Origin of the sequence: Pseudomonas sp. CFBP13509, from assembly GCF_005233485.1 — a bacterium.
GTDB classification, from domain to species: domain Bacteria; phylum Pseudomonadota; class Gammaproteobacteria; order Pseudomonadales; family Pseudomonadaceae; genus Aquipseudomonas; species Aquipseudomonas marginalis.
Genome location: NZ_QGAA01000014.1, coordinates 1 through 57,671, shown reverse-complemented (window position 1 = coordinate 57,671; position 57,671 = coordinate 1). Strand labels below are relative to the sequence as shown.

Sequence of the window (57,671 nt, the reverse complement as noted above, 5' to 3'; positions counted from 1 at the left end):
TCGAGGTTTTCTGGTGGTCGCTGATGGCATCGTGGCCGCCGCGCAGGATCAGTTGGTCGGCCAGGCCCAGCGGGCTGTCCCATTCCAGGCCCGCGCCCCACTGCTGTTCGCCGGTACTTTTCTGGCCGTCGTTGTTGCGCGACAGGCTGGCGCGCCAGGGTTTTTGCGGCTGGTTTTTGACCAGCACTTCGCTGCCGCCGATCTGGGTGCCGGGGGTCAGTTCCATTTGCGCCTGTTTGGACGGCAAGCGGCTCAGTTGATCCACCAGTTGCTCGACTTCGCGCAGGTTGAGGGCCTCGCCAACCTTGCCGGGAAACGCCATGGCCAGCTCGCGGTCGGTGACCGTGCTGCCCTGGGCGCCCTTCAGGCCTTCAAGTTTGCCTTCGACCACCAGCACTTGCAGGTGGCCGCTGGAAAGGTCCTGTTGCGGCAGGTAGGCCCGGCTGGTGACGCGGCCCTTGGCAATGTAGTAATCGGTGATGACCTTGAGCAGTTCATTGAGCTGCGTAACGCCCAGGCATTGGCCGATATAGGGTTTGAGCAGGCGGGTACGGTCGGCTGCGGAGAGGCTGTCGGCGCCCTTGAGTTCGATGTCCTGGATGGGGAAGCAGCGGGTGTCAGCAGGCTGTGCCGGGGCCTGTGGCTGATTGCTCTTGCCGGGCAGGTCCTGGAGCTCTTCCAGGCGCCGACGCTGCTCTTCGAGAAGCCGGTTCTGGCGGTCGCGGATAAGGTCCTGATCCCCCGGCGTAGGGGCGGCCAAGGCACTGTTGCCGCTCAAATAAGCAAGCAGCAAAGTGCATAGCAAATACCGAGTCCGTGGCAATAAAAAAGACATGTTCGGTCCGTCGAAAATCAGGGGCCGCGAAACTAACATCGAACTAGCAGTAACCCAAGAAACAGAGTCAGTTGCATGTCCGCGCTAGTTATTCACGCAACACATTGATTAATAACAATAAAAAATTATCAAAAAGATACACGGCCTGACACTGGAAATATTATTCCGACAGGCGGCAGCTGTTCTGATAGCGATTCGTCGGAGAACTTATAAGTTGCCATTACTTGGCCATCAAGTTCTTGCCGAGATAAGTTAGTACCGAAAAAAGCAGATAAGTTCGCGGGAGTTTTGTGAATTGGATCGCAATAATCGGGATCGGCAGGGTAAGAGCCCCATGTGGGGGGCGGTGCGACGATTCGACTTGCTCCCGATAGGGGTGTCAGCCAAGTATTCATTAGCTGATCCACCGCAATCGGGGGCAAGCCCCCTCCCACATTGGATTGTGGTTTACACCACTAGCTGGCGTCTTTGTTCTGAGGCGCGCCAGGCACGAGGGTCAAGCCTGGTTTTTCCACGTCGCGGGAGACGTGGGCTTTGACTTCCGACACGCCGCCGTCTTCGTCGTTGTGGATCACCAGTACGCCCGGTCGGCGCAGTTGCTCCAGGTCACCCTCGGCGAGGCTGAAGCTCTCGCTCAGGTTCTTGTCGGTGAGAGCCTTGGCTTCGGCGCGGCGCTGGGCGAACTTGCGCCCCTTGCGTTGCTGGTAGCGTGCCCAGGTGACCAGGATCACCGCGTTGAACAGTGCGATCCACAGGTAGACCTGCAAGGTATTGAGCGCCGCGAAAATCGGCGCCTCGATACGCGGGCCGCCGTGGGTTTCAAGCATCGAAGTGACCCCGCGCGCCAGCAGCCAGACCAGTCCGGCCCAGGCCATCAAGGTCAGGATCACGTCGATGATCCACATCACGGTACTTTGGCGAGTTCTGACCAGTTTCATGCTCAGGCCTCCTCTTCAACAGGTTTGATACCGCGATCTGGGCTGACCCAGCGCGCGCGCTTCTGGTGCTGGTTGAACAGCACCTTGGGGAAACTGACCAGGGTGGTGAACAGGCTGACCAGCCAGAACACCATCGGGTACCACACGGTCCAGAACAGGGTTTTCCACAGGTCTTTCTCGTAGCGGCGGTCGATCAGGATGCTCACCGCAAACTGCACCAAACACACCATCGCCAGCACCAGGCCGGTAAAGGCCGGCGGGACCAGGGAGTCCACCGTGATTGCCGGCGGCAGCACGATGAATTTGCCCAGGCCCCAGAAAATCACCGAAAGCAGGAAGGTGAAGGCCCAACCGGTGGACAGGCAGTATTCGAACAGCAGCGGCCACAGGTAGCGATGGCGCCATTGCCAGATGCCACGGATATTCTTGAACAGCACTTCGGCACCGCCCTGGGCCCAGCGCAGGCGCTGTTTCCACAGGCCACCGACGGTTTCGGGCATCAGGATCCAGCACAGCGCGCGCGGCTCGTAGAAGATGCTCCAGTGATCGAGCTGCAGCTTCCAACTGACATCGATGTCCTCGGTGATCATGTCGGTGCTCCAGTAGTCGATGCGGTCCAGCGCCTTTTTACGGAACGCCACCACCACACCCGACACCGTGAAGATCCGCCCGAACACGCGCTGGGTGCGCTTGATCAAGCCAATGATCGAGGAGAACTCGCCCACCTGCACGCGGCCGATCAAGGTCGAGCGTGTGCGGATGCGTGGGTTGCCGGTGACGGCGCCCAGGCGCGGGTTGTCGAGCATCGGCGCAACCATGTAGGCCGCCGCGTTTTTATCCAGCAGCGCATCGCCGTCGATGCACACCAGGTATTCGCTGCGCGAGGCCACCGCACCCATGCGCAAGGCCACGGCCTTGCCCTGGTTCTGCGCCAGGTGCAGCACGCGCAGGCGCGGATGTTCCAGCGCCAGGGCGTCGAGGACGGCGGCAGTGTTGTCCTTGGAGCCGTCGTTGACCGCGATCACTTCGATGTTCGGGTACAGCTGGCCCAGCGCCGCATGAATGGTGTCGGCGGCGTTATCGCCCTCGTTGTAGCAAGGGATGATGATCGAGATCAGCGGGTTGCCGGCCAGGGTCGGTGCCGGAGTGTCTTCCTCCCAGGGCCAGTGGCGCTCCCAATGCAGCCAGAAGTACAAGCCACCGGCGATCCACAGCGCCGACATGAACAGCGGGTAGAAAAACACGAAGTCCATCAGGAACTGCCCGGTGACCAGGAAGATCAGGCCCAGGGGCACGCCTAATACCAGTGCCAGCACGAATAAAGCCAGGATTCTGTCGAACATGGTCAAGGGTTCCATTGGTTGGAAAGGGCCGGACGCACAGTCTTCAGGTCCGGGGAATTTTCCAGGAAGTTGTCCGGGTAGTAGCCAAAACTCGTGACACCCTGGCGCTTGAGCACACCCATCCATTCAGCCATCTGCACAGCGTCGATATCCGGCGCGGCCTTGGTGCGCCAGTCTTTGGCCTGCAGTTCGAATACCGTGCGTTCCATCGCGCCGGGACGCACCTTGACCGTCGCCACCAGCTTCTCCAGCCAGGCATTGGAGGTCTTGTACTCCTGGCCTTCCATCAGCGGCATGGCCATCGGCGCGGTCCAGTCATAGGTCTGGAGGAAATCATCGAGGTTCTGGGCGAACCAGGCCTCGCTCGCCGGGTTGAGCATCGGCTCGGCGAAGATATTGCGCGCGGTCTGCACCTGCGGCCCACCGATGGCGTGGACCTTGGCGGTCAGCTCTTTGGTGAAGTCGATCAGGTAGCGGCTCTTGAAGCGCGTCCAGCGCTGCATCACCGCCGGGTCGGCACGCAGGGCCTGGATGCTGCCCGGCAGGCCGTTGGCGGCATAGGCCTTGAGCGCGGCGGGGCTGGCGTCTTCGAAGTCAGAGAGCACTGCGTCGTCGTGGTACAGCACGCCGTCGATGGCATTGTTGCGCGCCAGGTCTTCATAGATCTCGCCAATGATCTTGCGCACCTGCGGGTCGAACGGCGACAGGCGTTTATATTGGTCCGGGTCGGTGCCGACCTGACCGGTTTCCGGGTCCCAGCGCGTCACGCGGGGCAGCTTGGGATCGAGGGCAAAACTCAACACCGGCATCCACGCGTACACGGCGGCATGGGCACGGGTGTGCAACTGCCAGGAGACGCGGTTGAACAGGTCGGCGCGCACCGGCAAGTGACGGTTGGGGAAGTACAGTTCGTGCACCAGGCCATCCCCCTTGGGGTCGGCAAAGGCTTGCAGGAACACCGTACCGGCGCCCATGTCCACCACGCGCTGCACCAGTTGGTCGAGGTTGCGCGCCTGCTGGGCCGGGTCCGGGTCGTAGACGTTGTCCAGGTCCACATGCAGCACCCGCAGCGGTGCCGGGGTTTGCACGGCGACGATGCTGTTGGCGAAATGCTCGCCGTCCGGGTCGGAGGCCACCAGGAAGCGCGGGCTGTTCATCAGGTCACTGGAGCTGTCGAGGCCGTCTTCCAGGGTCAGGGCCATCTGGTAGCCCTGCTCGCCGACGATCGCCAGCGAGGTGCCCTTGGCAGCGCCGTACGGCCACACCCATACCCGTGGTTTCTTGCCGGTCACGGTTTGGATCTTGTTGGAGATCGCCGCGACATCCGCACGCAGCCGCGCATCGAACTGCGCCTGGGTTTCATAGCGGCCCGTGGCCGGGTCATAGCGCAGCGAGGTCGCCGCCGGCTCGAGGTTGCCCTGGGGGTTGGCCAGGATCCCGGTGTGGCTGGCGTCGGTGTGCGCGGCGATTTCCACCAGGCCCGATTGCGACACTTCGCGGATCTGCTGCCAGGTAAGGAACTCGCCGCGCGGCCGTGGCGAGCCGGCGAAGTCCACCGGTTTGTTCATCGGCGTGTCGATCCAGTAGCCCACCGGCGCCAGCAAGGCCGGCCAGCGATAGGCGCGCAGGATCGGCATCACGCGGGTATAGAAGCTCGAATAGCCGTCATCGAAGCTGAGCATGATGGCTTTGGGCGGCAACGCGGGGCCGCCACGGCGGGCGGCCAGGATCTGGTCAACGCTGACCGCCTGATAGCCGTTCTCCCGCAGCCAGGCCAACTGTTCGATCAATCGCTCGGTGCGCACCGCCACCACGGCCTGGTCAGGATCGCGGTCCGACACGTCATGGTAGGCAATGCCCAGGAAGTGGTTTTTCGGCCACGCCGCTTCGTTGGGCGGTGTCGGCCGCTCGGCGGGGGGAGTGAAAGGTGCGGGTTGCTGGGCGCAGGCACTGGCCAGCAATACGCCCAGAACCAACAAGCAACGGCTGAGGAAGGTCATGGTCAGGCTCTTTTAGAAACGGTAAGTGAGGTCGACGAGCAGACGCAGATCGCGTTCGCGATCCCCGTCATAAGGTCGGCTGATCAGGCTCAGGTTGGCGCCGGCGTCCAGCACGTCATTCCAGCGAAAGCGTTGGCCATAGCCCACCAGACCGATGCCACCGGTGGAGTAATCCCGCTGGCTATACGTACCCGCACCGACCTGGAACTGCTGACTCCACTGGGTCTCGTAGCGGTGATAGAGCACATGGTTGATGTTGAGGACGGGCAACACGGTAAAGTCCGACTTCGGATTGAAGTACACCGTGTCTTCCTTGCTGTTGCGGCTGGCGCCGACTTCCAGGCCCAGGTCCACTTGCACTTTCGGCGAGCTGTAGAGGCCTTCGCGGCCGCTGAGCAAGGCTTCGAAGCGGTCGTTGCCATCGCTGAAATGGGAGGGGCTGAGGGTGAGTTTCCATTCGCGGCTTTCGTTGGCGCGCCAGCGGATAAAGCCGCTGCCACCGTTGGCCGTGACCCCGTCATTCAACGCCCGCAGCGGCGTGGTGCTCAGCAGGTAGCCGAGGCTGCCGCCGTATTGCCAATTGTCGTTGATGTCGCGGGCAATCGACACCGCGGCGCCTTGTTTGGAGCCATCGCCGTAGGAATGGTTGGAGACCTCGGCTTCAATGGTCATGTCGCGGGTACGCCGCTCCACGCCCACGACCTGCCAGCGATGCTGGCCCGTGCCTTCGCTGAAGTCGGCCTTGGCATACCCGGCGCCGGCGAATACACGCCAGTCTTCGTCGATGGGCGGCGTGTAGATCCGACTCTCAATGCCCCAGTCGCGGCTACCCGCGACGGCGCCCGCGTCACTGTCATTGCCCCCGCCAAAACTTTTACCGGTATAGGCCTCGACCCGCAGCTCGGCCATGTCATGCACGTCGCGCAGGCGGCTCAGGCGCTGCACCTGGCGATTGTCCGGGTTGCGGGCGAGCACATCGTCGGTGAGCACGTCGAGCTGGCGCCACTCCTGCAGGTCCATGGCGGTGTAGGCCTGGCTCACTTCCAGGCCCATATCCCGTGGGGCCTGGGCTTCGGTTTCCTTCAGGATGCCTTCGGCACGCCGTGGCAGGTCGCGGGCGCGGTACATGTCAGCCTGGGCCAGGCGCAGGCCGACGTTGCCAGGGGCTTTCGCCACCAGCGCTTCGAGGCCGGCTTCGCTTCCCGGCAGGTCGCCGCCGTAGACGCCGGCCTGGGCCGACAGTTGCTGGGCGTCCATCCACGCGTCGTTGGGGTTGCCGATGGGCAAGCCCTTGAGCTCGACCCGCGGGTTCTGGCTGTTGGCGAGGCCCTTGGCGACCTCGTTGGCGTCCTCAGCTTTATCGCTTTCCTGCAAGGCGTAGAACAGCGCGGTGGTGTCTTCGACCCGATCATCGGGCTCGGCGTCGGTGGCGCTCAGGGCCTGGCGATACAGCGGCTCGGCTTTTTCCGGCTGGCGTTGGTCGAGGTAGGACGCGGCCACCCAGCGCACGGCGTAGGTCGGCAGTTGCACACCTTCGGCCTTAAGCACTTCGTACTCGCGGATCACTTCAGCGGTACGCGCACGGGCCTTGAGTGCGCCCAGGCGGTCGATACGCCAGCGCACCACATCGTCATGGGCGCTGGCGTCCGGGGTCCAGCGGGCGAGCAGTTTGTCGTAATCGGCCAGGGCTCGGTCGGCAATCACGTAGCGTTCTTTTTCGCTGCGGGTGGCGAACTCGGCCATGCGCACACGCTCGGCAGCGAGGTCGCCTTCCAGGCGGCGCTGGGTCACCGGGTCCAGCAGGCCAGGACGCTGGGCCGACAGGCGCAACGCGGCTTCCGGCAGGCGGGCCTTTTGCAGGGCGACGATGTATTCGCGGGCGACGTCAGGCTTGTCGCCCGCGCGGATAAACGCCTGGTCGAACTCGAACAGCGCATCGTAGTTGAGGCCGGCGCGGGTCAGTGCGTAGCCCAGGGCCATGCGGCGGTTAGGATCATCGGGCTTGGCGGCCACCAGCGCGCGGGTGCGTTGCACGGCTTCGTTGGCCTTGCCGCCGTCGGCCTGGGTCAGGGCCAAGCCCAGTTGCAGATCGACATTATTCGGCTCACGCAGCAACGCCTGGCGATAGACAGCCTCAGCCTGGGCCCATTGCCGCTGGTTACGATACGTACGCGCGACGGTGGCGAGCGCCTGGGTGCTGAGGTTGCGATGTTTACCCTGGGCCTCGTACACCTTCAGCACTTCGGCGTCCTGGCCGGCCCAACCGGCGATCACCACATGATCGCTGACCTGGCCTGGCGTCTGGCGTTCGGCAGACAGCTGGCGCAATTGGGTCAGGGCGGGGGTGAAGTTGCCGTTGCGCGCCTGAATAATCAGTGCGTCATAGGCCGGATCGGCCATGGCGAAGGCGGGCATCAGTAATTGGCTGCATAAGGCTGCCCCGACGAGCAGTCGCAACCGGCCTGATGCACTGAGTGGTAGGTTTCGCAACATATCGTGAGCTTCCTTACACACGGAAAGCTGTAACGATAGGTGGTCCTGAGCGAATTGCCGCAGGGTGCCGGCGTCCAATGACCCGGCCTAGCTTTCCTGTGTGAACTATCTCTTAGGAAAGTAGGAAAAAGACCAATCCAAAACAATTGTTCAGAATTGCGCAGCCTATCTGAAATGTGAATGTGGGAGCGGACTTGCCTGCGATAACGGGGTACCAGCCGGCACGTGCGCCGACTGTTTGACCCTTATCGCGGGCACTCCCGCTCCCACATTATTTATTTCCGGGTGATGGCGAAATCTTTACTGTGCGCCGCTGACCGCGCCGACCTTGGCCATCACAAAACCAATGAATTGCTCGACGGTCATCTTCTGGCCGTTGAAGGTCACTTCATTGTTGGCGTAGTGCAACTTGGACACCACGTCGCTGCCGACCAGGGTCGCCAACTGAGTACCGACCGCCATGCCGCTGACCATCTCAGCGGCCATTTGGGACTGCTGCTCGATGGCTTTCGCGTCGCTCACGCCACCGAGTTGCGCTTGCAGGGCGGCAACGTCACCGATCATCGGCTTGGACAAGGTCAGGTTGGCATCCAGCAATGCAATCATCTGCTTGCCCAGCTCAACCGGCGGCAGCTCCATGGACGCTGGCTTGGCCAGGTCCACCAGCAGGTTGAACTTGCTTTCGCCATGGGTGGTTTTCAGCGACAGGTTTTCCACGGCGATCTGCGGCTTGGCGGCCAATACCTGGTTGACGTTCGCTTCGGCCAAGGCTTGCTCGGCTTCGGTCAATTGCAGCTCAGGCGCGGGCTGGCCCGCTGCGGCAGCGGCTTGCACCGGCTGCATCTTGTCCTGGTACAGCTTGGTCAACACCAGCATGGCCGGGATGTCGACGTTCTTCATGCTCAGGGCCATGGCCGCCGAACCCACGGGTTTGCCCTGGTAACCGATCTCGTCGATCTTGTAGTCGACACGGCCGGCCAGGTTGTTGTCCTTGGTTTCGCTGGAGTCTTTCTGCTCGAAGCCTTTGACCGTCAGCACGGCTTTCTGCGGGCCGAAGGTGAACGTGCTGTCGGTCAGCTCAACGGTGTTTTGCCCGGTGTAGAAGCCAAAGGTGGATTTTTCCAGGTTGCTGGCGATGGTCAGGCCAGCCAGTTCGGCCTCGAAGGCGTCGCCCTTGGCATCTACCGCTGCGATCTTGAGGCTGTTCATGAAGCCGTCGGCCTTGACCTTCTGGCCTTCGGCGGTGCTGTCGAAATTCAGGTTGGCGCCGGAGAAGTTCACCGAAGACGTGTCGTCCTTGAACGTCAGGGGCAGCAATTCGATGTTGCCGTTGACCGAGCGGCTGTAGCCGATATTGGCCACGCCCTTGAGCGGCGACACGTCTTTGGCGGCGGCGAACCACTTCTCGGTGGTGGGGTTCTTTTCCAGCTCATAGTGACTGGTGGCCATGACCGGCAGCCATTTGAGCGTCACCAGGCGCGAGAACGGCAGCGGTCCGTGTTCGATATGGTCGACGAAGAGCAATTCGGGATTGGGGTTTTCTTCGCCGAACACCGAGCCTTGGCCTTTCAGGCGGTAGTGCGCGGTGCTGCTGAACACGCCACGCTCCAGGGACACCAGCTCCAGGGCCACGGTGCCATCGACGCCGGCCATGGAGGTCTGCAGTTCCTTGTTGGCGTTCTGGATCGCGGTTTGCAGCACCGGTTCCAGTTGTTTACCGGTGTACCAGGCGCCGCCTGCACTGACGACGCCTACGGCGACAACTAAACCCAAAAGAACGACTGCTGGCTTATTCATGAAGTGACCTGATCAAATCCTGTGAGAAGTGGGCTGTCTTCCTTGAACCCTGTTGGGGTTGGCTCAAGCCCGCCGAAAAATCCGGGAGAGGTTAGCATAGGCTCCGTAGCAGCGGTCGAGCGCAGCGAGGCCGCGTTCGACTGCGAAGCAGTCGTAAAACCACGCACCTTGGCTTATCAAAAACCGTGCGTGCTGGTTTTACGAGGACTTCGTCCTCGAACGCGGCCTCGTTCTACTCGACCACTGCTACGTCAGGAATACTCCAATTCGATCTCGTCGAGCTGGTGGTCAAAACTCTTCAGGCGTGCGGTCCAGGTGTACACCAGCACCTCAAACTCGCGGTGTATCACCGCATTGCCGGGCGTGTCGGACTTGGGGTCGCAGAAGTCCAGTTGGTAGCGCTCACGGGCCATCTGCGTGGCAACGTCGGACAATTCCCGCGCATTATTCAGCCAATGCCGGCCATCGGCGACCTGCCGATCGAGGGCCACACACTGTTTTTTCAGGACTTCGAGGCTTTTTTCCAGGGGCGTGCCGGTAAGGTCGCCCATGACTTCCTGGAAGGTGCGCCCCGGCTGCCAATAGCTGCCCCAGAAATAGCGGTCGAACACGGTTTCGACTCGACGCAGGGCGACCTTGGTGTCCCAGATCGCTACGCGGGTCTTGCCTTGCTCGAGGAGTTTTTTCTTCACGCGTTGGTTCTGGTAGGACGCCCAGGCCACCACGCCGATGGACAGGGAGCCGATCACCAGGCAGGCGCTGTCGAGAAACACCATGGCCTTGTCGAGTTGATGGGCGAGCATGACGCCGTAGAAATACGCGGCCGATAACAACACCAGTGCGAAGAGCACGCACCAGAAAGCGGGAGCATAAGGGTTTTTCATTATTGGAATCCCCATGAGCAAACGCGAGCAGTGTCAGGCGAGTCGTCACGGCGACCCGCCTGTCCAAGCATAGCTATTCGCTCAGGGTTTGCCGGGCTGTGACGCTTGCGTTCGTCCGCTTTCCCAGCCGCCGCCCAGGGCCAGGAACAGATCGATCTGGCTCATGGCAACCTGGGTATTCGCCGCCGCCAGTTGCGCGCGCATCGCGGTGTAGGTGCGGGTGGCTTGCAGGTCGGCAAGGAACGATTCGCGGCCGGCCTGGAAGAAGCGGTGGGTCTGGTCTGCCGCCTCTTGGGCCGAGCGCTCGGCGTCCGCCAGCGCCTCGCGCCGTTGCAGCACGGCGGTGTATTGCGCCAGGCCGGTCTGGGTTTCGCGGATGGCATTGAGTACCACACCGTCGAAATGCGCCAGGGCGCCCTGGGTCGCGGCTTCGGCTTCGTGGATGCGCGCACGGGCGCCGTTGGTCGGCACCGTCCAACTGATCATCGGACCGAAGCCCCAGCGGTTGGTCGCCGGCTGGCCGAGGTTGTCGAGCAGGCCCACGGTGCCCACCGTGGCGCCAATGGCGATGTCCGGGTACAAGGCGCCGGTGGCCACGCCGATACGCGCAGTGGCGGCGGCCAGTTGGCGCTCGGCCTGGCGCACGTCGGGGCGACGCTTGAGCAGTGCCGCACCATCGCCCACCGGCAACAATTGAGCGATATGCGGCAGTTCGGCACAGCTGCCGGTGCCCGCCGGCAGTTGGTCCACTGGCTTGGCCAGCAGCATCGACAGGCGGAACAGCCCGGCCTGGCGCGCCGCTTCGTAGCGCGGCATGTCGGCGCGCAAGGATTTGTATTGGGTTTGCGAGCGGGTGACCTGGGTTTCATCGCCACGGCCCGCGTCACGCAGGCGTTGGGTCAGTTTGGTGCTCTGGGCTTGCAGGTCGAGGGACTCGTTGGCAATCGCCAGTTCTTCGTTGGCCGCGCAGACCTGGGTGTAGGAGCGCACCACATCGGCCACCAGGGTGATGCGTGCGGTATCAGCGGCAGCCTGGGCCGCATCGGCGCTGGCCTGGGCGCTTTCGATGCCACGTTGCAAGGTGCCGAACAGGTCGAATTGATACGAGGTGGTAATGCCGACGCTGCCGATGTTATCCACCGGCACTTTGTCCGCCTGCAAAAACGCTTCGCCGGATTCCTGCAGCCGTTGCACCTCGGCCTTGGCGCCGGCACTCCAGCCGCCGGCGGATTCAGCCTGTTGGGTCTGATAACGGGCGCGCTGCAGGTTGGCTGCGGCCACCCGCAGGTCGGTGTTGGAGGCCATGGCCTGGCGTACCAGCTCGTCCAGGCGCGGGTCTTTGTACAGCTTCCACCAGTCGGCCGGCACCGGCGCCGACACCACGTCGCTGCCCTTGCCCGCCAGTTGCCCTTGCAGGTCAGCGCGGTTGACGGCAGACGTTTGCGGCAGCTTGTAATCCGGCCCCACCACTTGGCAGGCCGACAGCAACAACCCCAGCGCAGCGGTTGCCCACAGCGGCTTCATGGCTTGGCTCCGTCATTGGGTTTGTCGCCAATGATCGACACCGTGGCCGTACGCCCGGCGATCATGCGGAAGTCCGCCGGGACATCGTCAAAGGCAATACGCACCGGAATCCGCTGGGCCAGGCGCACCCAGCTGAACGCCGGGTTGACGTTGGGCAGCAGGTTAGAGCCGCTGCTGCGGTCACGGTCTTCGATACCGGCGACGATGCTCTGCACATGCCCGTGCAGGCGGGCGTTGTCGCCGATCACACGGATGTCGACGCCCATGCCGACGTGGATACCGTCGAGCTTGGTCTCTTCGAAGTAGCCGTCGATGTGGAACGAATTGCTGTCCACCACCGACAGCACCGGCCGCCCGGCGGTGACGAACTCCTGGGTACGCGGTGCACGGTCGTTGACGTAGCCGTCCACCGGGCTGCGGATCACCGAGCGGTCGAGGTTGAGTTGGGCCGAGTCCACCGTCACTTGCGCTTCGGCCAGGGCCGATTGGGCGCGGGCAACGCGGGACTGGCTTTCTTCCAGTTGCTCGCTGGGCACCAGGTTGCCGAGGCCACGGTTACGCTTGTACTCGCGGCTTGCCTGGGCCAGGGTTTCCTGGCGGTCGGCCACGGCGGCCTGGGCTTGGCGCAGGGCCAGCTTGAAGCGGTCCTGGTCGACGGCAAACAGTACCTGGCCCTTGGTCACCAACTGGTTGTCGTGCACATCGACGCGCTGGATCAGCCCGGACACGTCCGGCGCGATCTGCACGATGTCGGCACGGATGTGACCGTCACGGGTCCAGGGCGCAAACATGTAGTACATGACCATGCGCCACACAACGACGACCGCGAAGCTCACGATCAACAACGTCAGGACTACACGGCCGATGGTCAAGAAAGGTTTTTTCATGTCATCAGGTATCGACTGAGTGAGTCCACCGCGCCCAGCAACAGCGCGTAGAGCCCCACATTGAACAATGCCCGGTGCCAGACCAGGCGATAGAAGTGGACGCGGGTCAACAGCCCGTGCACCACCAGGAACAACACGTACGTAATGCCCATCAGCACCAGCAGCGTGGGCAGGAACACCCCGCTGATATCCAGATCACCGATCATAAAGGCGCTCCATCGGGTAGCGGCGCTTCCATCTCCGTGCCGCCAATGAATTCCACTCCCGGCAACAACGCCAGGCGCAGGCCGGCCAGCGCGTGCAGCAGGTGCAGGCGGGTATCGGCTTCGTCTTGCAGGCCCTGGTCGTTGAGGGCGCGACGCGTGCGGTCGAGGGTCATCAGCAGACCGCTGGGCGCGGGCAAGCGTTCACCCGCCTTGAGGCAGGCCTTGAAGTAACCGCCCACGCCTTCCACCACCTGGTTGAGCAGCACCCGCGGCACGCCGAGGATGCGCGGCGAATAGGCCAGCAGGTCGAGCAGGTTGAGCGCCACGCGCAGGTCGCGCAGGGCGATGCCGGTGTCCTGGCCGATCATCGCCAGGCGTGGCAGGTGCTGCATCAGGCGGTCAAGCATTTGCACGGCCAGGTAGCGGTGTTCGTTCAGGGTGGCGGGCTCGGTCAGGCCGACGATGTCGCGCCAGCTGAAACGGGTCAGGCGCTTGGCCGCCAGTTCGGCGCCGAAGGGCCGTGCGATCAACGTCCACACAAAGGCGAACAACAGGCCCACGGGCCCGGCCAGGTTGACGTTGGCGAAGTTGAGGAAGTCCGCGTCGTAGGCGCCCTGGATGCTGATGAACGACGAGGTGTTCACCAGCGTCAGCAGCATGCCCAGGTAAAAACGCGGCTGCACGGTCAGCGTGCCGATGCAGATGAACGGCACCGCGAACGCCAGTACCAGCATCGGGAAATCGTGCAGGTTGGGCAGTACCAGGAACAGGTAGAGGCTGGCGAACAGCACCGACATGGCGGTCCAGAAAAAGAACCGATAGATCTGCGGCGCCGGGTCGTCCATAGAAGCGAAAAAACTGCAGGCCACGGCTGCCAGGATCACCGCGCTGCCGCCATCGGTCCAGCCCAGCAGGATCCACAGCACCGACGCGACGATGATCGCGGTGACGGTGGAAAACGCCGAATAAAGCATCAGGCCATGGTCGAGGAACGGCGTGAGCCGGCCCAGGCGCCAGTGACGGTACACGGCGCGCCAGGTGTCCTGGCTTTCGCACTGGATGGCGGCTTGCAGGCTTCGGCAGTCCTGCCACAGGTCGATCCACTCGCCCAGGCGGTAGAGGGCGTTGGAGAACAGCAGTGTGTGGCGCTCGTCCAGCGCTTCGCCTTGGGGTTGCAGGGCGTCGACCTGTTCACGCAGGGCGCGCCAGCGTTCCAGCGGTGCGCTTTCGGTGGTGTTTTCCAGCCACTGCCGGGTGGCTTCCAGCAGCGGCGTCAACTGCTCGAGAAACTGCGGCGCACGCTGTTCGACGGCATACAGCGCATCGTCGAGTTCCTCCACCAACGGCAGCAGGTGGATCATGCGCCCGCGCAATTCCTTGGTATTGCGCACCGTCTGCGGCCGCGCGCCTTCGTGGGGCAACTGGCCGATCATCAATTCAAGGGTATTGAAGGTGGCGACCATGCCGCCGCGCAGGGCGCTGACTTCTTCCGGCTGCACATTGCGGGAAAGAAAGCGCTGGCTGTAGACCTGGGCGTCGCTGAACCACTTGGCCACCGCGCCATCGAACACCGGCATCAGCCGCCGCGGCCAAAACATCGCGCCCACCACCGCCGCGACCGCAATGCCGAGGAAGATTTCCTCGGTCCGCGCCTCGGCCACATCCCACACCGCCAGCGGGTTATCCACCACCGGCAGGGCGATCAGCGGCAAGGTGTAGCCGGCCAGCATCAAGGCATAGTTGTTGGCAGTGCGCAGGTGCATGGAGAGGAACAGCAAGGTGCCCGTCCACAGTGCGATCACCACCACCAGGATGTACGGCGACTGCACGAACATCGGCACAAAAAACACCGCCGCCGCCGCCCCCATCAAGGTGCCGATGGCGCGGTACAGGGCCTTGGAACTGGTAGGGCCGACAAACGGACTGGAGACGATATACACCGTGGCCATCGCCCAATACGGACGCGGCATTTGCATCAGCATGGCGATGTACAACGCGATCATCGACGCGGCGAAGGTACGAACCCCATAGAACCAGTCACGGGCGGGCGGAAAACCGGTAAAAAATCCGTTCAAAGCGTCGCCGCCTCAAAGGCCCGCAGTACACGCAGTGCCGCTTCCATGTCGGCGGTCGCAATGTCCGCCAGCACTTCGCGGCGCAGGCGCACCAGTTGCACCTCCACCGCCTGCACCAACTCGCGACCACGCTCGGTGAGGCTCAGGGCCTTGGCGCGGCGGTCGTGAATGTCTTCGCTACGGCACACATAGCCGTCATGGCACAGCCGGTCGAGCAGGCGCACCAGCGAAGGACTTTCCATCCCGGAGGCCTGGGCTACTTTGACCTGATGCACTCCGTCGCCCAGGCGACCGATCATCAACAACGGCACAGCGCAGGCTTCGGAGATGCCATAGCTCACCAGCGTGCTCTGGCAGATTTTGCGCCAGTTACGGGCGCCCACCACCATGCTGCTGCTGAGGTTCATCTGGAGGTGTTCGAGGGATTGAGGCACTGGATAGTTCGCATACAGTTAGTTTGCTAACTATCAATATGGTGGAAGGATCGGATTGCGTCAAGTTTTGAAACAATTTAGCGGATGGGTGGAGCGATTCAGTGGCAACACCGCAGGACGAATGTGGGAGGCCCCCCCGATAGCCATAGGTATCTACATAACTTCGGCTCAACGCTGAACGCCCGGCAGATAGGGCTGTTGTGGCGAGCGGGCTTGTCCCGCGTTGGGGTGCGAAGCGCCCCTGATGAAGACGAATGCGGTGTATCAGGCACTCCTCTGCGCCTGGTTTTGGGGCTGCTTCGCACCCCAACGCGGGACAAGCCCGCTCGCCACAGGGTCCCAGTTTGCTGCGCGACAGCGCTACGTCGAAGAGATAGTGGGACCTCCCACATTTGGATCGATGTCGGCGTCAGGATTGCTGTGCGGCCTGGGCATCCAGGCGGCGCTGGATTTCACCCATCATGTCCAGGCCATCGCGCAGCGAAACCAGTGCGGCTGTGACCAGGTGATGGAGGTTTTGGCTGTCAGATTTGGCGGTCAGGGTTTCCAACAGCTCAGTGCCGATACGGATGCGACTGCTCGCCGTTTCATGGAGCAAATGCGAGGGGGCAAAGGTGTTGAAGGCCAGTACGGGAACGCTCGTTGGGTTGGATTTGAACGCGGAAAATTGTTCCATGAGTGAAATCTCGAAGATTGGGTTCAAAATCACCGCTCCTCGTCGCCAAACGAGAAAGGGTGGCAGCTGTACGCAGGTTGGCGAACCGGTAATCTACGAAACCCGGCAGATCCGAAGATCTCCCGCGCACAGCCGCCATAAAACTTCGTGCCTTCGCCCGAGGGAGCAGCACGGAATTTGAACGCTGTAACGCTTCGTAGAACGCGGATCGCCAAATCCGATCGCCGATATGCGGCGACGGGGCGAACTATAGGGGGGATGGTGGAGGCTGTGCAACAGACTTCATGGGTTGCCAGGCCCCTTGACCGGTCAGGATTTTTTGCACCATCGCCATACGCTCCAGACCTTGATTCCTTCAGAAACAATCACTAACACAGCCATTAACACCACGTTGTAGTTAGGGACAAACTGCGCACCTACCAGCAACAGCGAAACAGAAGGCACAATAAAAGCCAATCGCAAGGGTGTTTGAAGGTAAGTAACCCACCTCACCTGTTCACGTCCAAGAAAGAACAGTACGCACGAGATTACGATGGAAACTTGCAGCAGCATGGCAAAGCCGAACATATATAACTGCACGACACTTTGATCACGCAGCACCCATAAAGCACTTTCAAGATCGCTTAAGTAAGGAATCCTTCCCTCTATTGCGCTGGCCACTGCATACCGAATCAGATAAAGGGCATCCATGGCTCCCCAAAACCAAAAAACATGCTTGCGCGTCATTCTCCTGCTTCCTTGTATTCATAGGCCACATCCGGTGTTACAGGCTGCCAATGCCACGACTTACCACCCACCTGCCAGTTGTCATCGCTCTCCAGATAACGTTGTTTTATATGCCGCAGCTCTCCATATCGACGCTCAACTGATCTGTGGGAAAGTTGATCATCTCGACTATCAAGCCTTACCCACCGTTGAGTCATAACTCTAGTGGTGTTCGCGAGATCTTTTCCATCCGAGAGAAATACCCTCCCCGCATCACCTGCTGAAACTAACCGATTAGCGGCGAGAATCGCGGCATTTTTAACTCCGTCGTAATTGATGCTTACCTTCTCCCATTTGCCAGGCCCAACATACAGTCGGCGCCCCATTAGATGTCCATATTTGATGCGACATTCGCGACTTAAGGGGAGAAAGGGATAGTCCATCACAAACAACCACTCACCGGCTCCCAGTTTATCCAAAACCCGCCGTTGGTCTTTTTCAGCGGAGCAGCAAGCGGGAGAAAGACCGCACTCACTGAGCAATTCACTCATCCCGGGCAGCGCATACGGGGCGCGAAAAAACTCTCGCACTTTTATTCCCGCAAAATAGGGACTCTCGATTTTTGTGAGTTCATAATTTTCAATTTCGTCGCGTGGGACCAGGCGTTTCATGTTGTGTCCAGAGCAGGGAGTTAGCGCCTGTTAATAGCGACTCCCTCACACCCGCCACTATCGTCCACTTCCCTTTAGTCGATAGGAAATTTCCCAATGTCGCGCAGAGCATCCCCCACCTCCTGCTCAATAAACTCAAACACCTCCTCCGACACGCTGTACTGAAACTGCTTGCGTCGGTGCCTGGAAACCTTGCCCTCGTTATCCAGGCACATCATCACCAGCTTCGACAGATCACTGCCGCGCACATCAAAGCGCTGGTTCACGGCCTTGATCACGCGGTCGTAGCGGTCGAGAAATTCGGTTTCTTCACGCAGTTCCACTTCCAGCGCGCGGCGGGCCATTTGCAGGGTGAATTCGACGCAGTGGGTGGCGTCCCAGTAGCGGTAGATCGAGGGGTGGCCGATGAAGTCGAAGGCCATTTGGTCGCCGTCCAGCCACGTAACGTTCCAGAATTCCCGCGTCGGCTGGGAAAAGGCTTTGAGTGCCGCCAGATAGGCTTGCTCTTCGTGCTTCATCGCGACGGACACCGGCAGCAGCAGGCCGTTTTCCAGTGCACCGTAATGGCACAGCGTCTGATGGATCAGGAAGCGCGACAAGCGCCCGTTGCCGTCCATAAACGGGTGCAGGAATACGAAGCCGAACGCAGTAACTGCCGCCGCTACCAGGGGGTCGACCTCACGTACTGGCTGATTGGCGAAGGCCATCAGCTCTTCCATCAGTTCCTGGCAAAGCTCAGGGGCTGGAGGAACATAGCTGACGCCCGCCGCACCGCGCAGGCCGTTGTGCAGATGATTCTGCTCATAGCGAAACGCGACGGCTTTGTCGAAGGGGTTGGAGACGGTGCTGTTCTGCAGGTCTACCAGGTAGTCCTCGGTCAGCAAGCGGCCTTCATGAGCCTGGCGTAACAGATGAACAAAGCGGCGGGATTTTTCTTCGCTGGGTTGTTCTTTTTCGATGGCGAACGAGTCGCGAGTTTCGTGGAGGTAGGCCCACTGGATGGCACGGTCCATCATTTCGGGTGGGAGGGTGGCCATGAAGGATTTGGCACGGCCGAGGATGTCGAAGCTCAGTAAAGCGTCAATTTCCGGCGTCCGCTCTACGGTCGCGCAATAAGCCAAAGAGCCCAGCCCATTAAAGTCGATGCGCCAGCGGGAATTACGCGTTGACGGTCCCGTCACGTAACGTTGAGGGTCAAACAAGGGAGAAACGCGGCTATTGATCGGCTTGCTGTAATTGAGCTGCTGAAGGGTCAGGCCTTCCCATAAGTAACAGACCTTGCGAATAAATACTCCGTTAGGTGCCTTATCCAGCTCGTTCAATAACTGGTCTGCGCTGACGGTTTCAAGCGCCTGAGCCAGAATGCCAAGGTTGATACCTTCGTGTTTGAGGGCGAAAAGAATATGGTCGAGCACTGAGCCAGTGACGGGCGCAACAGCCTGAGGAACCGCGAGGCAATCACCTATGATCGAGATCCGGGTGACTGGCTTGATCATCGCGGCCCGGGTAGGCGCAATGGCTTTTAACCCGAGGGATTGATGGAGATGGGCATAACCAACAAAAGACATCGCGCAACCTCAAAAAAAGTTCACTTACGCGATTAAAGCCCAGTTTTTTTCAACCCTCATCCGATTTTTTCAAGTTTTCGCGATTTCTCTAATTTTTTTACACCCCTCGCCCACCCCGCAACATCAGATTCAACTCATCCACCACTTCCGCCCAATCCGCATCGTCCAAAATTTCCTCGCGCAAAAACGCTTTCTGGCTGTCTGTCCAAAAAAACGCATCTGCCAATTTCAGATCCGGCTTGAGTGGCGAGTGGACCGCCACAAACTGATCAATACTGACCGGGTCATCCGGCAGCCCAAGCTGTTTGAACAGTGACGGCAAGCTGTGCACAGGCGACTCCATGGCGGACTCCTAAGAAGATGATTCCCCAGAGTCTAGTTCAGGCGCCAGCCAGGCCAACAACCGCTCGACGCTCTGCGGTGCCGACAGCACGCCGGTATCCAGTACCAGCGCAGCGTGGGGCGGTGGCTCGTAGGGCGAACCAATGCCGGTAAACCCCGGTAGCTCGCCCCTGCGTGCGCGGGCGTAATGACCTTTGGGGTCGCGCCGCTCACAAACCGCCAGCGAGGCACTGCACCACACTTCCCGATAGTCGGCCCCCAGGCGCTCGGCGAAGACCTCGCGCAACTGCACCAGGGGCGCAATCATCGCCAGGATCACGATCTGCCCGTGGTCCACCAGCAGCGCCGCCAGTTCGCTGGCGCGGCGGATGTTTTCCAGGCGGTCGCTGTCGGCAAAGCCCAAGTCTTTGTTGAGCCCGACGCGCAAGGCATCGCCGTCGAGCACGATGCTCTGGCGGCCGTGTTCGAAGAACGCGGCCTGGAGGCCCTGGGCCAGGGTCGACTTGCCCGAGGCGGGCAAGCCGGTGAGCAGGATCGCCACACCGCGATGGCCGTTGCGCGCCTCGCGTTGACGGCGGGTGATGCTCGCCGTCGGCGCCACCAGGTTATTGGGCGACGGCACGCGGCACCGGTGCGGTGATGTTGCCGGCAGCCCAGGCCGATTCACGGCTGGCCAGGGCAGTGGCGATGCTTTGCACGCGGTCGGAGTCCAGTTGCTCCGGCAGCGGGTCGAGCCCGGCGCTGGCGAAGATCTGGCCGTAGGCGTTGCGCAGGTCAGCGTAGGCCAGGTCGCGGCGCAGGTCGGCTTGCAGGGTGTTGAGCTCGCCCTGGATCAGGTCGAGTTCGCCCAGGCCCGCCGCCTCGTGACGATTGCGCAGTTGGGTGAGGATTTGCCCGTCGATATTGGCCAGTTGTTCGTTGGTCTTGAACTGGCGCACGGCATCCTGGAAGTTGGCATTGGCCACATACACCTGCGCCAATACCGCGATGGACATGGCCTGGCGCCGGGCGGTGGCGACTTCTTCACCGGCCTTGGCGACGTCGATGGCGGCCGGGGCGGAGATCACGTTGAACAGGTTCCAGGTGATCTTGGCGCCGTAGTCAGCCCAGCGGTTGTCCACCAGGAACGAGTTGCTGTCGTAGTGGCCGCCGGCGGAGAACTCCAGGCCCGGCAGCAGGCGCAGCATGGCTTTGCGGGTTTCGGCGGCGCTGATACGGGTCTGGTAGTCCTGCTCACGCAGTTCGGGACGATTGGCCAGGGCTTCCTGTTCCAGACTCGCCAGGTTGACCTTGAGTTGGGGCACCACGTAATCGTCCGGCGTGGCCAGTTTCAGGTCGGTGCCCATGGGCAGGTTGATCAAGGTCGCCAGTTCGGTCTTGGCCAGGGACAGGGCGCGGCGCTGTTCCTGCAACTGGCGCGTGGCTTCGATCAGCGAACGCTGGTACCCAAGGGCCTGGACCGGGTCGCCGATGCGCTGTTCGCTCATGTTCTGGCTGTCGGTCTGGGCCTGGTCGACCCGTACCATCAGGCTGTCGATCTGTGTCAGCAGACGCTCGGCCGCCACCGCTCGCCAATAGGCCGAGCGCACGTCCTGGACGATGGTGTTGATGACCTTGCGTCGACGCTCCTGGATGATCAGGCGCTGGTCGCCTTGCTGTTTGGCACTGATATAGCTGACGCCGAAGTCGAGGACGTTCCACACCATGGTCAAGTCCGCCACACGGCGGTCGCGGTCCTGGGAGGTCGACGGTTCCAGGGACTGGGTGCCGGTGAGCACGCTCTGGCTGCTGGAGGCGTTGGTGTTGTTGCGCCCGGCGTAGCCGGCGGACAGCGCCATGCGCGGCAACATGTCAAAGCTGGACAGGTCCGACTGTCGCTTGGCCAAGGCTTCTTCCATTACTTTCAAACGGCCTTCGAGGTTGTATTTCACCGCGCGGGCCATGGCCTGGTGCAAGGTAAGCGGGCCGCTGAGGGGTTCCTGCCCCGTGTACATACCGTGCAGATCATTGCGGGCACGTTGCTCGCTGACACTGCGTTCAATCGGCTCACTGGTGACCGCGCAACCGCTGATCGCCAGCACCAGCATGCTGGCGCCGAACAACTTATGACGTGTATTCATCCTTGTACTGCCCCTGTTCCTGCGCCGAAATTAAGTAGGTTCAAGCCTGCATTTCGCTGATGCCGACTTGTTGCAGTGCGTGTGCCAGATCGATCACCTGGCGATGCTCCCTCTCGTTGATCTGTTGCAGTTGTTGGCCAAGGGTCGGTGCGCCAAAGACGCCGCGCAGGCCTTGGGCCGCATCGCCGCCGCCCTTGATCGACTGGCTGTCGAACGCTTTGAAGCCTGAGTCGCTGCCACCGGTGTCGCGGTTGAACAGGCCCGACAACGTGCTTGAGCCAAACACCCCGCCGTCGCCGCCGCCGAAGCCAAGGAAACCCTGGCCACTGCCGTCCCCGCTGCCATCGGTGCTGAACACCTGGGCGATAAAGCTGGGCGACGACGCGCCGTTGTTGATGAAAATGCTGCCGATGGGCGGCAAGCCGCCACCCATCTCACGTTGCTCGAACAGTGGCGGGAAACCGAGGGGCGAACCCAGATCGCCACCCGGACGGCCGAAGATGATCGGCTGCAACGGCTGGTTCGGCGCATCCTGGGGCGCAACCGGAACGGTGACACGGAAGAGGGGGTCGCCCGTCAGCGCAATGGTGTTGATCGCAAAATTGTTGGAGTTGGCAAAACCGCTGCCAGCGTTGCCTGCCAGGTCTACCACCAGGCTGGAATCCAACGTGATGAAGTTGCTCGGATCGTTGATATTCGCCGTGGGTGTCAGGGTCGCAGTCCAGGTCTTGCCGCCGTCGTTGGTGGCCAGGTTGGACAAGGTGCCGTTGGCCACACTGAGGTCATCAAGCTCGAAGCCGCTGACCTTCTCGCTGAAGGTGAAGGTCACCGTGGTGGTCTGCCCGACTGTCAGACTGGGGTTGGCTATGCTGATGGTCGCGGTCGGCCGCTCTCCATCAATCGCAAAGTTGTTGGAAATTACGATGCCGCTGCCGACGTTACCCGCTGCATCATTCACCAGGCTGGTATCCAGCACGATCAGGTTGGTGGCATCGCTGATGGCCGCCGTCGGCGTCAAGGTGGCGGTCCAGGTTTTACCGCCATCGCTGCTGGCCAGGTTGGACAAGACAGCGTTGGCCACGCTCAGGTCTGACAGATCGAAACCGCTGACCGCTTCACTGAAGCCGATGGTCACCGTGGTGGTCTGCCCGATGCCCAGGTTGTTGTTAGCCACGGAGATAGTTGCGGTTGGGCGCTGGGTGTCAATCGTGAAGTTGTTGGAATCGGTGGTGCCCACGCCTGCGTTGCCAGCGCCGTTGATCAGGCCGGTATTGTCCAGGGTGATCACGTTGGTGGTGTCGGAAGTACTGACGCTCGGTGTGAACGTGGCCGTCCAGGTGACGCCGCCGTCGGTGGACGCCACGTTGCTCAACGTGCCGTTGCTGACGGTCAGGTCACTGTTGTCGAAACCGCTCACCGCGTCGTTGAAGGTGATGGTCACCAAGGTGGTTTCGCCGATGCTCAGGGACGAATCGGCAATCACGATGGTCGCCGTCGGCACGTTGGTGTCGATGGCATAGTTGTTGGAACTGGTCGTGCCCGTGCCGGTGTTACCCGCCCCATCGTTGACCCCGGTGTTGTTCAGGACAATCAGGTTGGACGCGTCGGTGACCCCAAGGCTAGGTGTGAACGTGGCCGTCCAGGTGATGCCGCCATCGCTGCTGCTGACCGCGCTCAACGTGCCATTGGCGACGCTCAGGTCCGAATTGTCAAAACCGCTGACCGCCTCGGAGAACGTAATGGTCACCAGCGAGGTTTCGCCGACGCTCAGCGCAGTGTCAGCCACCACGATGGTGGCGGTCGGGCGCTGGGTATCGACGGCGTAATTGTTGGAGTCGGTGGTGCCACTGCCGACGTTGCCCGCCCCATCCACGACGCCAGTGTTATTGAGGGTGATCAGGTTGGTGGCATCGCTGGTGCCGGCGCTTGGGGTGAAGGTCGCGGTGTAGGTGATGTTGTCGCTGGTGCTCAGGCCCGAAATCAAGCCGTTGGCGACGGTCAGGTCGGCCAGGGTGAAACCGGTCACCGCCTCACTGAAGGTAATAGTGACCACGGACGTTTCGCCGACCTTCAGCGCGGTGTCGGCCACCACGATGGTGGCAGTCGGGCGCTGGGTATCGATGGCGTAATTGTTGGAGTCGGTGGTGCCGCTGCCGGCGTTGCCCGCCGCGTCACTCACGCCGGTGTTATCCAGGGTGATGAGGTTGCTGGTATCGCTGGTACTGGCGCTCGGTGTGAGCGTGCCGGTCCAGGTGACGCCACCGTCGCCGCTGCTCAGGCCGGTGACCGTACCGTTGGTGACCGTCAGGTCGGCGCTGGTAAAGCCTGTCACCGCTTCGCTGAAGGTGATGGTCACCAGCGAGGTTTCGCCGACGCTCAGCGCGTTGTCGGCCACCACGATGGTGGCAGTCGGGCGTTGGGTATCGACAGCGTAGTTGTTGGAGTTGGTGGTACCACTGCCAGCATTACCGGCCGCGTCGGCCACACCGGTATTGGCCAGGACGATCAGGTTGGTGGCATCGCTGATGCTGGCACTCGGCGTGAGCGTCGCGGTCCAGGTGATACCGCCGTCGCTGCTGCTCAACCCGCTCAGGGAGCCATTGGCAACGGTCAGGTCCGCCAGGGTGAAACTGGTCACGGCCTCGCTGAAGGTGATCGTGACCAAGGACGTTTCGCCGATTGTCAGCGCGGTATCGGCCACCACGATGGTGGCAGTCGGGCGCTGGGTATCGACGGCGTAATTGTTGGAGTCGGTGGTGCCGCTGCCAGCGTTGCCCGCCGCGTCACTCACGCCGGTGTTATCCAGGGTGATGAGGTTGCTGGTATCGCTGGTACTGGCGCTCGGCGTGAGCGTGCCGGTCCAGGTGATACCGCCGTCGCCGCTGCTCAGGCCGGTGACCGTACCGTTGGCGACCGTCAGGTCGGCGCTGGTAAAGCCTGTCACCGCTTCGCCGAAGGTGATGGTCACCAGCGAGGTTTCGCCGACGCTCAGCGCGTTGTCGGCCACCACGATGGTGGCAGTCGGGCGTTGCGTGTCGACGGCATAGTTATTGGAATTGATAGAACCCACACCGACATTGCCACTGAGGTCCGCCACGCCGGCTTTATCCAGGACAATGAGATTGGTGGCATCGGTGATAGCCGCGTCCGGCGTCAGCGTGGCCGTCCAGGTGATGCCGCCGTCGCTGCTGCTCAGGCCGCTGATTGAGCCGTTGGCAACGGTCAGGTCGGCGGTGGTGAAACCGCTGACTGCTTCGCTGAAGGTGATGGTCACTACGCTCGTTTCGCCGATCCTGAGGGCGGTGTCGGTGACCACGATGGACGCCGTGGGTGCCACGGTATCGTTGACGATGTAGTTGTTCGAGTCAGTGGTGCCCACGCCGGCATTGCCAGCCAAGTCGGCCACGCCGGTGTTGTTCAGGGTGATGATATTGGTGGTGTCAGCGATGTTACCGGCTGCGGTCAACGTCCCCGTCCAGGTGATCCCGCCGTCGCCACTGGTCAAGGTCCCGACGCTGCCGTTCTGCACGGTCAGGTCCGCCGCGGTAAGGCCGGTCACGGCTTCGGAGAAGGTGATGGTCACCAGCGATGTGCCGCCGGAGTTCAGGTTGGTATTGGCGACCACGACGGTCGCGGTGGGTGGCGTCTCGTCCGGCACATAGTTGGTGTTGATGGTGCCGCCGTCACCGTAGACGTTGGCCACCGAAGACGGCGAAACACCCGCGGAGCCCGCACTCGTCCCCCCCACGCCACTGCCGCCAATGTTGCCGGCCAGTGCCGCGAAGTTGGCGGCGGTAATCAGGATCGAGCCTTTGTTCCAGATGGCGCCGACCCCGACGCCGCCCGCGCCGCCTGCCTGGAGATAGCTGCCGCCGGCCCCGCCCCCCCCACCGCCGCCACCCGCGCCGACGTTGTTGGAGATGGCCGAGTTACCGATGATCCGCAGGGTCGCGCCGGTGTCGTTGTAGATCCCCCCCACCGCACCACCGCCGTCACCACCGAAGTTGTCGTACCCGTCACCGCCACCGCCACCGCCGATGGACAATCCGCCACTGGTGGCCGTGCCACCGGCCGAACCGGTGCTATAACCCGGATACGCCGCACCGCCGGCGCCCCCCGTGGTGGAACCGCCACGCCCACCGATGTTGAAGAAACCACCGCCCGCACCGCCCTGCCCCGCCGTGCCATTGGAGCCCGTGGAGTTGAGCGTGTCGCCGCCCCTGCCGCCGGTGCCGCCGGTGATCGCGCCGCCGCCGCCGCCGCCGCCCCCGGCATATTGCGGCGTTACACCGCCACCGCCGCCACCGCCCGAAGCGGCGTTGGCGGTGACCGTAACGTTGCGCAGGGTCAAGGTGCCGGCGTTGTAGATACCACCGCCCTTGGACACCAGTGCATCGTCACCGCCGTTACCACCGTTGCCTGCCACCATGCCCCGGGTAATGACCAGGCCATCGAGAGTGGCCGTGGTACCCGCCGTCACGTTGATGATCTGGGTGCGGTATTGCCCATCCAAGGTCACATCGGCCACGTTGTCGTTATTGAGGTCACCATCGATAGTGACGTTCTTGTCGACCACCAGCACCGACGTCAGCCCGATGGTCATGCTGGTGTTGAACGTGACGATATCGCCGTTCTGCGCAGACGCCAGCGCCGCGCGCAGGGAACCCACGCCGCTATTGAGATTGTTAGTGGCGGTCCAAGTGGCCAGGCCCCATTGATACTCGCTCATGGCGCTGGCCGACAACACGTTGGCGCTTTCGATATTGCCCGTGGCGATTTCCAGGTCCCAGTCGCCGCCCAGGCCGGTGCGGTCGGTTGACGCCGCCACGTCGCGGCCGGTCAACTGCGCCAATGAATCGACCAGGCTCAAGCCACGCTCGCCTTCGGCGGTGTAGCAGCCATAGATCAGGATATCGCCACCGACGTTCATGTCCTGGCCGATCTGCGCCAGCACCTCGCTGCGGGCCTGGACGTTATCCGCCGACAGGTAACTGTTGCCCAACCACAAATCGCCGGCGTTACCGTGGGCGATGATCTGCACCGAGCTGACGCCCTGGTGGCTGTCCAGGTAGTCGGCGATCTGCTGCAAACCGTCCCTGGTCGCATCCAGTTGCACCACCTGGGTACCGGGCGCCACGCCTTCGAGCAGGCTGGCGGAATCCTTGACTCGTGAGTCGACGAACAGCACGCTCTTGCCCGGCACCGCCGCATGGGTCGCATCGACCTGGCCCTGGGGCGCGTGCGTGTCCACCGGCTGATCCGCCGAGGGGGGCTTGGCCGCCTCGGCCGTAGGCTGGGCATCCGGCTGCGCGGCATCGACCACGGTTGCCGCCACCGCACCGTCGAACAGCATTCGCGGCTCCAGGAACATAATCATTGGCGATGCCAGGGCGTGTGCCCCCTCGATTACCCGCGATTTGCCTTTGTTCCACCACATGACGATCACCTGGACTCGAACGCTTTGAACACGCAAAAAAGAAAAGCCGCAATCAGCTGATCGCGGCGTCGGTTTTCATACGAATGACATTGGCTGCACTGGCAGACCCATCGCGCCAGAACGACAACGCGGCATACTTTTCAAACAGGTCCGGCGGTAACACGGTTCGCCGGGCCTGCGGCGCGACCTTGGGCTTGACCTTGTGCAGGCCGGCAAGCCCCAGCGCCTCGTCAAAGGCCGGTGCGTCGTAGGTCAGGTGATTGAAATCATGTTCGAACCACGGTTCACCGATGAACTCATACACCAGCCGCATCACGCGCTCCGGGGCCTGGCTCAACAAGTCGTAATCGACGATCAGCAACGACTCGGCGTTCTCGCCGTAATACGCCTCTTTGAGCGCCGTCCAGGCAAAGCCTACCAAGCGATTACGCTGGGCCAGGGTTTCGCAACGGCTGTACACGGTGTTGCGCTCGTCATCGTCATTGAACAGTTTGGTGTTCTCGAACGGATTGGCGCGGTACAGACGTTCAAGGCTGTCCAAGACCCACGCCACGTTGCGCACGCAGGCGATTACCTTGGCCTGTGGGAATAGGTCATGCAGCGCGGGCATGCGCGCGCACCACTGGCGATTGGTGTCGAACACCACCGGGGTGGAGGTCTGGTTGGCGTAATAGGCGTCGAATAGCCCGCGCAACAAACGGCGGCGAGTGCTGGCATCGATTACCGAGCCGAACTCACTGCCGGCGCTGCATTGCGCCAGCACCCCATTGAATAAGGGACTTACCGGGCTGCTCATGCCGGCGTGAAAACGCGGGTTCTGCAAGAGGATCGCAGAAAGCAGGGTCGAGCCGGAACGCGGCAAGCCGGAGATAAAGTGATACTGCATCCGTTCACCACTTTGTAGGACAACATCCATTTGTCGCCGAAGAGTAGTTGAAGATTGCACGCACCACTAGGACGCAGTGGCCACCATTTTGATATTCCTTTCATAACGAATGGGTATTAGCGGCAACCTTCCGGTCGCAAGGGCTCGGGGCCGCGGCACAACACATAAAGACGCGCCCTCGCCCCGCCGCCGTCTTGTTGGCTGACTAGTCGCCAATCCGCTGGCAGCGGCGCAAATTCGTCCGGCTGTTCGTTGCTGCTGATCAGCCAGACACGCCGGGTATCGGCCGGCAAATCCGACAAGCGGTCGAGGTAGATGCGCCCGCCGTCCTGGTCCACCAGGGTGCCAAAGCCGTAGGCATTCGGCCGGGTTGGCGTGCCATCGGCCTTGGGCGGGGTGTAGAGCTGCAACTGGGCGTCGGTCTGGTCGTAATACACGTAGCTGAGGTACCACAGCATGTCACTGAGAACGATGCGGTCGTCTTCCTGGTAGTTGCGATTGACGAACTCCACTGGGCCGTTGAACTGGTCATGTTCATCCACCGTGAAGTTGTTCTTCAGCCCCAGCAGTTCCACACCGACCAACAGCACGAACAGCGCCGCCCCCAGCAGAGACAGGCGCGAGGGCAAGCGGTCGATGGCTATCGTCACCAGAATCGGCAAGCCCAGGGCGTATACGGTGAGGTAACGCTCGATAAACACCGGGGAGATAAACGACACGCCGTAGACGAGTAACAGCGGCAACAGGAAGAACAGCGCCAACAGGCTGGCCGGACGATAACGCTCGCGATCACGCCAGGCCGTAACACCCACTACACCCAGCAGCAGCAACGGGAACAGCCAGAACAGCGGCGCCCAAATGCCCAGGCCCTCATCCTGGAGCAGAAACTGCCAGATCATCGACGGCACGGAGAGCAGGCTGACCGGGTCTTCCCAGCCTATATCGCCGCCCACCTTGAGTTCATCGACATGCTGCACCAGGCCCAGCAGGTTCGGCAGCCAAGGCAGGTACAACAGCACGATGGCCACGTTGGCCAGCCACCACTGCCGACGCAGAATCAGGCGCTCGCCAGGCCGCTGGGACGTGCACAGCACGCCCAGCCACGCCCAATGCACCAGCACGCACAACGCGGTGAAGTAATGGGTGTAGAAACCGGCGGCCATCAGCAACACGTAGGCCACCAGGCAGCGGCTGCGTTCGGGTTGGCGCACCCAATACACCAGCGCCAGCGTGGCGGCCAGCAGCCACACGCCGAGCAGCGAGTACATCCGCACTTCCTGGCTATAGCGCACCGCCGTGGGCATCAGCGCCAGCAGTACACCGGCCAATACAGCGGCACGCTGGGTCGACAGCTGGCGCGTCAGCCAGACGCCAAGCCCCACGACCACCACGCCGGGCAGCGCACTCATGCTGCGTATGGACCAGATCCCATCGCCAAACAGCTCGATCCAACCGCGCAGCATGAAAAAATACAGCGGCGGGTGCACATCATGGGCGGCGTGAAACCACAGGTCGTCCAAGGCGTATTCACTGAGCAGCAGGCTGGAACCTTCGTCGCCCCAGATCGCCGCCGCCGTCAGGCCATAAAAACGCACGGCCATGGCCAGCGCCAGGATCGGCAACCACCATAGCCGGCTCAGCCATCCGGCGCCTGCCCAGGCGCCGTTGTACGCGGCAATGGCCGCAGCCTTTTCGTCTTGCTCTACCACAGACCGTCGCACCTCAATTCCCCTGCCATTGCCTGTTTCCAGGGCAAACCCCGTGCATGCACAAACAGTCGCCACTCTAGGTCAAAAGCCCCCGGTTCGCTCGCTGTTTCGAAAGCGCCAGGCAGCGAGCGAGCGCTGCGTCTACGCTCTGCGGTGACGCCCGATCAGATTGGCGTCACACCCCGTAAAGCCCATACAAGGATGAACGATTCATGGAAGTATTCATCGGTACCATCCAACCCTTTGCGTTTAATTTCGCCCCACGAGACTGGGCCTTGTGCGCCGGTCAGACCCTTTCGCTCAGCCAGTTCCAAACGCTGTTCGCCCTGATAGGCGTCACCTACGGCGGCGATGGCGTGCAAACATTCAAGCTGCCGGACCTGCAAGGTCGGCTACCCATCGGCCAAGGCAACGGTGCAGGGCTGTCGCCACGGGTCACGGGCGAATTCGCCGGCACCGAAAGCGTCACGGCCACCCTGGCCAACCTGCCCGCCCACACCCACGATGCAACAGCGCTCGCCATCAGCACCTCGGTGCAGCTGACCAGCGTCGCCAGCAACCCAGTGACGGCGCCCACCGCCACCAACGCGTTTATCGGTGCTTCCGGCACTGGACCGGGCAGTGCCACGATCTACTCCGACCAACAAGGCGTCAGCCCGGTACCGCTCAAGGGCGTCGCCTCCACGGTGACGGGAACCCTCGCGCCTGCGGGCCAAGGCCTGCCCATGGGGTCGATGAATCCGTTCCTGGCGATCAACTTCAGCATTGCCCTGAACGGGATCTTTCCATCACGCAGCTGACACCTGCACGGGGCCGAGGCTTACAGGCCTCGGCCCTTCTGACGCGGAGCCTCCTATGTTGAACCTGGTCACCCCGGAACATTTTCGGCCGCTGCTGAACCGCACCAGCGTGCTGTACCTGCCCGATGGTTCGGCGCTGCCGATCCAGATCCAGCGCTTGAACGATGCCCCGCAAGCGAGCATGCCCGGCAGCCCTCGCGAGGCGTTCAGTGTGTTGCTCAACAGCCTGGAGCCTACCGACTTCGTCGATGGCCTGTGCCGTTTGTCACTGGCGGACACCTGCCTGGAACACGTGTTTGTGTCCCGCGAGCCCGCCATGGGCCGTGACGCGCAACGCGGTTATTTCTGCATCGTGTTCAACTGAGACGGGTACCACACCAAGCGCTGAGCGGCAGGCGTCGCTTCTTCCTCCCGAAACCCCAGCGCCAGGTAATGCTGGCGCGCATGAGGGTTGCTCGCCCAGACCACCGTGGCCACCGGGCAACACACCTGTTGTGCGGCTTGCTGCACGCCCTGCAGCACTGCCCGGCCAAAGCCCCGGCCTCGGGCGACGGGGATAAACGCCAGGTACAACACGCGGATTTCATTGGGCCCGAAGTCGGCACTCAAGGCGCCGATGGGGGTATCGAGTTTCTCGATCACGTAATGCAGCGCACCCGGAAAGTGCTCGCCCATGCCGCGCTCCTGAACCTGAAACTGCTGGGCGATGACCTCCTCCACCAGGGCCTGCTCACCATCGATCCACTGCAAGTCCGGGCGTGCCGAGCGGTAAAGCCTGTGCAAAAACGGCTCGTCGATACTGCGTGACGGGCGCACCGAGAGACCCAGCGCCAACGCGCCTTCCTTGTTCAACATTGCGTTCCACTCCTGTCAGAACCCGCTTTCCCTAACCCCCAACGCTGCCACCCGTCGCCAGGCCACACCCAGCACCGACTCACGGCGCCCTTGCAACACCACCACACCGCGCAGCGGCTGATGGGGTGTCGGGATCGGTTGCACACTCTTCAAGCGAGCGCCGTATTGGGCCTGTACCGGCTCCGGACGCTGGTTTTCGTCACGGCGTACGGCTATCGGCCCATGGTGGTCGGAGGTCAGCGCCTCTTGATCCAGGTAGGCCACGCCGTTGGCGTCGATGTCGGTCAATTCCACCGCGATGGCGGCGTGCATCGGGTCATCGGCGATGAAACGCCCGGTCGCCCCCGGCGCCACGCGCCACAACTCGGCTTCAGCTACATAGCCGCGCAGACGGGCGCCGTCCGCCACCACCCGCGCCAGCGCGTCCTTGGGTGACAGCCAGCGGCCCACGCTCAACTGCGGCAGCACATCGCGCACGATGCCGGCATGGGGCGCTCGCAACAGCAGGCGCTCACGCTGCGCGGCGAGGCCACGGTACTCGGCCAGGGCCTGGGACAGTCGCTGGTCGTTGATGCCCGCGTCCGCCGCCGTTTCACTGCGCCCCGCCTGGCGGCGCATCTGCAACTGCAGGATCTCCACTTCGCGGCGCACGATACTTTGCCGGGCATCAAGGTCAGGGGATTCCAGCTCAATCAGCACCTGGCCCTGGCTCACCGTTTGCCCATCGACGACCTTCAACCCCTTGACCCGCGCCGCCACAGGCGCATGCAGCGCACTGGCGCGTCCCGCCTCGAGCATCGTCGGCAGTTCCACGGCGCTGCGCCATGGCACCACCAGCGCCAGCAGGATCAACAGCAACCCCAGGCCGGTCAGCAGCACCCTCGGCGCATAGGCCTGGCTGCGCCGGCTCCACCATTCGCGCCATTCCTTGAAGATTGGCAGGAAGATGAACCACACCAACTCCACCAGCATCAAGAAGATCCCGAGCAGTTTGAAAAACAGGTGGTACACCGCCAAGGCGATCCCCAGGAACAACGCTGCCCGCCACAACCACGCCAGGTAACCCCACCACAGCAGGCGCCGTTGCATCGTCGGTGACCAGGGCTCCGGCGCCGGCTCGCCGTAGCCGAACAGCCACTCACGCAGGCGCCAGCGGCATAGAGCGAATGCGCGACCTTGCAGGTTATCGACACCCCACAGGTCACTGATCAAAAAATAACCATCAAAGCGCATGAACGGGTTGAGGTTGATCGCCAGGGTGGTCAGCCACGTGGCACTGGCCAACATGAACGCCGCCGTGCGGGCCGGGCCGTCCGGCAACAGCGACCAGGCCAGCAGGGCGACACAGGCGAGCAACAATTCGGCCATCACCCCGCCCGCGCCGATCATCAGGCGAGAGCGGCGATCATTCACGCGCCAGGCGTCGCTCACGTCGGTGTAAAACATCGGCAGCATCACCATGAACGCCACACCCATGCTCTGTACCCGGCAGCCGGCGCGCTTGGCCATGAACGCATGGCCGAACTCATGGCACAGCTTGGCGAAAAACAACGCGGTGCCAAAGGCCAGGGCGCCCCCCAGGCTGAACAGGTGCGGGAAGGTCGCCAGGAACCGCTGCCAGTCCCGCGCGACCAGAAACACGCCGAACCCCAGGATGATCGGCAAACCACAGCGCAACAGGCCCGGCCCGAAGCGCGCCAGCCACGGCCATGCCCGGTTGAGAAAAGCGTCCGGACGCCACAGCGGGATGCGGAAAAACAGGTATTGGTGCAGCAGGACTTTCCCCAGGCTTTGTTTCTGCGCGGCGGCTTTATACAGGTAGCTGGCCCGTTGTTCGGGGTCGAGGGCGGCGATCAGGTCGTGGGCGCGTAGAAAACTCAGCAGTTCATCTACCTCGCTGCCGCCCAGGGGCAGGCCCGGCTCACGGTTGGCGGCTTGCAGGACTTTTTCCGGGTCGCCCAAGGCCCAGTGGCGCAACAGGCGGATGGCGGTCGCACCGAGCTTGAAATAGCGCCCGCGCACCGGATCGGCGAGGGTCCAGCGCGGCGAACCATCCAGCGCGGCGCCGGCGCTGGACAGTTGCAGGTCTTCGCGCAGCTTGGGCAGGCACGTCACAGGCCCACACTCTGGCGCAGACCCGCCAGCGGTCGGCGCAACAGGTACAGGGCCAGCGGCGCGCGCTCGCCAAAGACCTTCGCGGTACCGCGCAGGCCAATACGCGGCGGCGCTTCATCGAACTGCGCGTCCAGGCGATAAGCCAATTGCCCGCCCGGAGTGGGCTGGGCCTCGTAGGCGGCGCGTTGCAGGGTGGCGAGATGGCGCTGCAACGGATCGCTGTCGAGGAACAGCGCGACCTGGGCGTGCGGCTCCAGCGCAATCGCATCGCCCACCGCCAGTTCAATGCGCAATTCGGCCTGGGTCGGGTCGGCGATCTGCAACAGGCGCTCGCCGGTCTGCACCGGTTTGCCGGTCCAGCGTTCGGCGTCGGCGAATACCGCGATACCGTCGCGCTCGGCGTGCACTTCGCTGCGCTTGAGCAACTCGCGGGCATAGTCACGTTCGGCACGTTTTTGCTCGACCCGCGCGGCCAGCAGGTCGATGCGCGAACTGGATTCGGCATCGGCAAAGGCACGCTGGGCATTGGCCTTGAGTTCCGCTTCGGCCACGCCCAGGGCGCGCGCGGCCACATCGGCCTGAGCCGTGAGGGTGGTGCTTTCAAAACGCAGCAGCAGGTCGCCGGTCTTGACGACCTGGTTGGGTTTGACCAGGAATTCGGCGATCACCCCGTCCAATGGCGCTGCCACCACCTGCCCGGCCAGCGGCACCACTTCAGCCGGCGCCAATACCGATTGGCGCACCGGGATCAGCAGCGTGAGCAACAACGCAACGCCCACCAGCACCTGGCGCTTGCGGGTCAGGCGCAGCCGCCACGGCTGGCGCGGTTGCAGGGCGAGCCAGGCATGGCTGCAAGTATCGCCCCACTGCGCCAGCAACACCTGCTCGGCGGGTTTCCACGGCGTGTCCCGCGCCAGCCACAAACCACCGAACACGCGGCCTTGCGGGTCGATCAAGGGCAGCCAGAACACATGGCCGGCGGACAGGCTTTGCCAGTCGGCCTGCACCTGGGCGCTCAATTGCTCGGCCGGTACCACCCGTGCGTCCTGGCTCAGCGCCTGCTTGTGCAATTGCGCCACGGCCTGCTCGACGAACGCCACAAACGGCGCATTCGGGTCGACACTGCTCACCGCCGTCACCGCCCGCACCTTGCCGGCGATCAGCAGCGCCGCATGGCGATAGCCGAACAACGGCTGACCGTCGTTGACCAGGCCGTAGGCCAACTGCTCGATGGTTCGGGCGGCACGGGTCTGGTGCTCAAGCGCCAGAAACTGGGCGAATACCCGCTCGGTATTGCCCGGCATCGGGGCGTTCATTGCAGTTGCGCGAAGTGGGCGGTACCGCTCATGCCCGCCATCAACCCGGTAGCATTGGTCACAGCGGCAACCAGTAAGAGCGTCTGGCTACCTTCATCGATGCGGGCGCCGAGACGTTTGACGGTGGCGTTGAACGCCTGGCCGGTTTCATCCGGGGTAAAGCTGAAGGTCTGGCCGGGCTTGAGCTTACCCATCCAGCGCGACGGCACCAGCAGGTGGATTTCCAGGCTGCGGTTGTCGACGATTTCCAGCAGCGGCGCACCCGCCGAAACACTTTCATAACGCTGGACCTTGCGCTGCACCACCTGGCCGTCATACGGCGCCAGCACGCTGCAGCGCTTGACCTGCACCTGGTAGACCTGGGATTGGGCCTGGGTTTCGGTGAGCTTGGCTTCGGCGCGGGCCACTTCAAAACGCCCGACGGAATTCAGTGCGGCCAATTGCTTGTTATGGGCCAGCTCTTCACCGGCACCACGGCTGGCGGCTGAAGCCGCATTGAGTTGGGCCTGGTAGGCCGAACAATCGAAGCGCGCCAGGGTGTCACCCTTCTTGAACGACTCGCCTTCGCTGAACGGCAGGTCGACAATGCGCCCGGATAATTCGCTGGCCAGCATTGCCTGGTCGCGGGCACGCAATACGCCACGGGCTTCACTGTCGGTGCTGGCGGCGGTCGTTGTGGAGGGATGATCCAACAGCGGATCGTCGGCCATGGCCATGGTTGCCACACCCAGCACACAGGAAAAACTTAACATCCATTTACGTAGGTGCGTCATGCGCATGCTTCTCCCTGAAGATCACCGCAGTCTAGGGCAGCAAGATTTAATTGCCACTATTCCCGCCCGACAAATCAGCAATTTGTGTAGGGCTTCACCGAAGCCTGCGTAGGAACACGTTATGATTGCCGCCCTCCAAGGACCCAGGATCAAGGACACGTCATGCGCATCGGTTTTCTATCTCCCCTCGCACTGGCCCTGCTGGCCGGTATTTCCCAGCAGGCCCAGGCCAGTTCCGACGATTCGTGCTACCCCGATTGGCGTGTCTCGCGTGACAGCCTGGACCCTTGTAACAACGTGCCGTTCCTGAGCCCAGGCAATGACAGCCGGGCCAACCTGCGCCTGTTGCTGGCCGACAAAAAGGCCGCGCCGTTGGCGCCCAAAGCGTTGAGCGAAGATGACCTGGCCCAGGGTTTCGGCCCGGTGCCGTTCCCGGTGTATCGCCTGGCCGCTGCCTCCAGCGCAGAGACTGAGCCCGACTCGGACGATTCGCCTACTGCCGAACTCGACACCCTGCTGACGCCCCTGGGTATCAAGCGCGAGGAATACAAAACCGCTGGCGAAGCGTTCCTCAATGGCGAAGGCAGCCGCTGCCGCAGCAACGACGATGACAGCGCCACGGCGTTTATCCGCCAAGTGGTCAAGGCCGACATGCCGGCGGACGAGCGCGCGCTGCTGGCAAAGGCGCGGCTGCAACTGCTCACCACCTGCACCTGGGATGGCCCGGTGATCGCCGAAGCGCAGCAGATCCAGTCAGCCGGCGGCCAACTGTTTCGCACCTACCTGCAAGCCGCCGCCGATTTCTACAGCGGCCGCTTCGCCGAGGCCGCGCAAGGCTTTGCTGGCGTCGGCAGTGCACAGTCGCCGTGGCTGAAGGAAACCGCGCTGTACATGACCGCCCGCACAGCGCTCAACCAGGCCCAGGCCAACACCTATGACGAAGACGGCGTACCGCACCTGGACCGTGTGGATAAGCCCGCATTGGCCACGGCCGAGCAGGGTTTCAACGCCTACCTGAAAACTTACCCACAGGGCGAATACGCGGCCTCGGCCCACGGTTTGCTGCGCCGGGTGTACTGGCTGGCCGATGACAACACCCAGCTCGCCGACGCGTTCGCCTGGGCACTGACGGCCACCGACGAACAGCGCAATGTGTCTGAGGATGAGCTGGTAGAAGAAGTTGACCTCAAGCTGTTGATGGTCAACAGCGATACCGTCAAGACCCCGATGATTCAGCTCGTCAGCGACCTGATGGTGATGCGCGGCGGCAACCAGCCAGCCCTCAGCCGCGCCGACCTCGAGAAGCAAAAGGCCGCGTTCGCCAGCGAGCCAGAGTTCTATGACTACCTGCTGGCTGTGTGCGCGCTGTACATCGAGCATCAACCGGACGCTGCCTTGAAGCAGTTGCCGCAAAGCGTGCCGTCGAGCCTGAATTACTTCGCCTTCAGCCAGCAGACCCTGCGCGCCCTGGCCCTGGAAGCCAAGCAAGACTGGAAAGGCGCCGAGGCCTTGTGGCTGCAATTGTTGCCACTGGCAAAGCTGCCGTTGCAACGCGACCAGTTGGAGTTGGCACTGGCCATGAACTACGAGCGCAGCGGCCAACTGGCCAAGGTGTTCGCCAGCGATTCGCCGATCAGTGCCAGGCAGGTGCGCTACATCCTGCTGCGCAACGTTGCCGGGCCTGAACTGCTGCGCCAGCAGATCGCCCAGGCGAGCGATCCGCTGGAACGCCAGACCGCGCAATTCGTGCTGCTCTACAAAGACCTGCTGCGCGGCCAGTTCGCCACGTTCGCCGAGGACCTCAAGCAACTGCCGGCCCAGGCCCCCGAGGACAAGCTGGGCACCAGCCTGGGTTATGTCTACAGCGCCAGCCAGACGCTTAAGCTGTTCCAGTGGAACGGCGACAAGGCCGAATCCGGCTACGCCTGCCCCAGCATCGCGCAAACCGCAGCGACCTTGCAGACCGACGCGAAGAACCCCCAGGCCCTGAACTGCTTCGGCGAATTCATCCTGCGCAACAACCTGGACGGCATGCCTCTGGAGCAGGCCCGCGCCGCCGGCAGCCTGGGCAGCACCGCCTCGGACTTCAAGGGTGAAACCTTCTCGCGGCTCGACGGTTACCAACAGGTCATCGGCAACGCCAAGGCGCCGAAAAACGACAAGGCCTACGCCCTGTTCCGCGCCATCAACTGCTACGCGCCGGCCGGCTACAACAGCTGTGGCGGCAAGGACGTCGAACCCGGTGTGCGCAAAGCCTGGTTCCGCCAGCTGAAAAGTGGTTTCGCCGACACCCAGTGGGGCAAATCGCTGCAGTATTACTGGTGAAACACCTGTGGCTGGGCTTGCTGTTGCTGGCAAGCCCGGCATTCGGTGCCGTCGATGCCCGCGACTACGACGCCTTCTGGCTGTGGAGCGGCGTCACGCCGCAGCCGGTACTCAAGCAGGCCAAGACCCTGTACATCCTCCAGGGCCAGATCAACGCCACCCGCCGCGCGCCCCAGCGCGGTGTGCAGCTGATCGCCCAAGGCATCAGCGTACCGCGCCTCACCCGCGGCGACGTCTGGGTGGTCTACCGCGCCCACACCCTGCACTGGCCCGAACAGGTCTATACCCAACTGCTCGGCCAGGTACAACGCTGGCGCGACGCAGGCAACCCAGTGGTCGGCATCCAGATCGACTTCGACGCCCGCACCCAATACCTGCACGAATACGCCGACTTCCTGCGCGACCTGCGCCAGCGCCTGCCGGCCGATCTGAAACTGAGTATCACCGGCCTGATGGACTGGAGCAGCAACGCCGACCCCACCGCCATCAGCCAGCTCAAAGGCGTGGTGGATGAGGTGGTGGTGCAGACCTATCAGGGCCGCCAGAGCATTCCGGATTACGCGGCGTATTTGCCACGGATGAACCGGATGGGGCTACCGTTCAAGATCGGTTTGATTCAGGGTGGGGAGTGGGAGGAGCCGGGGTATTTGCAGGGGAGTGAGTGGTTTCGGGGGTATGTGGTGTTTTTGCAAAACCGTTGACATGAGTGTCAACCCTGTGCAGGAAAGTGTCCTCTGTCCGCGGACAGAGGACACTCGCTTTTGGAGCCCCATGAAAAGTCAAGACATCGTCATCCTGTTCAAACTGATCAGCCTGGAACTACAGGAAGGTTGTTCAACGCAAGACGTTGTCATCTTTATGCTTTTGCAGTCTTAAAAAACACTGCGCCCTGAGGACAATCACGACAGCCCTTGCTCGTGAAACGCCCCTATAAAGCCCAAGCTCCACATGCCCAGCCCGATAACGATCCAGATTGCGTTAGCCCAAGTCAGGCGATTGTTCGCCTCGCCATCTGTGTCGCCCTCGATCAGGTTCACCGCGCCTTGCACCTGCACGAACAGCGCTACCTGCACGATCATCAAGCACACGCTCAACTTCATTGCCGTCATGGCGGTGACGAAAAAAACGTAGGTAAAGGGTAACAACCCACACGCAATAAGCCCCAGCGCCATGGCTCGCGGCCACCAGCGGTACGGCGTACCGTCAAGCGCCAGTTTCTGCCTGATTTTCATCACCAGCGAATACAGAAAAAACACCGAGAAGAACGCTCGCACCAGCGGCAACACCTTTGCGCCAGTAGCCCGCCGATAGCAGGCCCACTGCTGGTAACACCAGTAGAAGAGATAAAAACCTTGGGACAGCAACACCATCAGGACCAGCTTGCGCGGCGCGACCACGAAGAATGTAGGTTGGATGGCGGAGACTGGAGTGCGCAGATCAGCTTGTGGAGGCGCGTAGGGGTTTTCGATGACAGACATCGGAAAGACTCACAGGTAATAATCGGACTGAAAGCTTAACGATCAAGGTTCACCAAGGTTTAAGGCAGCAAAAATCAAGAACGGTCCTACATCGGATACTCCAATTTCAATGCTGAGCCATTGCCACTGGGTAGACCGACTCCCACCCGCCCCCCAACGCCTTGTACAACCCCACCATCGCCAACGACACCCCGGTAGAACTCTCGACCCACTGCTCCTGCGTGGCCAGCAGCGCGCTTTGCACGGTGAGCACGTTGACGAAATCCACCACGCCTTCAACGTATTGGTGCTGTGCGGTGGTCAGGGCGATCTGGTTCTGGCGCACGGCTTCGGCGAGGCTGTCGCGGCGCAGCTGGCTGGCGTTGTAGCGGGTCAGTTGGTCGTCGATTTCATGCCAGGCACGCAGCACCGTTTGCTGGTAGGCCAGGGCCGCTTCCTGTTGCTGGGCTTCGCGCAGGTCCAGCATGCCTTGCAGGCGGCCGCCGCTGAACAGCGGCAGGCTCACTTGCGGGCCGAAGGCAAACGCACGAGAGCCCCAGGAGCCGAAATCCGACAGTTGCATGGCCTGGGAACCGAGGCTGCCGGACAAGGTAATACGCGGGTAAAAATCGCCCTTGGCCACGCCGATGCTGGCGGTGGCGGCGTGCAGGCGCGCCTCGGCCTGGCGGATATCCGGACGGCGTTCGGCGAGCTCCGACGGCAGGCCGATGGCGACCTGGCGTTGGGCCTGCGGTACGGCGGCGTCCTTGGACAATTGCGCGTGCAGAGCCTGGGGTGGCTCGCCCATCAACAGGCTGAGGGCGTTGATCAACTGGTCCTGGCGTTGCTGCAGATCCGGCAGCCGCGCTTCGATGGCGGCGACCTGGGCGGCGGCTTCGGCGACATCGAGGTCGGTGGCCACGCCGTCTGCCAGGCGCAGTTGCGAGAGCTTGAGGCTGTGGCGGGCGACGTCGAGGTTTTGCTCGGTCACCGCGCGGGTGTTCTGTACGCCACGCAGCTGGATGTAGTCCTGGGCGGTCTCGGCCAGTACCGACAACAGCACGGCGCGGCGGTCGTTTTCCGCCACTTGCAGGGTGGCATCGGCGGCTTCGGTTTCGCGTTTGACGCGGCCCCAGAAGTCCAGCTCCCAAGACGCCGAGAACCCCGCGTCCCACTGGTTGAACGCGGAACGGCCGTTTTCGCCGGAGGGGTCGTTCAAGCCTTTGCCGCTGTTGCGTTTGCGCTGGTAGGCACCCGTGGCGTCGACAGTGGGATAACGCTCGGCGGTGGTCACCTGGCGGACCGCACGGCTTTGTTGCAGGCGGCTGCTGGCCAGCTTCAGGTCGAGGTTATCGGTCAGCGCGCGGCGAGTGAGGGCCGACAGTTGCTCGTCGTGGAACACGTCCCACCAGCGCTCTTGCAGCGGATCACTCACTGCTCGGCTGGCGGCTTGTCGCCCTTGAGGTTCGCTCCACCGCGTGGCTTGCGGCGTGTGCGGGCGCTGAAAATCCGGCCCGACAGTGCAGGCACTCAGGCTGATAACACTCAGGGTGAACCAGGCAAGGTGTCTCATTGCTGGGCCACCTCACGCTGCTTGACCGGCTGCGTGTCGACGCTGGCTTCAACCGACATGCCGACCCGCAGGCGCTCGGTCAGCGGTTGGTTGGGTTCGAGGACGATTTTCACCGGGATACGCTGCACCACCTTGGTGAAGTTGCCGGTCGCGTTGTCCGGCTTGACCGATGCGAAGGTCACACCCGTCGCCGGTGCGAGGCTCTCCAGGTGGCCGTTGAGCAACTCCCCGTCGAGGCTGTCGACCCGCACCTGCACGGCCTGGCCCGCGTGCATATGGGACAGCTGGGTTTCCTGGAAGTTGGCGACCACGTAGGCCTCGGCCAACGGCACCACCGCGAGGATCTTGCTGCCAGGGGTCACATAGGCACCGACCCGCACCGCACGCTCACCAACCATGCCATCCACCGGCGCGACGATGCGCGTGTAGGACAGCTGATAGCTGGCCATTTCCAACGCGGCCTGGGCACGCTTGAGTCCACCTTCGGCTGCATCGCGCTGGGCCGTGAGGATTTCCACCTGCTTACGTTCGGCCGCCAGCACCGCGGTGGCGTTGGCCAGGCGCGCGTTGGCCTGGTCGATGCGGGTCTTGGCTTGCTGGGCGTTCTGCACGGTACCCGCGCCCACGCCGGCGAGGTGGTTGTAGCGGTTCAGTTCATGTTCGGCGAAGGCCACTTCGGCGCGGTCTGCCGCCACGGTGGCCTGGGCCTGGGCGATCACCGAGGTTTGGCGCTCCAGGGTCGCGGTGGCGTTTTTCAGCTGGGCCTGGGCGACCAGGGTGTCGGCGTCGGCGGCCTGGGCGGCGGCGCGAAAATCGCGGTCGTCGATCAGCGCCAACAGTTGGCCGGCCTTGACGCGCTGGTTGTCTTCCACCAGCACTTCCTTGATAAAGCCCGCCACACGTGGCGCCACCAGGGTGAAATCGGCGGCGACGAAGGCGTCGTTGGTGGCCTGGCGCTTGTTGCCCAACAGGCCGGGCGCGACCAGGTACACCAGCACCCCGACAGCAAACACGGCGATAACGGAGACGGCGATTTTGTCTTTGCGTTTCATGGGAAGTCCTTGTGGCTAGGTCGGTGCGCGAGGCGGAAAAATCCGCGTGGGCATCCAGAAAATCAGCAGGATCAACGCCACCGCGACAGCGGCCATGACGTAATAGAGATCCGAAGAAGTCAGCACCACGGCCTGCTCGTGCAGGCGGTGGGCCAGGCCCGGCGCATCGCCGTCGGCCAGCGGCGAGTTACCCAGGCGGTCCACCAGCATGGTCGAGTGAAAGTGCAGGCGCTGGGTGGTCAGCGCATCCAGCACGCCGGTGGCAATCACGGCGGCCAGGCCTTTGACGGTGTTGAACCAGGCCGAGGCGAACGGCCCATCCGCCGGTTGAATGCTGCCGGTGGAGAGCATCAACAGCGGCAACACGGCCATGGGCTGCCCGAAGATTTGCAGCAGGTACAGGCCGTAGAAATCGTCGCGAATCCACGCCGAGGTCAGGTGCGCGCTGCCCACGCAACACAGCACCAACATCCCCAGCCCGATCCCCAGGACCCAGCGGCAATCGACCCAGCGCAGGTTGCACAACGCCGCCACCAGCGGCAGTGCGATCAATTGCGGCAGCGCCATCAGCAGCATCACCGGCGCGGTTTGCAATGGGCGATAACCCTGGACCTGGGCGAGGAAACTCGAGGGGATGATGATCACCGAGGTCAGCACCATCAGCACGCCTGCCAGCACGATCAGGGCAAACGCGAGGTTGCGCAGGCCGAGCATCTGCAACTTGAAGAACGGCATCGGGTGCGACCATTCATTGAACATGAACAGCACCAGCAGCACGCTGCCGCCGCACAGCAGGAAGGTGATCAGGCCCGACTCGAACCAGTCCAGGCGATTGCCCTGCAGAATGCCGATCACCAGCATGCAGATCGCCGGAAAGCCGAGCAACAGGCCGCGCCAATTGAATTGCTTGAAGCGCTCCAGGCGCAGCGGGTCTTGCGGCAAGCCGTAGGCCACGGCGGCCATGGCCAACAGACACGGCCCGACGATCTGCCAGAACGCCCACTGCCAGCCGACATATTCAGTCCACAGCGCCGCCAATGGCGTGCCAAGGCTCGGCCCGAAGGTGGCGGTAAGTGCGTAGCCAGCCAGACCATACAGCTTGACGTTGGCCGGCAGGAAGCGCAGCGCCACGGTCATCAGCATCGGCGGTAAGGCACCGCCGGCCAGGCCTTGGACGGTACGCAGCAGCAGCAGGCTTTGGTAGTTCGGCGCAAACGGGCACAGGATCCCCAGTGCGGTGAACAAGCCAATAGCGCACAGGGTGAAGCGCCGCAGGGAAAACGTCACCGAACACCAGGGCGCAAAGGCCATGGCCGACACGGAGGTGGCCGTGTACGCGGCCACCAGCCAGGTGCCTTCGTCAAAGCCGATGTACAGCGCGCCGCGAATATCCGCGAGGGCCACCTTGGTGACCATCTCGTTGAGGCCGGACACCAGCACCGCGAGCAACACGCCGACCAGGCCGATGATGATGCGCGGGCCAAATACAGGCGGGGTGATGGCGGTGGGTCTGGCTGCGGCCGCAAGGGTGGGGGCAGCGAGGGAAGTCATGAACAGGCAGCTCGGGATTAGAAATACCCGAGCAGTTTAATCAGGCACATGCATGACAAAAAGTTACTTATTGGCAGCTTATAACTGCACCACACACAATCCTGAAACCGGCACAAATCTACATGTGGGAGGGGGTTTACCCCCGATTGCTGTGTGCCAGACACAGATTTTCTATCTGATCCAACGCAATCGGGGGCAAGCCCCCTCCCACATTTGCCCTGTGTACGCTTGATGTTTAGGTGGGTTGAGCTTCCAGCCAGGTGGCGTGGCAGCTCTCACGCATCGTCTCGCGCAGCCACTTATGAGCCGGGTCTTTGTCGAAGCGCGGGTGCCAGGATTGGGCCAATACCAACGTCGGCAGCGAGATCGGCAACGCAAACGCGCGCAGTGGCAGCTTCAAGCGGTTGGCGCTCAACAGGGCTTCCTTGGGCACCGGCAGAATCAGGTCGGAATCGGGCAACATGAACATCGCACCGTGAAACCCCGGGGCGATCATCGCCACCCGCCGCTCCAGGCCCTGGGCATTCAACGCGGTGTCGATCGGCCCACGGGCGATGCCACGCCGCGAGATACTGATATGGGAATAGCTGGCGAAGCGCGCGGCGGTGATCTCGTCGTCAAACAACGGATGGTCCTCCCGCGCGAGGCCCACGAAGGTGGTGGAAAACAGGTTCTGCACCTTCACTTCCGGGGTGACCGGCATGGTGTTGCTCACGCGCAGGTCCAGCCGCCCTTCACGCAGCGCTTCATCATCGGTGTCGCCTTCGGGTACGAAACACAGCTCGCACAGCGGCGCCATGCGCTCCATGGTGTCAAACAGCCGACCGCCATACACGCCGATGAAAAAGTCATTGGCGCGCACACTGAAGCGACGGCGCAAGGTGCTTAAATCAACCTGATCCGCCGAGCGAAACAGCAACGCCGCCTGCTCCACCACGTTGCGCACCTGGCCTTGCAACTGCAAGGCCTTGGGCGTCGGCACCAGGCCGCGACCGGCGCGCACCAGAATCGGGTCGCCTACCGCTTCGCGAATACGTGTGAGGGTACGGCTCATGGCCGCCGGGCTGAGGTTCATCCGCCGCGCGGCGCCCACCACGCTGCCCTCGTCGAGCAAGGCGTCGAGGGCGACCAACAGGTTCATGTCGGGTAGTTGCATGCCAAGCACTCGTGATCAGTCGGGAGTGAGCTGGCCGCAATCGTAGCAGGCTGGGTGTATCAGCGCTGCATGCCCCAACGCTTCACGGTGAGCCGCTCGAAGGTATCAAACACCAGGTTTTCCACCAGCAGGCCGATCAGGATCACCACCGCCAGGCCGGCGAATACCTTGTCGGTGTACAGCTCGTTGCGGTTCTGGAAGATGTACCAGCCCAGACCGCCCTTGCCGCTGGTCGCACCGAATACCAGCTCGGCGGCGATCAGTGTGCGCCAGGCGAAGGCCCAACCGATTTTCAGCCCGGCGAGGATCGACGGCAGTGCCGCCGGGATCAGGATGAACAACACGAAACGCATGCCCTTGAGGCCATAGTTGCGACCGGCCATGCGCAGGGTTTCGGACACACCGAGAAACCCGGAATAGGTGTTGAGCGCCAGCGCCCACAACACCGAATGCACCAGCACGAAAATCAGGCTGTTCTGGCCCAGGCCGAACCACAGCAGCGCCAGCGGCAATAACGCAATGGCCGGCAGTGGGTTGAACATCGAGGTCAGGGTGCTCAGCAGGTCACGGCCCAGTTGCGTGGACACCGCTAGGGTGGTCAGGGCAAACGCCAGCACGATACCGATCAGGTAGCCCTTGATCAGCACCACCAGCGAGATGCTCACCTTGCCCAGCAGTTCGCCACTGAGCAGGCCGTCATAGAGCGCGTGAAAGGTCTGCAGGAAACTCGGCAGCAGCAGGTCGTTGTTCTGGTAGCGCGCGACGGCTTCCCAAAGGATCGCGAGCACGATCAGGATCAGGCCCTTGCGCAGCCAGCCTTGCTGCCACAGGCGTTGGCGCAGGGGCAGTTCGCGTTCAATGGGGACACTGAGCAGCGGCTCAAGGTTGATTTCGTATTCCTGGCGCATTGGGTTGTCCCCTTAGTAAGCGATGCGGATGTCGGCGAAACCCAACTCACGTTCGGCCTCGGGCGCTTCATCGAACAACAGGCGATGAATCCGCCGCGCCGACGCCTGGAACTCCACGCCACCGAGGCTGTGCAAGTCGTATTGATGGCTGTGGATTTCCGCGCGCACGCGCCCCGGATGCGGCGACAGCAGCAGGATGCGATTGCCCACCACCAGCGCTTCTTCGATGGAGTGGGTGACGAACAGCAGGGTGAAGCGCACTTCTTCCCAGAGCAGCAGCAATTCTTCCTGCATCTTGCGTCGGGTCAGGGCGTCGAGGGCGGCGAAGGGTTCGTCCATCAGCAGGATCTTCGGCTGCATGGCCAGGGCGCGGGCGATGGCCACGCGGGCTTTCATACCGCCGGAAAGGGTGTGCGGGTAAGCGTCGGCAAAGGCGCAGAGGCCGACTTTGTCGAGGTAGTGCAGCGCCCGTTCTTCGGCTTCGCGACGCGGCAAAGTTTTCGACGCCAGCAGCGGAAACATCACGTTCTGTTTGACGGTTTTCCACGGCGGCAGCTGGTCGAACTCCTGGAACACCACGATGCGGTCCGGGCCCGGCTGTTCGACCTTTTGCCCCAGCAGGCGGATCTCGCCTTCGCAGGGTTTGATAAACCCGGCAATGGACTTGAGCAGTGTGGATTTGCCGCAACCCGATGGGCCGAGCAACACGTAGCGATCCGCCGGGTCGATCTCGAAGCTGACTTGGTGAGTGGCGCGCACCACGCGCTCGGGGGTGCGGTATTCCAGGCTGACGTTATCCACCGCCAGCAATGGTGCGGCGGTGTGCAGGTTGCTGGCCGTGTGGCCTTGCAAGGGCGCGTTCATCTCAACTTCCTTGCAGGGGCTTGGCATCCTGGAAGAAGTAGTCCTTCCACGATTCAGGCTTGTTTTTGATGGCGCCGACACGGTAGAGGAATTCCGCCAGCGGGTAGGTGTTTTTTGGCGTGACGCTGAATTCGAACTGAGGGTTGTCGATGATTTTCAGCAACTCGGCGCGGTCGATCTTGGCCTTGGTGACGCGAATGTAAGTGTCGGCCGCAGCGCCTTTATCGTTCTGGGCGAATTGCGCGGCTTCGGTCAGCGCCTCGACAAATGCCTTGTAGGTCTTCGGGTTGTCGTTACGGAATTTCTCGGTGGCGAACAGCACCGTTGGCGAGTTCGGCCCCAGCAGGTCGTAGGTGTTCAGCACCACATGCACGTTAGGGTTGGCCAGGGCCTGGTCCTGGAACGGCGGGTTGGAGAAGTGCCCGGTCAGTTCGGTGCCGCCGGCGATCAGGGCAGCGGTGGCATCCGGGTGCGGGACGGCGACGGTGTACTTGTCGAGGCGATTGAATTCCTTGTCGCCCCATTGCTTGGCGGCGGCGTATTGCAGGAAGCGCGACTGCACCGACACGCCCACCGCCGGCACGGCGATACGGTCCTTGTCGGTGAAGTCGGCAATGGTCTTGACCTTGGGATTGTTACTGACCAGGTAGTAGGGGAAGTTGCCCAGGGAGGCCACGGCCTTGACGTTCTGCTTGCCATGGGTGCGGTCCCAGATGGTCAGCAGCGGGCCGACGCCGGCACCGGCGATATCGATCGAGCCGGAGAGCAGTGCGTCGTTGACCGCTGCGCCGCCGGACAGCTGGGTCCAGTCGACCTTGATGTCGAGACCTTCCTGCTTGCCGTATTTTTCGATCAGGTTCTGGTCGCGCACTACGTTAAGCAGCAGGTAGACGATACCGAACTGTTCGGCGATGCGGATCTCGCCTTCGGCCTGCGCAGCCGTCGGCGCCACCAGGCTGCCGGCCAACAGGCTGACACCGAGGCCGACGGTCGCGGCCAGCCGTGCAAATGGGGTTTTCCTGGACATGGTCATGCTCCGAATCAGAAAGGCGCGTCGCCCTGGATGGTGGTGCGAAACAGTTTGCGGCGCAGATGGCTCGGGCAACCGGCGGCCAGGTGGATCAGCGAGCGGTTGTCCCAGAACACCAAGTCGTGGGGCTGCCATTGGTGGCGGTAGATGTTGTGCGGCAGCACACTGTGGGCGTAGAGCTGGGCCAGCAGGTCGCGGCTTTCGTCTTCCGGCAGGCCGACGATGCGGGTGGTGAAGCCTTCACTGACGAACAGCGCCTTGCGGCCGTTTTCCGGGTGGGTGCGCACGATGGGGTGAACCACTTCCGCGACTTGGGCAAGCTGCTCGGGCGTCAACGTCGGACGCCAGTTGCCTTCGAATTTGGTTTCGCTGTAGCGCGCGGTATAAGAGTGCGCGGCACTGCGGCCTTCAACAGCTTTGCGCAGGTGCTCGGGCAGTTGGTCCCAGGCTTTGTGCATGTCGGCAAACAGGGTATCTCCGCCTTCCGACGGCAGCTCCTGGGCGTGAAGCATCGAGCCCAGGCTCGGCAGCTCTTTATAGGACAGGTCCGAGTGCCAGAATTTGCCTGCGTCACCCAGGCCTATGGATTGGCCGTTTTCGATGATGTTGGAGACGATCAGGATTTCCGGGTGGTTGGCCAGCAGGAACTGCTTGAGCACGTGGATCTGCAGGACGCCAAAGCGGCGGCTGAAAGCGATCTGTTGTTCGGGGGTGATGCGTTGGTCGCGGAACACCACGACGTGGTGATCCAGGTGCGCGCGATGAATGCGGGCGAAATCCTGGTCGTTGACTGGCCGGGACAAATCCAGGCCGACAATCTCGGCACCGACGCTGCCGGGCAGTGGTCGAATCTCGAACGTTTGGGCGGCAAGGGTCGCTGTTGGAACAGTAGAGGTGGCGGACATGAGTTCACTCCCGGTCAGACAGGAGAGTGACTTTATAGATATAAGAACGGCAATTTAAATACCGTTAAAGAATATCTATATGCGGTAATGTCGCAACACGTCAGTGGCGTGTCAGACTCGGCAAAACCCGCGCGTGGGCCGCCGGAGCCGCGCGTTGAAACGCTTACAAGCCGAAACCGTGCCCGTTTGACAAGCCCTATGGGCAGCCTCTAGTGTGCATTGGATCCAATTAGCACCCCTATTTTAATAAGGAGGATAGCGTAACCGTGACGCAGAAGCCGAACCCGTTGAACAGCATCAAGATCACCGGCCCTATTCCCGCCCATCTTGCTCGCTCCGTGATTGAAGAAACCTTGCGCAATGCCATCCTTGATGGCCGCTTGCCCTGCGGTACCGCCATGCGCCAGCAGGAGCTGGCCAGCCTGTTCGGGGTCAGCCGCATGCCGGTGCGTGAAGCCTTGCGTCAGTTGGAGGCCCAGTCACTGCTGCATGTAGTCACCCACAAGGGCGCCGTGGTTGCACCGTTGATCGAAGACAATTCGGCTGAGACCTATGAGCTGCGAATGTTGCTGGAGTCTGAAGCGCTGCGTTTGTCGATTCCCTTGCTGACCGAAGCCGATATCGCCGAGGCAGACACGCTCATCTGTGCCCTGGAACAGGAAAAAGACTACACCGAGATTGGCCGTCTCAATCGCCTGTTCCACATGACCCTGTATGGCAAGGCCCCCAACCAGCGGCTGCTCAAGCTGGTGGAGCACGGACTGAATGAGGAGGAGCGCTTCCTGCGTTTCAACCTCGAGGCGATGGGGCTGGGCGAGACTTCCCAGGAAGACCACCGTGAACTGCTGAACCTGGTGGCACAAAAGAAGGTCGAGGAAAGCATCCTGACGCTGCGTAATCACTTGATGCGCGGGATGGAAGTGATCACAACCTATCTCAATGACCTGGACGCCGCCGCAAAGAAGACGCTCTAACAAGGCGTCAGGTCGCTCGGCTTGCCCGTCGAGCACTGCGGGGTGCCCTACCTGGCCAAGTAGCGCCCCGCGCAGAAGAAACTTCCCACTCTTATAAAGTAAGTTACCGACAGCTTATATTATTTAGAAAAACATCTAATGCATTCATATACTCGCCAACTTGTTTAACCCGCTTATTATCTTTCATCACTAAACCAGCCACTTAATTCGACCGTGCAGTCCCACTTGCGTGAGCGCGCGTGCGCGCAAAGCCTGGTTTACATCTTTCTTATCTTTTTGCGGCATACAAAAGCCCAACGTTGTTTTAGCGGCGACGCAATAATTTATAGGCATCAACTATGTACCCACCTTTACTGGAACAAAGAAAACGGCTGTTGTGCAGCCATCCGTTATTTCTGGAAATAACTTCGCTGGAAAAGTTACGACTATTCATGGAAAACCATGTATTCGCTGTCTGGGACTTCATGACGCTCACCAAACGCCTGCAGCAGGACCTGACCTGCACTCGCCTACCCTGGCTGCCACCGGCCGACCCGCAAGCAGCACGCTTGATCAATGAGATTGTGCTGGGCGAAGAATCAGACTCACACCCCAGGCAAGGCCATTGCAGCCACTTCGAGTGGTACCTGGAAGCCATGGTCGAAGTCGGCGCCAGCACCTCGGCGATACACCGTTTCATTGCACTGCAGCACCAGGGCGTGGAAGCAAGCACGGCCCTGCGCATGGCCGATGTTCCTGCTGGGGCCGCGCGCTTCGTCAGCGCCACGCTGCACATTGCGCTGCAAGCCCCTACCCATTGCGTAGCAGCTGCATTCCTTCATGGGCGTGAGCGTGTCATCCCAAGTATGTTCGAACACCTCCTGCAGCCCGATACGCTCATCCATCGCCAGGCACCAGCCTTGTGTGGCTACTTCAGGCGCCACATCGAGTTGGACACTGAGCATCACGGGCCAGCAGCTGAAGAACTGCTCGAACGCCTGGTGGGTGCAGACCCGGCTTATCCGCAACAGGCCCATGACGCAGCCCTTGCCGCCGTAGAAAGCCGTATCACGTTCTGGGACGAGGTGCGCGCCGCGCTGCACGAGGTACACCCATGAATACCGCCGGATACACCACCATCGCCGACGACTGGGAACGCCGCGCCACCATCCGAACCCGCCCTCGTCGCCTGTTGGAAGACGACGACAAGCTGATCTACCCACTGTGCCGTCAGCCCTTGGTACTCAACGCGACCTTCATGGAACATTGCTCGCAATGGCGCGACTTCGTGCTGGTGCAAAGCTTCTATAAGTTCATCCACGATGTGGTGATTTTCGAAACCGAAATCGTCGACAAGACCGCGCGCAGCATTGCCAAGAATCGCTTCTCGCTGCCCTTCCCGCTTGCCTGTCGCGTTGATGCGATGACGGTTGTGGTGGACGAGGACTACCACGCCTTGGTGGCCCTGGATTTCATGCAACAGACTGTCACAATGACGGGCATACAACCGATTGACCTGCCCGGGCATATCGAACTGAGTCGCGCGCTGCCGGCGGCGCAGGCGCAGGCTCCGGAACACCTGAGCGACGCTGTGGAGCTGATTGGCGTAGCCATCGCCGAAAACACCGTGACCCACGATGTCGCAGCGTTTTCCAAGGACCGCAGTGTCAAGGCCTCCATACGAGGCTTGATGGACGACCACCTGTTTGACGAAGGTCGCCACGCGCAGTTCTGGACGCGGCTGGTGCGCATCTACTGGCAAGCCGCGAGCCCGGATGACCGTGACAGCATCGCTCACGTACTGCCGACATTCCTGACGCATTACCTGACCAACGACCTGCAGAAAAACTTCGACCTGCGCCTGATCGAACACCTGGACATCAGCGAGCGCCTGCGCGGTGTGCTGCGCGATGAAATATCAGCGCTGGCGTTCCCCATCACCCGCCAGCACCCGTTGATGGGCAATATCATGGGCTTCCTGCAACACAGCGGCTTGCTGCAAACGCCGAGTGTGGGGCAGGTGCTGAGCGACTACCTGTCGGTGTCGCCATGAGGTGCCTGACCATCGGCTGGTGCGGCACAAGCAAGGCACTGGGCGAAATCAGGCCAATGCTGGAACAGTACGGCCATGTTTCAGGGGATGAGGCCACCGACCTGTGGATTGAAGACGGCAGCCTGCCGTTGCCGGATGACGTGGGCGAAACCACCTGTATAAGTCTGCGCCTGGGGATTGGCCCGTTGAGCGACGGTGGGTTGTCTGCGCTGCAAGTGCGCGCCTATGACCATGGCCGACGCTTGTTCGCCGTGCTGGACATCGCCGAGGAGCCCAGTGGCAACGGCCAGCGATTGCGTCGGCAGGCAACAACCGCGCTGGTGGATTGGGTCGCACTGCTAGTCAGTGGCTTCTCACGTGACCCCGAGTCTCTCTCTACACGCGCGATTGCCACTGACTGGCCCGAGCACGGCCTGCACGGGCTTGAGCCGTTGGCATTTATGCATCGATTCAATCGTACGGCAAACCCTGCCCTGATCCAGGAAGCCCAGGTACCGGTGATCGAACGGGTGCAGGCCAGCCTTGTCCTGTTCGCCGTCCGGCCGGCGCTGAACATTGCGGGGCACACCGTGACCTACCGCCAACTGCACCTACAGGCCATGGCGATTCAGCTGCGATTGCGCCCGCTGCTGGAGGCGCTTGAGGCGCCACCGGTGATCGGTGTATGCCTGGAAAAATCCGTGGAATTGTATGCCAGCATTCTTGCCGTACTGGGCAGTGGCGCGGTGTACCTGCCACTGGGACCTGATCAACCCACACAACGCCATCGGGCCATGCTCGAAAACGCTGGGGCCCACGTATTGCTGGATGCCGGCCAACATCCATTACGGGAGTGTTTCATTTCACTGGATGTCAGCACAGTCGAGGCGCACAACGCCAACTCCTCATCCTCGCTGATGCACGATCGCCCCTGCTCGGATATGCCGTGCATGGTGCTCTATACATCGGGCAGTACGGGCCAGCCCAAGGGTGTGCTGCTCAGCCAAGGTAACCTGGCGCATTTCACCGCTTGGTTCGGGTCCTGCATGAAACTGGATGAACGGAGCCGCGTCCTGCAGTTTTCGCCCTTGGGTTTCGACTCGTCATTGATCGAAATCTTCCCCGCCCTGATTGCCGGCGCCGAGTTGATCGTACCCAGTGAGGAGCAGCGACGCGACCCTGGGCAACTGGTGGAATTGCTCCGCCGACAACGCGTCACTCATGCCTTCCTGCCGCCTGCGCTGCTCAACATCCTGCCGCCGGATCCCCCCCTCGGCCTAACGCATCTGCTCACCGGTGGCGATGCCTGCGAACCCCATGTAATCGAGCGGCTGGCAGGACGGTGTCAGTTGCACAACCTCTATGGTCCCACCGAAACCACGGTACTGATTACGCACCGGACGTTCGCCCCCGATGACAATAATCGTAATGTCGGCTACCCCATCGCCAATAGCCAGGTGCTGATCCTCGATGACGATCTGCAACCAGTGGATGAACAGGTGATGGGCGAGTTGTACATCGTCGGGCCCGGAGTGAGCCTGGGGTATGTGAATGCGCCGCGGCAGGCTGACAGCCCGTTCGTCGAACTGCTGGTGCCGGGCGGCCAAAGGCTGCGGGCCTACCGCAGCGGCGACTTCGCGCAGTGGACCGCCGCAGGGATTGTGCTGGGTGGGCGTCGCGACGATCAGGTAAAGATCCGCGGCTTTCGGGTCGACCCCCGGGAGATTGAACAATGCCTGCGCAGCAACAGGCTGTATCGCGAGCTGGCCGTGGTGATCGACCATGAAAGCAGGATCTGCGCCTTTGTCGCCCAGCCCGAACTCAACGCTTCGCTGGTGGCCTTGCAGCAGCATGCGCGCCAGTGGCTACCGGACTACATGCAACCTGGTTTCTGGGTGGAACTGCCAGCCATGCCGCACAGCGACAACGGCAAAGTCGACCGCAAGGGGCTGCTGTCGCGCCCCTTCCTCCCCATTTTGCAGGCCACTCCCGGCGCCGCGCATACGCCGCTTCAAGCGCGATTGAGCGACCTTTGGGGTGGGCTGCTGGGCTTGCCCACCCGCCAGTTGCCCATCGATGAAAGCTTCTTTGCACTGGGCGGCCATTCGATTTTGCTGTCGACGCTGTTGTTGCGCGTTCGCGAGCAATTTGGCCGTAGTTTCGCGTTGAGCCATTTCATTGAAGTACCGACTATTCGTACGCTCGCAACGCTGATGGAGGATGGTGAACTGCCAGACGCATCCTCTGCCCAAGCGGCCATGGACGCTCAACGGGAGTGGGAAATCAATCCGTTGCAAGGGGACCGCGCAGGCAATCCGCACAAGGTGATCGTGACGGGGGCCAACAGTTTCGTCGGCGTCCATATTGTCGAGGCGTTGTTGAACGCCGGTGCCACCGAGGTGGCGTGCCTGGTGCGTGACTTGCCGGGGAGTCCTGCGATGGCTCGTTTTACCCAGGCGTTGCGTGACTACCAACTGGAACATCTGGACTTGAGCCGCGTACGAGTATTCGCCGCCGATGTCAGCCTGCCGCGATTGGGTTTGGCCTGTGACGCGTATGACGCACTCGCCGCAGACTTTGGCGCGCTGGTGCACAACGCAGCACGGGTCAACCACGTGCTGGACTACGCCTCACTGGCCAGGGACAACGTCGACCCCATATTCGAATGCCTGCGCCTGTGCGAAACCCGCTGCAAGAAAGTCTTCAACTTTGTATCGACGTTGTCGGCCGCCAGCAGCATCGGCACGACGGGGCATGTGCTCGAAGCTCCGGCGGCAGCCACCCTGCCGCTGTACATCCGAAATGGCTACAACCTGTCCAAGTGGGTCGCCGAGCGGGTCCTGGGACGTGCAGTGGAGCAAGGAGCCTGGGTGAACATCCATCGCCCTGGAAATATCAGCTTCAACAGCCATAACGGTATCTGCCAGCCACAAAAGAATCGCCTGATGTTGATGCTCAAGGGGTCGCTGCAGTTGGGCTTGCTGCCGAGGTTGGACCTGAATTTCGACCTGATGCCCGTGGACTTTCTGGCTCGCTTCATTGCGTTCCACTGCAATCGCTTTCAAGCCGATAGAAGCGTATTCAACCTGCATAACCCGCAACCACTGAGCTGGGAGCACTACCTGGATGCATTCAACCGGGTGGGCCACCGGTTCGAGCGGGTCAGTACTGCGCATTGGCAGCAGGCGCTGCGAACGGTAAGCCAGGACAATGCGATGTTTGGTGTACTCGGGTTTTACCTTGATCGACTGGATGAAGACATCGGTGACACCTCGATGATCCTCCATGACAACGCGCAACGCGGCGTTCAGCAGATGGGTGAGCAATACCCCGAAAAAGACCCGGCACTGCTGAGTAAAGGCTGCAACTACCTCAAGGCCATCGGCTTTCTTTGAACCGCTTCAGGACAACTTCATGAAACCGCTGCAACCCGATACGTTAATTCATAACCCTAGCGGCCAGCCGATAGTGTCCTCTGTGGTGATCGACTGCCATGCCAACCGTCTATGGAACATAGTGGGGCAGTTTGCAGGCTTCGATGCGTTCATCCCTTCCTTGACGCATATCGAAATGACCGGCACCGGAGTGGGCGCTTTACGCACGAAATTTTTCCGCGATGGCAACCGCGTCGTAGAACAACTCAATAGCCGGGATGAGCAAGCGATGCACATGACCTGGACCACGATCTACAACACCCTGGGCGTGGCCAGGTTGTGGGCAGCAATCAAAGTGGAAGCGCTTGGAGCACACTGCTCCAAGGTAACCTGGACTATCATTGCCGACCCCCTGGAGACGGCACAGGAAGGATTTGAGCAGTTTGTGCAAGGCTTCGCAGACAGCGCGCTGGACAATGTTCGCCGCTTGCTGGGTAAGCAGTAGGAGCGAACCGGCTCGCTCCTACTCGTACACTCAGCGGCTCAGATCTTGAAGCTATCGACCAGCTGCTTCAACCGATTGGCCTGTTGCGACAACGCATCGCAGTCTTTCAGGGTTTCGTTGAGGTTGGTCACGCCCTGCTGGTTCAGCAGGTTGATCTGGTTGATATCGACGTTGAGGGTTTCCACCACGGCAGTTTGTTCCTCGGTGGCCGCAGCGACGGACTGGTTCATGCCGTCGATCTCGACAATTCGCTGCGTTACGCTGACCAGGCGCTCACCGGCCTGGTTGGCCACCTGGACACTTTCCTCACTGGAGGTCTGGCTGGCATTCATGGTGGTCACTGCTTCACGCGACCCCACTTGCAGCGAAGTGATCATTTTATGAATCTCCTCAGCCGACTCCTGGGTACGGTGAGCCAAGTTACGCACCTCGTCGGCGACCACGGCAAACCCGCGTCCGGCTTCCCCGGCACGTGCTGCTTCAATCGCAGCGTTCAGTGCCAGCAAGTTGGTTTGCTGGGAGATGCCTTTGATCACATCAAGGATGTGGCCGATATTGTCGGTGCTGGCGTTCAGGGTTTCGATCTGAGTGCAGGACAGGCTGATTTTCTGCGACAGCTCCGACATTGCCAGGATGGTTTGCTCGACCACTTTACGCCCATCATCAGCCTGCTCGCTGGCACCGCTGGCGTGCTGTGAAGCATCGGCGGCGTTACGCGCGATTTCCTGGGTGGCAGCCCCCAGTTCGTTGATTGCGGCGGCCACGCTGTTGGTGCGTGCGCTTTGCTCATCAGAACCGATGATCGAGGCGTTGGATGACGCCATCACACGCTGAGACAGGTCATGCACCTGACGTGTTGCAGAAGACACTTCGGAAATCGAGGCGTGGATTCGCTCCACGAACCGGTTGAACGCACTGCCCACTTCACCGAACTCGTCTTTACTGGTGACCGTCAAGCGGCGGGTCAGGTCGCCCTCACCTTGGGCAATGTCCTGCATGGCAATACCCATGGTGGTCAGGGGCCGCAGTAACACTTGAATTAGCAGGCTCAAGAGCACGGCAATCGCGACTACGGCGATCAGCATGGCGATCAATGCAGACGTACGGAATTTGCCCAGCGGTGCGTAGGCTTTGTCTTTATCAATCGACAGGCCGATATACCAATCTGCCCCGGGCAAGCCACTGATAGGTGTGAACGACAGGATGCGATCCTGGCCCTTGAGAACTACGTCCTGATTAACTTTCTCAATACGGACGTTAGTGCCTGGGTAGATGTCCTTGAGGTTTTTCATCACCTGGTCTTCGTCAGGACTTACGATGACTTGGCCGTCGCCGCTGACCAGAAACGCATGGCCGATGCCGCCGAAGTCCACCGAATTGATGATTTTCACCAGGGTTTGCAGGCTCAGGTCTCCGCCGACCACGCCGAGCAACTCGCCGTTCTTTTTCACCGGCATAGCGATAGTTACGATCTGCCCACCCACGGCGGCCATATAGGGCGGCGTGAGCATGGGTTTATCCGCAGCCACGGCTTGCTTGTACCAGGGACGCTGACGAGGGTCGTAGCCGTCAGGCATTTTTGCGTCCGGGCGCTGGGTGAACACACCGTTGGTTTGGCCAACGTAGGTGAACTGGAAGTTCGAGGTGAACGCCGGTTGATCGACCAACCCTGGAAGATCAGCAGCACTACCCTGATGGGCAACGTTTTGCGTCAGACTTTCGAGCACCAGTATTCGACCGCTAAGCCAGTTCTGCACACTACTCGCGGTGAGCTCACCGGACTGCTGGATAGACGACTCCAGATTCTGTTTGATGGTGCTGCGCTGCAGGTAATCGTTGTAAAGCGTGAATAACGCGAAGGCCAGAACCACAACGCCTGACGCGGCCAACAGAATTTTATGACTGAATTTGAGATTCATTTCATCGACTTCTTTTTGCCAAATGGGGGTGAGCGTGCCGAGAGGAACATTCCATGTAACGGTATAGGCGGCGTCTCGGGCCGCTCTATTTCGGTGCACGCATGGCTCATCAGGCTTTCGGCCAAGCTGAAGGAAAGCTTAGGGAATTGTGGGATGAATCGCCCTTTTACGTAGGAAACCGACCAAAGGTTGTCGTACAAGATTTAGAAGTAAAAATTCTTCCCTACTACCTGCGTCGTGCTCTTAAAGCAGGTCAGTGCCATGAACATGATTTTGGAGTTGGGTAGGCGTAGTTGCTGCTCGCTTACAGAGTTCATAAACCCTCTAAACGACAAAACCCCTGTCTGCATGAGCAGACAGGGGTTCTGGAATTTAATCTTGACGATGACCTACTCTCACATGGGGAAACCCCACACTACCATCGGCGATGCATCGTTTCACTGCTGAGTTCGGGATGGGATCAGGTGGTTCCAATGCTCTATGGTCGTCAAGAAATTCTGTGTACCGGAGCGTTGCTTTAGCAACGTGCCGATGAAATTCATGGACTTCTACATAAACGAAACCCCTGTCTGCGTTAGCAAACAGGGGTTTCGGAATTTAATCTTGACGATGACCTACTCTCACATGGGGAAACCCCACACTACCATCGGCGATGCATCGTTTCACTGCTGAGTTCGG

Annotated in this window: 45 protein-coding genes and 2 rRNA genes (1 of these 47 running past the window's edge); 9 read left to right on the top strand and 38 right to left on the bottom strand. The window is 61.7% G+C overall.

Annotation, left to right across the window (positions count from 1 at the left end):
- The 22 genes from PspCFBP13509_RS22160 to PspCFBP13509_RS22055 form a co-directional block, all read right to left on the bottom strand.
- Nucleotides 1–835, bottom strand: partial view of a ShlB/FhaC/HecB family hemolysin secretion/activation protein gene (locus PspCFBP13509_RS22160; protein WP_065947708.1) — the 5' end (the start) only. It extends 887 nt beyond the left edge of the window; 835 of the gene's 1,722 nt are visible here — the first part of the coding sequence; its start codon is at nucleotides 833–835; its stop codon lies off the left edge, out of view.
- A 455-nt stretch (nucleotides 836–1,290) separates the two neighbouring features.
- Complete coding sequence (pgaD, locus tag PspCFBP13509_RS22155; protein ID WP_065924687.1) at nucleotides 1,291–1,773, bottom strand: poly-beta-1,6-N-acetyl-D-glucosamine biosynthesis protein PgaD; 483 nt, start codon at nucleotides 1,771–1,773, stop codon at nucleotides 1,291–1,293.
- 2 nt (nucleotides 1,774–1,775) lie between these two features.
- On the bottom strand, nucleotides 1,776–3,116 hold the full coding sequence (gene pgaC, locus PspCFBP13509_RS22150; protein WP_027608081.1) for a poly-beta-1,6-N-acetyl-D-glucosamine synthase: 1,341 nt from the start codon (nucleotides 3,114–3,116) through the stop codon (nucleotides 1,776–1,778).
- Between the two features lie 2 nt (nucleotides 3,117–3,118).
- A complete protein-coding gene (gene pgaB, locus PspCFBP13509_RS22145; protein WP_137212700.1) occupies nucleotides 3,119–5,116 on the bottom strand; it encodes a poly-beta-1,6-N-acetyl-D-glucosamine N-deacetylase PgaB in 1,998 nt (665 codons plus the stop codon).
- A gap of 12 nt (nucleotides 5,117–5,128) precedes the next feature.
- Nucleotides 5,129–7,609: a poly-beta-1,6 N-acetyl-D-glucosamine export porin PgaA gene (gene pgaA, locus PspCFBP13509_RS22140; RefSeq protein ID WP_065924685.1), complete on the bottom strand. Its 2,481-nt coding sequence runs from the start codon at nucleotides 7,607–7,609 to the stop codon at nucleotides 5,129–5,131.
- Nucleotides 7,610–7,909: 300 nt separating this feature from the next.
- A complete protein-coding gene (locus tag PspCFBP13509_RS22135) occupies nucleotides 7,910–9,406 on the bottom strand; it encodes a YdgA family protein (RefSeq protein WP_065924684.1) in 1,497 nt (498 codons plus the stop codon).
- Nucleotides 9,407–9,657: 251 nt separating this feature from the next.
- Nucleotides 9,658–10,290, bottom strand: coding sequence for a hypothetical protein (locus PspCFBP13509_RS22130; RefSeq protein WP_027608077.1), 633 nt, complete (start codon nucleotides 10,288–10,290; stop codon nucleotides 9,658–9,660).
- Between the two features lie 81 nt (nucleotides 10,291–10,371).
- On the bottom strand, nucleotides 10,372–11,814 hold the full coding sequence (locus PspCFBP13509_RS22125) for an efflux transporter outer membrane subunit (protein WP_065924683.1): 1,443 nt from the start codon (nucleotides 11,812–11,814) through the stop codon (nucleotides 10,372–10,374).
- Complete coding sequence (locus PspCFBP13509_RS22120) at nucleotides 11,811–12,701, bottom strand: efflux RND transporter periplasmic adaptor subunit (protein ID WP_027608075.1); 891 nt, start codon at nucleotides 12,699–12,701, stop codon at nucleotides 11,811–11,813. Before PspCFBP13509_RS22120 ends, PspCFBP13509_RS22125 begins: the two co-directional genes overlap by 4 nt.
- Nucleotides 12,698–12,907, bottom strand: coding sequence for a DUF1656 domain-containing protein (locus tag PspCFBP13509_RS22115; RefSeq protein ID WP_012721577.1), 210 nt, complete (start codon nucleotides 12,905–12,907; stop codon nucleotides 12,698–12,700). Before PspCFBP13509_RS22115 ends, PspCFBP13509_RS22120 begins: the two co-directional genes overlap by 4 nt.
- A complete protein-coding gene (locus PspCFBP13509_RS22110) occupies nucleotides 12,904–14,982 on the bottom strand; it encodes an FUSC family protein (RefSeq protein WP_137212699.1) in 2,079 nt (692 codons plus the stop codon). The genes PspCFBP13509_RS22115 and PspCFBP13509_RS22110 overlap by 4 nt, the downstream gene beginning before the upstream one ends.
- Nucleotides 14,979–15,389, bottom strand: a complete 411-nt coding sequence (locus PspCFBP13509_RS22105) for a MarR family winged helix-turn-helix transcriptional regulator (protein WP_065924681.1) — start codon at nucleotides 15,387–15,389, stop codon at nucleotides 14,979–14,981. The genes PspCFBP13509_RS22110 and PspCFBP13509_RS22105 overlap by 4 nt, the downstream gene beginning before the upstream one ends.
- Nucleotides 15,390–15,825: 436 nt before the next feature.
- On the bottom strand, nucleotides 15,826–16,092 hold the full coding sequence (locus PspCFBP13509_RS31380) for a short-chain dehydrogenase (RefSeq protein ID WP_161985736.1): 267 nt from the start codon (nucleotides 16,090–16,092) through the stop codon (nucleotides 15,826–15,828).
- Nucleotides 16,093–16,401: 309 nt separating this feature from the next.
- Nucleotides 16,402–16,818, bottom strand: coding sequence for a hypothetical protein (locus PspCFBP13509_RS22095; protein ID WP_137212698.1), 417 nt, complete (start codon nucleotides 16,816–16,818; stop codon nucleotides 16,402–16,404).
- Nucleotides 16,815–17,468, bottom strand: a complete 654-nt coding sequence (locus tag PspCFBP13509_RS22090; protein ID WP_137212697.1) for a hypothetical protein — start codon at nucleotides 17,466–17,468, stop codon at nucleotides 16,815–16,817. Before PspCFBP13509_RS22090 ends, PspCFBP13509_RS22095 begins: the two co-directional genes overlap by 4 nt.
- A 74-nt stretch (nucleotides 17,469–17,542) precedes the next feature.
- Complete coding sequence (locus tag PspCFBP13509_RS22085; RefSeq protein WP_137212696.1) at nucleotides 17,543–19,036, bottom strand: Fic family protein; 1,494 nt, start codon at nucleotides 19,034–19,036, stop codon at nucleotides 17,543–17,545.
- A 97-nt stretch (nucleotides 19,037–19,133) separates the two neighbouring features.
- Nucleotides 19,134–19,379: a DUF2789 domain-containing protein gene (locus PspCFBP13509_RS22080; protein ID WP_137212695.1), complete on the bottom strand. Its 246-nt coding sequence runs from the start codon at nucleotides 19,377–19,379 to the stop codon at nucleotides 19,134–19,136.
- Between the two features lie 9 nt (nucleotides 19,380–19,388).
- Complete coding sequence (gene cysC, locus PspCFBP13509_RS22075) at nucleotides 19,389–20,000, bottom strand: adenylyl-sulfate kinase (protein WP_137212694.1); 612 nt, start codon at nucleotides 19,998–20,000, stop codon at nucleotides 19,389–19,391.
- Nucleotides 19,984–21,498, bottom strand: a complete 1,515-nt coding sequence (locus tag PspCFBP13509_RS22070) for a TolC family protein (RefSeq protein WP_137212693.1) — start codon at nucleotides 21,496–21,498, stop codon at nucleotides 19,984–19,986. The genes cysC and PspCFBP13509_RS22070 overlap by 17 nt, the downstream gene beginning before the upstream one ends.
- A gap of 40 nt (nucleotides 21,499–21,538) precedes the next feature.
- The gene (locus tag PspCFBP13509_RS22065) at nucleotides 21,539–26,935 is read right to left on the bottom strand and encodes an Ig-like domain-containing protein (protein ID WP_137212692.1); all 5,397 of its coding nucleotides are present in this window, start codon (nucleotides 26,933–26,935) and stop codon (nucleotides 21,539–21,541) included.
- A 52-nt stretch (nucleotides 26,936–26,987) separates the two neighbouring features.
- Complete coding sequence (locus tag PspCFBP13509_RS22060) at nucleotides 26,988–27,821, bottom strand: sulfotransferase family protein (protein ID WP_137212691.1); 834 nt, start codon at nucleotides 27,819–27,821, stop codon at nucleotides 26,988–26,990.
- A 116-nt stretch (nucleotides 27,822–27,937) separates the two neighbouring features.
- Nucleotides 27,938–29,542, bottom strand: a complete 1,605-nt coding sequence (locus PspCFBP13509_RS22055; RefSeq protein ID WP_137212690.1) for a glycosyltransferase family 39 protein — start codon at nucleotides 29,540–29,542, stop codon at nucleotides 27,938–27,940.
- A gap of 200 nt (nucleotides 29,543–29,742) precedes the next feature.
- On the opposite strand from PspCFBP13509_RS22055, the gene PspCFBP13509_RS22050 reads away from it, so the two are divergent.
- Together PspCFBP13509_RS22050 and PspCFBP13509_RS22045 are read left to right on the top strand one after the other, a co-directional pair.
- Nucleotides 29,743–30,330 (top strand): phage tail protein, encoded by a 588-nt coding sequence (locus PspCFBP13509_RS22050; RefSeq protein WP_137212689.1) that lies wholly within the window; start codon nucleotides 29,743–29,745, stop codon nucleotides 30,328–30,330.
- A gap of 55 nt (nucleotides 30,331–30,385) precedes the next feature.
- The gene (locus PspCFBP13509_RS22045; RefSeq protein ID WP_137212688.1) at nucleotides 30,386–30,694 is read left to right on the top strand and encodes a DUF6916 family protein; all 309 of its coding nucleotides are present in this window, start codon (nucleotides 30,386–30,388) and stop codon (nucleotides 30,692–30,694) included.
- On the opposite strand, the gene PspCFBP13509_RS22040 is transcribed toward PspCFBP13509_RS22045, so the two are convergent.
- The 4 genes from PspCFBP13509_RS22040 to PspCFBP13509_RS22025 are packed head-to-tail and all read right to left on the bottom strand — an operon-like array spanning nucleotide 30,670 to nucleotide 35,389.
- The gene (locus tag PspCFBP13509_RS22040; protein WP_137212687.1) at nucleotides 30,670–31,185 is read right to left on the bottom strand and encodes a GNAT family N-acetyltransferase; all 516 of its coding nucleotides are present in this window, start codon (nucleotides 31,183–31,185) and stop codon (nucleotides 30,670–30,672) included. The genes PspCFBP13509_RS22045 and PspCFBP13509_RS22040 overlap by 25 nt on opposite strands.
- 15 nt (nucleotides 31,186–31,200) lie before the next feature.
- On the bottom strand, nucleotides 31,201–33,300 hold the full coding sequence (locus PspCFBP13509_RS22035; RefSeq protein ID WP_242001086.1) for an HlyD family efflux transporter periplasmic adaptor subunit: 2,100 nt from the start codon (nucleotides 33,298–33,300) through the stop codon (nucleotides 31,201–31,203).
- On the bottom strand, nucleotides 33,297–34,616 hold the full coding sequence (locus PspCFBP13509_RS22030) for an efflux RND transporter periplasmic adaptor subunit (protein ID WP_137212686.1): 1,320 nt from the start codon (nucleotides 34,614–34,616) through the stop codon (nucleotides 33,297–33,299). The genes PspCFBP13509_RS22035 and PspCFBP13509_RS22030 overlap by 4 nt, the downstream gene beginning before the upstream one ends.
- The gene (locus PspCFBP13509_RS22025) at nucleotides 34,613–35,389 is read right to left on the bottom strand and encodes an efflux RND transporter periplasmic adaptor subunit (RefSeq protein WP_137212685.1); all 777 of its coding nucleotides are present in this window, start codon (nucleotides 35,387–35,389) and stop codon (nucleotides 34,613–34,615) included. The genes PspCFBP13509_RS22030 and PspCFBP13509_RS22025 overlap by 4 nt, the downstream gene beginning before the upstream one ends.
- Nucleotides 35,390–35,551: 162 nt before the next feature.
- Between PspCFBP13509_RS22025 and PspCFBP13509_RS22020 the strand changes: the two genes are divergently transcribed.
- Together PspCFBP13509_RS22020 and PspCFBP13509_RS22015 are read left to right on the top strand one after the other, a co-directional pair.
- Nucleotides 35,552–37,714: an outer membrane assembly lipoprotein YfiO gene (locus PspCFBP13509_RS22020; protein WP_074848300.1), complete on the top strand. Its 2,163-nt coding sequence runs from the start codon at nucleotides 35,552–35,554 to the stop codon at nucleotides 37,712–37,714.
- Complete coding sequence (locus PspCFBP13509_RS22015) at nucleotides 37,711–38,415, top strand: DUF3142 domain-containing protein (RefSeq protein ID WP_074848298.1); 705 nt, start codon at nucleotides 37,711–37,713, stop codon at nucleotides 38,413–38,415. The genes PspCFBP13509_RS22020 and PspCFBP13509_RS22015 overlap by 4 nt, the downstream gene beginning before the upstream one ends.
- A gap of 198 nt (nucleotides 38,416–38,613) precedes the next feature.
- On the opposite strand, the gene PspCFBP13509_RS22010 is transcribed toward PspCFBP13509_RS22015, so the two are convergent.
- From PspCFBP13509_RS22010 to PspCFBP13509_RS21970, 9 genes are all read right to left on the bottom strand, one after another.
- Nucleotides 38,614–39,192 carry a hypothetical protein gene (locus tag PspCFBP13509_RS22010; protein ID WP_065924676.1) on the bottom strand — a complete coding sequence of 193 codons (579 nt, stop codon included), beginning with the start codon at nucleotides 39,190–39,192 and terminating at the stop codon, nucleotides 38,614–38,616.
- Nucleotides 39,193–39,298: 106 nt separating this feature from the next.
- Nucleotides 39,299–40,744 (bottom strand): efflux transporter outer membrane subunit, encoded by a 1,446-nt coding sequence (locus tag PspCFBP13509_RS22005; protein WP_137212684.1) that lies wholly within the window; start codon nucleotides 40,742–40,744, stop codon nucleotides 39,299–39,301.
- Nucleotides 40,741–41,796 carry an HlyD family secretion protein gene (locus PspCFBP13509_RS22000; protein WP_137212683.1) on the bottom strand — a complete coding sequence of 352 codons (1,056 nt, stop codon included), beginning with the start codon at nucleotides 41,794–41,796 and terminating at the stop codon, nucleotides 40,741–40,743. The genes PspCFBP13509_RS22005 and PspCFBP13509_RS22000 overlap by 4 nt, the downstream gene beginning before the upstream one ends.
- Nucleotides 41,797–41,811: 15 nt before the next feature.
- Nucleotides 41,812–43,347 carry an MFS transporter gene (locus tag PspCFBP13509_RS21995; RefSeq protein WP_065924673.1) on the bottom strand — a complete coding sequence of 512 codons (1,536 nt, stop codon included), beginning with the start codon at nucleotides 43,345–43,347 and terminating at the stop codon, nucleotides 41,812–41,814.
- Nucleotides 43,348–43,582: 235 nt separating this feature from the next.
- On the bottom strand, nucleotides 43,583–44,503 hold the full coding sequence (locus PspCFBP13509_RS21990) for a LysR family transcriptional regulator (protein ID WP_027608061.1): 921 nt from the start codon (nucleotides 44,501–44,503) through the stop codon (nucleotides 43,583–43,585).
- A 59-nt stretch (nucleotides 44,504–44,562) separates the two neighbouring features.
- Nucleotides 44,563–45,411: an ABC transporter permease gene (locus tag PspCFBP13509_RS21985; RefSeq protein WP_065924672.1), complete on the bottom strand. Its 849-nt coding sequence runs from the start codon at nucleotides 45,409–45,411 to the stop codon at nucleotides 44,563–44,565.
- Nucleotides 45,412–45,423: 12 nt separating this feature from the next.
- Nucleotides 45,424–46,275, bottom strand: a complete 852-nt coding sequence (locus PspCFBP13509_RS21980; protein ID WP_065924671.1) for an ABC transporter ATP-binding protein — start codon at nucleotides 46,273–46,275, stop codon at nucleotides 45,424–45,426.
- Nucleotide 46,276: 1 nt separating this feature from the next.
- Nucleotides 46,277–47,302, bottom strand: coding sequence for an ABC transporter substrate-binding protein (locus tag PspCFBP13509_RS21975; RefSeq protein ID WP_065924670.1), 1,026 nt, complete (start codon nucleotides 47,300–47,302; stop codon nucleotides 46,277–46,279).
- Nucleotides 47,303–47,316: 14 nt separating this feature from the next.
- Nucleotides 47,317–48,210 (bottom strand): TauD/TfdA dioxygenase family protein, encoded by an 894-nt coding sequence (locus PspCFBP13509_RS21970; protein WP_065947098.1) that lies wholly within the window; start codon nucleotides 48,208–48,210, stop codon nucleotides 47,317–47,319.
- Between the two features lie 266 nt (nucleotides 48,211–48,476).
- Between PspCFBP13509_RS21970 and PspCFBP13509_RS21965 the strand changes: the two genes are divergently transcribed.
- The 5 genes from PspCFBP13509_RS21965 (at nucleotide 48,477) to PspCFBP13509_RS21945 (ending at nucleotide 55,074) form a co-directional block, all read left to right on the top strand.
- Entirely contained in the window at nucleotides 48,477–49,184 is a 708-nt protein-coding gene (locus tag PspCFBP13509_RS21965; RefSeq protein WP_137212682.1) for a GntR family transcriptional regulator, read from the top strand.
- A gap of 338 nt (nucleotides 49,185–49,522) precedes the next feature.
- A complete protein-coding gene (locus PspCFBP13509_RS21960) occupies nucleotides 49,523–50,281 on the top strand; it encodes a DUF3050 domain-containing protein (protein ID WP_065924667.1) in 759 nt (252 codons plus the stop codon).
- Nucleotides 50,278–51,216 carry a diiron oxygenase gene (locus PspCFBP13509_RS21955; protein WP_137212681.1) on the top strand — a complete coding sequence of 313 codons (939 nt, stop codon included), beginning with the start codon at nucleotides 50,278–50,280 and terminating at the stop codon, nucleotides 51,214–51,216. Before PspCFBP13509_RS21960 ends, PspCFBP13509_RS21955 begins: the two co-directional genes overlap by 4 nt.
- Entirely contained in the window at nucleotides 51,213–54,590 is a 3,378-nt protein-coding gene (locus tag PspCFBP13509_RS21950; protein ID WP_137212680.1) for an amino acid adenylation domain-containing protein, read from the top strand. Before PspCFBP13509_RS21955 ends, PspCFBP13509_RS21950 begins: the two co-directional genes overlap by 4 nt.
- A 19-nt stretch (nucleotides 54,591–54,609) precedes the next feature.
- Entirely contained in the window at nucleotides 54,610–55,074 is a 465-nt protein-coding gene (locus PspCFBP13509_RS21945; RefSeq protein WP_065924664.1) for an SRPBCC family protein, read from the top strand.
- 38 nt (nucleotides 55,075–55,112) lie between these two features.
- On the opposite strand, the gene PspCFBP13509_RS21940 is transcribed toward PspCFBP13509_RS21945, so the two are convergent.
- From PspCFBP13509_RS21940 to rrf (PspCFBP13509_RS32250), 3 genes are all read right to left on the bottom strand, one after another.
- On the bottom strand, nucleotides 55,113–56,993 hold the full coding sequence (locus tag PspCFBP13509_RS21940) for a methyl-accepting chemotaxis protein (protein ID WP_027608051.1): 1,881 nt from the start codon (nucleotides 56,991–56,993) through the stop codon (nucleotides 55,113–55,115).
- Nucleotides 56,994–57,369: 376 nt separating this feature from the next.
- Nucleotides 57,370–57,485: ribosomal RNA gene (gene rrf / locus PspCFBP13509_RS21935) — 5S ribosomal RNA — on the bottom strand.
- Between the two features lie 109 nt (nucleotides 57,486–57,594).
- Nucleotides 57,595–57,671 (bottom strand): 5S ribosomal RNA (gene rrf / locus PspCFBP13509_RS32250); the annotation flags it as partial.

What these genes read in the sequence shown, in the direction of transcription:
- pgaD (WP_065924687.1), bottom strand. Translation starts at nt 1,773, where the DNA reads ATGAAACTGGTCAGAACTCGCCAAAGTACCGTGATGTGGATCATCGAC.
- pgaC (WP_027608081.1), bottom strand. Translation starts at nt 3,116, where the DNA reads ATGTTCGACAGAATCCTGGCTTTATTCGTGCTGGCACTGGTATTAGGC.
- pgaB (WP_137212700.1), bottom strand. Translation starts at nt 5,116, where the DNA reads ATGACCTTCCTCAGCCGTTGCTTGTTGGTTCTGGGCGTATTGCTGGCC.
- pgaA (WP_065924685.1), bottom strand. Translation starts at nt 7,609, where the DNA reads ATGTTGCGAAACCTACCACTCAGTGCATCAGGCCGGTTGCGACTGCTC.
- PspCFBP13509_RS22135 (WP_065924684.1), bottom strand. Translation starts at nt 9,406, where the DNA reads ATGAATAAGCCAGCAGTCGTTCTTTTGGGTTTAGTTGTCGCCGTAGGC.
- PspCFBP13509_RS22130 (WP_027608077.1), bottom strand. Translation starts at nt 10,290, where the DNA reads ATGAAAAACCCTTATGCTCCCGCTTTCTGGTGCGTGCTCTTCGCACTG.
- PspCFBP13509_RS22125 (WP_065924683.1), bottom strand. Translation starts at nt 11,814, where the DNA reads ATGAAGCCGCTGTGGGCAACCGCTGCGCTGGGGTTGTTGCTGTCGGCC.
- PspCFBP13509_RS22120 (WP_027608075.1), bottom strand. Translation starts at nt 12,701, where the DNA reads ATGAAAAAACCTTTCTTGACCATCGGCCGTGTAGTCCTGACGTTGTTG.
- PspCFBP13509_RS22115 (WP_012721577.1), bottom strand. Translation starts at nt 12,907, where the DNA reads ATGATCGGTGATCTGGATATCAGCGGGGTGTTCCTGCCCACGCTGCTG.
- PspCFBP13509_RS22105 (WP_065924681.1), bottom strand. Translation starts at nt 15,389, where the DNA reads ATGAACCTCAGCAGCAGCATGGTGGTGGGCGCCCGTAACTGGCGCAAA.
- PspCFBP13509_RS31380 (WP_161985736.1), bottom strand. Translation starts at nt 16,092, where the DNA reads ATGGAACAATTTTCCGCGTTCAAATCCAACCCAACGAGCGTTCCCGTA.
- PspCFBP13509_RS22095 (WP_137212698.1), bottom strand. Translation starts at nt 16,818, where the DNA reads ATGACGCGCAAGCATGTTTTTTGGTTTTGGGGAGCCATGGATGCCCTT.
- PspCFBP13509_RS22090 (WP_137212697.1), bottom strand. Translation starts at nt 17,468, where the DNA reads ATGAAACGCCTGGTCCCACGCGACGAAATTGAAAATTATGAACTCACA.
- PspCFBP13509_RS22085 (WP_137212696.1), bottom strand. Translation starts at nt 19,036, where the DNA reads ATGTCTTTTGTTGGTTATGCCCATCTCCATCAATCCCTCGGGTTAAAA.
- PspCFBP13509_RS22080 (WP_137212695.1), bottom strand. Translation starts at nt 19,379, where the DNA reads ATGGAGTCGCCTGTGCACAGCTTGCCGTCACTGTTCAAACAGCTTGGG.
- PspCFBP13509_RS22070 (WP_137212693.1), bottom strand. Translation starts at nt 21,498, where the DNA reads ATGAATACACGTCATAAGTTGTTCGGCGCCAGCATGCTGGTGCTGGCG.
- PspCFBP13509_RS22065 (WP_137212692.1), bottom strand. Translation starts at nt 26,935, where the DNA reads ATGTGGTGGAACAAAGGCAAATCGCGGGTAATCGAGGGGGCACACGCC.
- PspCFBP13509_RS22060 (WP_137212691.1), bottom strand. Translation starts at nt 27,821, where the DNA reads ATGCAGTATCACTTTATCTCCGGCTTGCCGCGTTCCGGCTCGACCCTG.
- PspCFBP13509_RS22050 (WP_137212689.1), top strand. Translation starts at nt 29,743, where the DNA reads ATGGAAGTATTCATCGGTACCATCCAACCCTTTGCGTTTAATTTCGCC.
- PspCFBP13509_RS22045 (WP_137212688.1), top strand. Translation starts at nt 30,386, where the DNA reads ATGTTGAACCTGGTCACCCCGGAACATTTTCGGCCGCTGCTGAACCGC.
- PspCFBP13509_RS22040 (WP_137212687.1), bottom strand. Translation starts at nt 31,185, where the DNA reads ATGTTGAACAAGGAAGGCGCGTTGGCGCTGGGTCTCTCGGTGCGCCCG.
- PspCFBP13509_RS22030 (WP_137212686.1), bottom strand. Translation starts at nt 34,616, where the DNA reads ATGAACGCCCCGATGCCGGGCAATACCGAGCGGGTATTCGCCCAGTTT.
- PspCFBP13509_RS22025 (WP_137212685.1), bottom strand. Translation starts at nt 35,389, where the DNA reads ATGACGCACCTACGTAAATGGATGTTAAGTTTTTCCTGTGTGCTGGGT.
- PspCFBP13509_RS22020 (WP_074848300.1), top strand. Translation starts at nt 35,552, where the DNA reads ATGCGCATCGGTTTTCTATCTCCCCTCGCACTGGCCCTGCTGGCCGGT.
- PspCFBP13509_RS22010 (WP_065924676.1), bottom strand. Translation starts at nt 39,192, where the DNA reads ATGTCTGTCATCGAAAACCCCTACGCGCCTCCACAAGCTGATCTGCGC.
- PspCFBP13509_RS22005 (WP_137212684.1), bottom strand. Translation starts at nt 40,744, where the DNA reads ATGAGACACCTTGCCTGGTTCACCCTGAGTGTTATCAGCCTGAGTGCC.
- PspCFBP13509_RS22000 (WP_137212683.1), bottom strand. Translation starts at nt 41,796, where the DNA reads ATGAAACGCAAAGACAAAATCGCCGTCTCCGTTATCGCCGTGTTTGCT.
- PspCFBP13509_RS21995 (WP_065924673.1), bottom strand. Translation starts at nt 43,347, where the DNA reads ATGACTTCCCTCGCTGCCCCCACCCTTGCGGCCGCAGCCAGACCCACC.
- PspCFBP13509_RS21990 (WP_027608061.1), bottom strand. Translation starts at nt 44,503, where the DNA reads ATGCAACTACCCGACATGAACCTGTTGGTCGCCCTCGACGCCTTGCTC.
- PspCFBP13509_RS21985 (WP_065924672.1), bottom strand. Translation starts at nt 45,411, where the DNA reads ATGCGCCAGGAATACGAAATCAACCTTGAGCCGCTGCTCAGTGTCCCC.
- PspCFBP13509_RS21980 (WP_065924671.1), bottom strand. Translation starts at nt 46,275, where the DNA reads ATGAACGCGCCCTTGCAAGGCCACACGGCCAGCAACCTGCACACCGCC.
- PspCFBP13509_RS21975 (WP_065924670.1), bottom strand. Translation starts at nt 47,302, where the DNA reads ATGTCCAGGAAAACCCCATTTGCACGGCTGGCCGCGACCGTCGGCCTC.
- PspCFBP13509_RS21970 (WP_065947098.1), bottom strand. Translation starts at nt 48,210, where the DNA reads ATGTCCGCCACCTCTACTGTTCCAACAGCGACCCTTGCCGCCCAAACG.
- PspCFBP13509_RS21960 (WP_065924667.1), top strand. Translation starts at nt 49,523, where the DNA reads ATGTACCCACCTTTACTGGAACAAAGAAAACGGCTGTTGTGCAGCCAT.
- PspCFBP13509_RS21955 (WP_137212681.1), top strand. Translation starts at nt 50,278, where the DNA reads ATGAATACCGCCGGATACACCACCATCGCCGACGACTGGGAACGCCGC.
- PspCFBP13509_RS21950 (WP_137212680.1), top strand. Translation starts at nt 51,213, where the DNA reads ATGAGGTGCCTGACCATCGGCTGGTGCGGCACAAGCAAGGCACTGGGC.
- PspCFBP13509_RS21945 (WP_065924664.1), top strand. Translation starts at nt 54,610, where the DNA reads ATGAAACCGCTGCAACCCGATACGTTAATTCATAACCCTAGCGGCCAG.
- PspCFBP13509_RS21940 (WP_027608051.1), bottom strand. Translation starts at nt 56,993, where the DNA reads ATGAATCTCAAATTCAGTCATAAAATTCTGTTGGCCGCGTCAGGCGTT.